We start from the raw sequence: 54,365 nt of genomic DNA on the forward strand, positions 1-54,365 counted from the left end.
GGCCGAACCGGCCCCCACGCACGCCGACCGGGACCGGGTGCGGCAGATCACGACGAACCTCGTGGACAACGCCCTGCGGCACGCCCGCAGCCGCGTGCAGGTCCGCGTCGAGACACGGGGTGAGCAGGTCGTCCTGCACGTCGAGGACGATGGCCCCGGCATTCCCGAGGGGAGCCGTGAGGCGGTGTTCACGCGCTTCACGCGGCTGGACATCAGCCGCTCTCGGGACACGGGGGGCAGTGGCCTGGGGCTGGCCATTGTGCGCGCGCTGGCCGCCGCGCACGGGGGTCAGGCGGCGCTGGCAGCCTCAAAGGGTCTGGGCGGCGCGCACTTCACGGTGACGCTGCCAGGCGGCACGGACTGATCCGCCAGCAGCGCGGCCCCAGGACTCCGGTTTCCTGGGGCCGCGCTCAACTGTCACGTTACGTGCGGGGTTTCAGCGCCGGGATGCGCAGGCCGCCGCGTCCGTCCCAGCCCTTGAAGGCGTAGAAGCGTCCGGGTTCCCCGGTGAGCAGGTAGTCGCTGAGGGGCTCGCGCATGGGGGGCGCCTCGATCTTCTCCAGCGCCTCCTCGACGGTGCAGAAGCGCGCTTCCACGATGAACCCGTCGGGATCGGCGGGATTCAGGAGGCCGTCCCAGGTGGCCTCGAAGGCCACGGCGATGGCGCGTTCGCCGCGGCGTTCGTCTTCGATGTGCACGGTGTAGGCCATGTGCTTGATGCCCGTGAGTTTCAGGCCGGTTTCCTCGTAGATCTCGCGGTACAGCGCCTCGGGGAGGGTCTCGCCGGGTTCGACCACGCCGCCCGGGAGGGTGTGGCGCACGCGCCCGTGGCCCTGCCAGTCGTTGCCGACGAGCAGCACGCGGCCGAAGCGGTCGCGGAGGATCCCGGCGGCGACAAGGAGGTCACGCCGCGCCATGCTGGCCCTCCTCGCCCATCTGGATGAGTTGCAGTTCGCGCTGCGCGCGCGCGAGGTTCGCCACGACCGGCCCCAGCGCGCCCGCGATGACGCTGTCGAGGGGGTGGTTCTTGCCCTCCCCTTCCAGGCGGTGGTCGGTGACGCGGTTCTGGGGGTAGTTGTACGTGCGGATCTTTTCGCTGCGGTCGCCGCTGCCGACCTGCGCGGCGCGGTCGCTGCGTTCGCGTTCCTCCCGCGCGATCCGCTCGCGTTCGGCGAGGCGCGCGGCGAGGACCTGCAGGGCCTTCTCGCGGTTCTTGATCTGCGAGCGGCCGTCCTGGCAGACGACCATGATCTCGTCGGGCGTGCCGGGGCGGTACACGGCGCGCACGGCGGAGTCGGTGGTGTTCACGCCCTGCCCGCCCGCGCCCTGCGAGCGGAACACGTCGATGCGCACCTCGGACAGGTCCAGCTGCACCTCTGCCGTGTCCGCCTCGGGCAGCACGGCGACGGTGACGGTGCTCGTGTGGATGCGGCCCTGGCTCTCGGTGGCGGGAACGCGCTGCACGCGGTGCACGCCGCGCTCCCATTTGAACGCGCGGAACGCCCCGTCGCCCGTGATCTCGGCGACGACCTTGCTCGCGCCGCCCAGGTCGCTCTCGCTGGCGTCCAGGACGGCCACCTTCAGGCCCAGGCCCTCGGCGTAGCGGGTGTACATGCGCAGCAGGTCCATGACGAACAGTCCGGCCTCGGCGCCGCCCGCCCCGGCGCGCAGTTCCAGGATCACATCTTTGGCGTCGTCCGGGTCGGTGGGGAGCAGCAGCACGACGAGTTCAGATTCGATCTCGGCCAGCCGGGCTTCCAGGGCCTGCACTTCCCCGGCGGCCAGGTCGAGCATGTCCGGGTCGGCCAGGAGTTCGCGCGCGCCGGCCAGGTCGGCTTCCAGGCCGTCGCGTTCGCGCAGCAGGGTCACGAGGGGCAGCAGCTCGCGGTGGCGGCGGGTCAGGCGGGCGTACTCGCGCGGGTCGGCCAGGGCCGCCGGGTCGCCCAGGGCCCGCTCGACCTTGCTGAATTCCGCCGCGAGTTCATCAAGGCGGCTCACGTCGCGGGGGAGCGCCCGCGCGCTGGGCACGGCGGACGGCTGGCGGTAGACAGGGTGGACACAGGCATCATGAGTGCAGTCTAGCGCCCCCCTGCGCGCGCCTGCGGCAACGTTCCCCTGACACGGTCCTCACAGTGCGCCTGCCGCGTGTCAGGTCCGCGTGGGGGTGTGCCTGACAGGCGGCAACCCGCGCTCCGGCGGGGACGCGTCTAATCCAGGGGTCCGGCCGCCGGGGGCGTGGGCGCTACAGTCGGGCGCATGAGAACCGTGACCGTGGGCGTGCTGGGCTGTGGGACCGTGGGGCAGGACGTCCTGAACCTGATCCGGAGGCGCGAGGCGATCTTCGCGGATCTGGGCGTGCGGATCGAGGTGGCGGGCGTCCTCGTGCGTGACCCGGCCCGAGGCCGCACCTGCCCGCCCGGCACGCCCCTGACGACCGACCCGGCCTTCTTGCAGGAGTGCGGCGTGGTGATCGAGGCAATGGGCGGCGTAGACCGCCCCATGAGCCTGCTGCGCCCGCACCTACGCTCGGGCCGTCCGGTGATCACGGCGAACAAGGCGCTGCTGGCCGAGAGATGGGATGAGCTGCGCGACTACGCCCTGGACGGCAAGCTGTACTACGAGGCGTCCGTGATGGCCGGGACGCCCGTGATCGGCCCCATGAGCACGGTGCTGCGCGCCAGTACCTTCCAGCGCCTGCAGGCGGTGCTGAACGGAACGTGCCTGTACATCATCACGCAGATGGAACAGGGCAAGGAGTACGCGCAGGCGCTGGCGGAAGCGCAGGCGCTGGGGTACGCCGAGGACCCGCCCACCCTGGATGTGGGCGGCTTTGATACGGCGCACAAGCTGGCGGTGCTGGCGCGTTTCTGCGCGGACGGGAACTTCCCGTACGAGCAGGTGCAGGTGCAGGGCATCGAGGACCTGACCCTCGCGGACGTGCAGGCCGCGCGCGCGCGGGGCGAGCGGATCAAGCTGGTCGCCGAGCTGGAACGTGTGAACGGCGAGTGGCAGGCCCGCGTCTGCCCGCAGTCCCTTCCCGATGATCACCCGCTGTGCACGGCCGGGTCCAGCCGCAACGCCATGGTGTACGAGGGCGAGGAGTGCGGCACGCTGATTTTCGCGGGGGGCGGCGCGGGTGGCATGGTCACCGCGAGCGCCATGGTGGGCGACCTGCTCGACTGGGTGATCGGCTTCCCCGGTCACGTGCCGCTGCACTGAAGGGCGGCTGAGGACTGAAGAGGCAGGGAGCGTCGGCGCCGGCCTCCGCTCCCTGCTGTGTTCGCGTCCCAGCGTCAGCGGGGGCGGATCAGGCGACCGCGACCCACAGACCATTCACGGCTCGCCGCGGTCGTCCCCGTCCTCGTCGCCCAGGTCGTCATCGTCGAGGTCCACGTCGTCCACGTCATGATCGTCGGCCCAGTCCTTGACGACGTTCGTGCGGCGCAGGTCGTCGCGGGGCGCGGCCAGACGGGCCTGTTCGCGGTCCTCGCCGCTCATGACGCCCTGCGCGCGGCCCAAGACGGGCTGGTCGGCGGCGGACGCGCCGTAGCGTTCGGCGAGGTACGCGGCGACCCACGCCCCGAAGTACCACAGGGCCAGCTGGGCGGGGTAGCCGACCGCGCCGTCCGGGTAGGGCACGTGGATGATCTCGTCAATGCGGGATTCGAGTACCTCGCGCGCCAGCAGGAGGGTGTCGTCGGCGTCCCCGAGGATCACGGCGACCTTGGCGTCGCCCTTCTCGTGCTGCGCCTCGAACGCGCCGGTCACCACGGGCAGGGGGTCGCCGATCAGGGGCACGCTGAGGGTCTTGCCGGTGCGGGCCAGCAGCTGCTGCCACGCGTGCGGCAGGGCGTCCGCGTCGGGCGCGGCCAGCAGCAGCGGCGTGCGGCCCCAGAGGCTCCAGGCGAGATCCCGGGCGGGGTTGTTCTCCTCAATGTGTGGGGCGCAGCGGGCGGCGAGGTCGGCGATCAGGGCGTCGGCGGCCTGGGCGTCCTCGCTGTGCCCGGTCGCGTGCGCGACGTACTGCGCGAAGTGGTACGTGGCGAGCGGCCCACCGGGCACCAGGGTGTCGATCTCCTCGGGGGTGCCGCCGGTGGCGACGCGGCGCACCTGCGCACCCGCGACGCTGGCGAGGTCGGCGTAGTCGGTGGCGAGGGCGGCGGCGTCGGGGCTGCTCAGGACGAACTGGGTGCCGCTGCGGGTGAGGCTGCTCGCCACGAGCGTCTGCGCGAGGTGCGCGGCCAGGGTGCCCTCGCCGCTGCCGGCGAGGCCGTAGGGGGCGTCCTCGGGGCGGGTGGGGCCGCTGTAACTGCCGGGCAGCGTTTCAAGCAGGGTCAGAAGGTGGGTACTCATGCGCTTCAGGGTACAGGCTGAGGCCGGACTGGGCCCGGAACGCGCCGCCCGGCGTGGCAGACCGCGCCGCAGAAAATGCCGTCTGTCACGCCTTCTTTTTCTTCACGCTCGCTTAATCCTGCGTGCTAGAATCCGGCGCGTGCGCTTCCAGACAAACACCGGGGACGTCCACCCCCTGAACAAAAAACACCACCCCATGAGGGTGGCGTTCAGTGTGTGGCGCACTCGACTGGACTCGAACCAGTGGCCTTTGGCTCCGGAGGCCAACGCTCTATCCACCTGAGCTACGAGTGCAGAGCTCCGGTACCCTAGCACTTCGCATGAAGGAGATCAAGTGAACAAGAAAGTAACCGTCAACGTCCTGATGGGCGTCCTGGCCCTGCTGCTCGTGATCGGCATGGCCTACCAGTTCACCCCGAACCTGGGCAGCCTGTTCAACAAGCAGACCGGCACGCCCGCTCTGACCGTGAACGGCACGACCGTCACCGTCGAGCAGCTGGAGGCCGCCAAGCGGCAGAACCCGGTGCTGAGCAGCACCGACACCGGCGTGCTCGGCGACGACTTCAAGACGTACGTGGTCGCGCAGCAGATCGATCAGACGCTCGTGTCCAACGCCGTGAAGGACATCAAGATCAGCCGCGGCGACGTGGACGCCAAGGTCAAGGAAGTCCGCGCTCAGAACAACCTGACGGACAACAAGGCCTGGACGGACGCGCTGCAGGGCGTGGGCCTGACCGACAGCGAGTACCGCAAGCAGGTGCGCCAGAGCCTCGCCATCGAGCGCAAGCTGGATGAGCTGAAAAAGGCCGTTCCCGCCGCGACCGACGCGGAACTCCAGGCGTACTACGACCTGAACGCCGACAAGTATCAGACCGACCCGCGCATCCAGGGCCGCGAGATCGTCGTGGCCGACAAGGCCAAGGCGCAGGACCTGCTCAAGCAGCTCAAGGGCGGCGCGGACTTCGCGCAGCTGGCGGGCGCGAACAGCACCGAGTTCAAGGACCGCGGCGGCGCCCTGGGGCCCATCGAGAACGGCGCGCCCCGCCCGGTGGCGCAGGTGGCGCTGCCCAGCGAGGTGGGCGCGGCCGCGTTCGCCCTGAAAGACGGTGGCCTGACCGACGTCGTCGAGAGCGGCGGGAAGTTCTACATCGTGAAGGTCGAGAAGTACCTCGCGCCCAGCGCCAAACCCTTCGCGGAAGCGAAGAGTGACGTGACGACCGCCGTGAACGACAGCAAGAAGAACGCCGCGGTGGAAGCCTGGGTCGAGGGCCTGCGCAAGGACGCCAAGGTCGAGTTCAAGGACCTGAACTGGAAGGTCGAGGACCCCACCGTCGCGACCGTCACTGGGCAGAACGTCCGCTACTCGCAGGTGATCGAGCAGGTCGTGCAGAACCAGCAGTTCGGCAGCCTGCTGCAGCAGGTGCCCGCCGAGCAGGCCGCGCAGCTCGTGAACAGCATCCTGAAACCGCAGGTCATGCAGCAGCTCATCCAGGGCTACGCGGCGCCCACCATCGCCGAGCGCCTGAAACTCAACGTGGTCGGCACCCGCCAGGAGATCGCGCAGGACGTCGCCGCGTACGGCGCGCGGAACGTGCAGGTCACGGACGCGGACCTTCAGGCGTACTACGCGGAGAACAAGGCGCAGTTCGAGTCGCCCGCCAGCGCCACCGTCAGCGAGGCCAGCTTCAAGGATCAGGCCAAGGCCGTGGCCTTCCGCAGCAGCTTCACGCGCGGCGACTTCGTCTCGGCCGCCAGCAAGGTGGGCGGCACCGTCAGCGAGCGCGGCAGCGTCACCGCCGGGGACGGCAAGCTCAGCGAGGAACTGAACGCCGCGGTGTTCAGCGCCAAGAGCCTCAAGGACGCCGCCGACGGCAGCCTGAGTGACGTCGTGAAGGTCGGCGACCGCTACTCGGTGCTGTACATCACGGACCTGAAGCCCGCCGAGGCCAAGAGCTTCGCGGACGTGCGCGACCAGATCGAGCCGGTCGTGCTGGGCCAGAAGAAGAGCGCCGAAGGGCAGAAGTTCCTGGACGCCCAGGTCAAGACCCTCAAACCCACCGACAACCTGAAGACCGTGCTGGCCGCGCAGGAAAAACGCGTGGCCGCAGCGGCACCCAAGGCGCCCGCGAAGGACAGCGCGAGCGGCGCGGCGGACGGCGCCAAGACCGACGCCACTCAGCCGGACACCCAGACGGACGGCAGCGGCACCACCGCGCCCCCCGCCGACAAGTAAACCTCTCCCCTGCGCCGCCCCGGGCCCTCAGGTGCCGGGGCGGTGTGCTGTTCCCGCGCCGCTACACGCGGGCGCGCAGGCCCAGCAGCAGGCCCGCCGTGAACGCCCCCGCGAACGGCAGGTTCGCGGTGAGCACGCGGGTCAGCCACGCGCCGCCGTTCTCGCGCCCCTGCGCCAGCCAGGGTTCCGCGAGCGCCTCCACGCGCAGCCAGTTCACGCTGACCAGATCGAAGTACGCCAGGACCTGCAGGGTGATGAACAGCACGCCCAGCCCGATCAGCGCCCAGCGACCGATGTGCTTCAGGGCCACGCCCGTCGCGAAGCCCAGCAGCGCACCCACGCTCAGGTCCGGCAGCAGGGGCCGGAGAGCGTCCGCGAAACTGGCGGGCGCGGCCGCGGCGGCGTGCAGCAGGGTGGGCGTGGGGCCGGTGACGCTCAAGGTGCGCGCATCCTAGCGCGCGCGGAGGGCTGCGCCGAAAGGCGGAGGGGTCAAACCCCGCGGCGCGGTATGGTGTAAGGCACCGTGACCCTCCAGACCGAGCCCTCCCTTCCCGACGTGATCTCCCCAGAGCTGTATGGGCGCCTGTGCGCGGGCGAGGAGCAGGCCTGGTTCGAGTTCGTGCAGGAGTACGAGGGCCGCATGTACGGCTACCTGTACCGCCTGGAAGGCAACAGCGAGGACGCGCTGGACCTGACGCAGGAGGTCTTCTACCGCGCGTGGCGCAGCATCCGCACCTTCCGCGCCGGGGAGCGCGTGCTGCCGTGGCTGTATCAGGTGGCACGCAACACGCAGATCGAATCGCACCGCCGCAAGCAGCTGCAACGCTTCTCACTGGAGCAGGCGCGCGAGGACGTGGGCTTCGAGGTGACCAGCGAACGCCGCTCGCCCGTGCAGGCCGCCGAGAGTGCCGACGCGCAGGACCGCGTGCAGCGCGCCCTGTCCCAGCTGCCGCACGAGTACCGCGAGGCTGTCGTGCTGCGCTTCGTGGAGGACCTCAGTTACGACGAGATCGCGCAGATTCAGGGCGTGGCGGTCGGTACGGCCAAGAGCCGCGTGTTCCGCGCCAAGGAGCAGCTTGCCGACCTGCTCGAAAGCGTCGCCGACGTCCACTGACACCCACGCCGGGGCCTACGTCCTGTCGGGGTCGGGGGGGACGTCCTCCCAGCGCAGCAGGTCGCCCGGCTGACAGTCCAGCGCGCGGCACAGGGCGTCCAGGGTGCTGAAGCGCACCGCGCGGGCCTTCCCGGTCTTCAGGATGCTGAGGTTCGCCAGCGTGATCCCCACCCGCGCGGAGAGTTCCGAGAGGGTCAGGCCCCGCTCGGCCAGGATGTGATCGAGGTGCACGCGGATCGGCATGTCAGACCGTCAGTTCCTCGTCCTGAAGCACATGGAAGGTCACGTTCAGCACTGCCGCGAACGCCAGCAGCCCCACGCCGGGCAGGCTTGAAAACACGAGAAGTCCAGCGCTGCTGGCGAGCAGCAGTGGATCGGCGGTCACCAGCGGCAGCAGGGCCGGAACGACCTGCCCGGCCAGCAGGGCTACGCCCGCCAGCGCGACCTCTCGCGGGATGACGCTCAGGGTGCCCTGGCGGCTGGCGCGGGCGGCCCGCCACAGGAACAGCAGTGCCAGCGCGCCCGGGAGACTTCCCAGGAGCATCTGGGGCAACGCGGACCAGCCCCGCCGGGTCAGGCCGTAGATCAGCGCGCCCGTGCCGAGCAGCAGGCCCAACTGGCACAGACGTTCGAGGCGCGTCAGGGCGCGGGTGCGCAGCAGCGGAGTCAGGGTCATACGGTCGTCCTCTGGCGGTCCAGGCTGGCGCGCCCCTCGTCCAGCCAGCCGGAGAGCGCCATGAGCAGCAGCGGCAGCGTCACGGACACCAGAGTACCGAGCAGAAGCTCAGGGCTGAGCACGACGTCCAGCAGCGCGCCGGTCGAGCGGTCCTCCGTCAGCCCGAGGTCGGGCGCCATGCGCCACACAGCCGCCAGCGAGAGGGGGGTGCCCAGCAGGGCGCTCCAGAAGAGGCGCTGCCCGGCGCGGAACAGGTGCTCGCTGACCTCACCGTGCAGGGGACCGTCCCGGCGCGTCAGCCCGATGGCGCGGTTCAGGTGCCAGTACCCGGCGAAACTGACCCCCGCCCACAGGCCCAGCGCCGCGCTGAGGCGCAGGTCATGCGGAATGAACGTCAGGGCCGCGAGGAGCAGCAGGCCCAGCCCCACCAGACTAAGGACCGTGGGAACCGTCAGGAGCAGCAGCAGGGCGTTCAGGGTGTGCCGGTGTGGAGTCATACGGTCAGCTCCTGTTCGGCGCGCAGCTGGCGTTCCTGCTCGCGGATGTGCGCCGCCTGGGTGAGGGCAGCGGAGAACAGCACGCAGGCCGCGGCGATCAGCAGGGGCGTGAGGTTCACGCCGAACAGGCTGAAGGGCAGGCTGCTGTCGGTGTTGAGGCCGCGCACGATGGTGTCTTCCGGGAGCTGGCGGCGCAGGGCCTCAAGGGGTTGGATGCGGGCGAACATCCAGCCGTTCAGCAGGGGTTGCAGCGCGGCCACCACCTGCCCGATCAGGGCCAGTCGCGCGGCGAGGGTCAGATCAGCAGCGTTGGCGGGGTGGAACGGATCGCTGAGCAGGCGGCGCGTGAACTGCCGGGCGCGCCACAGTAGGCCGATCACGCCCGCCATGAGCAGGGTGAAGCCGGCGAGCCAGGCATGTCTGACCCATCCCGGCAGGTCGCCGAGCGGCAGGTGGAAGGTCGAGACGTCGTACCGGCCGCCTGGCAGGCTGAGTGTGAGGTCGAGCGGAATGTTCACGCTGAACACGGTTTGGGTGCTGTTACCGGACATGAACACACCCAACAGGAAGACCAGCAGCATCAGGGCTGTGAGGGCAGCCAGGGTGGTCACGGTGAAGGACAGGATGGTCTGGGCGCGGGCGGGGGTCAGCATGGGGCCTCCAGGGATTTATCGATCTTCGATATTATTGTTTTTCAATATGATCTCTGGATTGCGACCCGTCAAGCAGAGATGCACGCCCCCGTTCCCACCCGGGTGACCCGCCGCTGTAACGAACGCCCGTTATTCTCCGGGCATGAGCAAACTGGTGATCGTGGCGGCAAAGCGCACGCCGATCGGAAGCTTCATGGGCAGCCTCAAGGACGTCTCGGCCGCCGACCTGGGCGTCACGGCGGCAAAGGCCGTACTGGACGGCGTGAATGGCGCAGACGTGGCGGACGTGATCGTGGGGAACGTCCTTCAGGCCGGGAGCGGCATGAACGTGGGCCGTCAGGTCGGGATCGGCGCGGGCCTCCCGCAGGACGTGCCCGGACTGACCGTGAACCGCGTGTGCGGCAGCGGCCTCCAGGCGGTCATCAGCGCCGCGCAGGGCATCCGCGCTGGGGACGGGCAGCTGTACCTCGCGGGCGGCACCGAGAGCATGAGCCGTGCCCCGTACCTCCTCCCCCGCGCCCGTGAAGGGTACCGGCTGGGGCACGCGCAGGCGCTGGACTCCATCCTGTCAGACGGCCTGACCGACGTGTTCGGCAACTACCACATGGGCATCACCGCCGAGAACATCGCCGCGCAGTGGAACCTGACCCGCGAGGAACAGGACGCCTTCGCCCTGGAAAGCCAGACCCGCGCCGCCGCCGCGCTGGACGGGAACTTCTTCGCGGAGGAACTCGTCAGCGTGGAGGTGCCGGGCCGCAAGGGTCCCACGACCTTCAGCGCCGACGAGTACCCGCGCGCCACCACCGCCGAGGCCCTCGCCAAGCTGAAACCCGCCTTCAGGAAGGACGGGACCGTCACTGCCGGGAACGCCAGCGGCATCAACGACGGCGCCGCCATGCTGCTCGTCGCCAGCGAGGAGTACGCGCAGGCGCACGGTCTGCCCATCCTGGCCGAGATCGCCAGTTACGCCGCCATCGGCGTGGACCCCGCCATCATGGGCATCGGCCCCGCCAAGGCCGTCCCCGTCGCCCTGACCCGCGCCGGAATGAGCGTCGCCGACGTGGACCTGTTCGAACTGAACGAGGCGTTCGCCGCGCAGTCCCTGGCCGTCATGCGCGACCTGAACGCCGACCCCACCCGCGTGAACGTCACGGGCGGCGCCGTCGCCCTCGGGCACCCCATCGGCGCTTCCGGGGCGCGCGTGCTCGTCACGCTGATCCACCAGCTGCGCCGCCTGGGCAAGGAAACCGGCGTCGCCAGCCTATGCATCGGCGGCGGCATGGGCATCGCCGTCGTCGTCCGCGCCCGGGCCTAACGCAGCAACAATCTGGGGGCGGGGGGCAGGAAACCTTCCATCCCCCTTCGTGGGCAGATGAGCGCGCCCGCAGATCACGCGCGTCATAAGGTGCCGGTATGCCACGCCCCGCACTCCTGCCCCTGCTGGGCGTTCTGATGTGGAGTCTGCCGACCGCCAGCGCCGCCCCGGCACCCGCCTGCTACGCCTTCGCGGACTGGCTTCAGTTCTCCCTGCGCGCGCCGCTGGACGTGACGAGCCTGCGGAAAACCGGCAGTCAGGGCCAGCCCAGACTCTACGTGTACACCCGGGAATTCAGGAACACCTGCGTCACTGCACCGGCCAGCAACTTCGGATTCGTCAACATACTCGTCGGCCCTGATCGCGCCGTGCAGCGCATCACGCTCTCCGGGGATGCTGGGCCCCTGCGGGCGCTCGCCACGTCCCTCAATCCGCGTCACCTGCGGGTCGTGCAGCTGAACGGTTTCCGGTTCACCTTCGAGACCGTACCCAGGCAGATCACCCTGACGCCGCTACAGCTGCTGGCCACCGTGGATCAGCGGCAGATGCGCTAACTGGCGGATTCCGCGGTGCAGGCACGGTCCCTACCATGGGGGCGTGTCTGTTGTTGCCTTGGAGCGGGTATCGCCGGAGTCGCAGGGTCTGCCGTCAGGGGCCGTTCTGGCGTGGCTGGACGCCCTGGCCGCGGAGGGGCTGGAACTGCATGGGTTCATGATGCTGCGCTCGGGGCAGGTGCTGGCCGAGGGTCACTGGGCTCCGTACACGCCAGACCGGCGGCATCACCTGTACTCGCTGAGCAAGGCCTTCGCGGCGGTGGGCGTAGGCCTGCTGGTGCACGAGGGGCGGGTACGGCTTGACGACCGCGTGGTGGACCTCTTCCCGGACGCCCTGCCGCCGGTGATGGGCGGGCACCTGCGGGCCATGCGGGTCGAGGATCTGCTGACCATGCGCACGGGGCACGCGGCGGACGTATCGGACGCGCTGATCGCGGCGGGCGAGGGGGACTGGGCCGCCGCGTTCCTGGCTCAGCCGCCTGAATTCGCGCCGGGCACGCACTTCGCGTACAACAGCGCGGCGTCGTTCATGCTCTCAGCGCTTGTGCAGCGCGTGACGGGCGAAGTCCTGCTGGATTACCTCAGGCCGCGCCTGCTGGACCCATTGGGCATTCAGGGGGGCCGCTGGGCGTCGAACCCGCGGGGCGTGAACCTGGGCGGCTGGGGCCTGCATCTGCGCACGGAGGACGTGGCGCGGTTCGGGCAGCTGCTGCTGAACCGGGGCGAGTGGCAGGGGCAGGCGCTGCTGCCCGCGTGGTGGGTGGACGCCGCGAGTTGCGCGCAGGTACCGCCGGGCACCGCGCCGGGCGACGAGCACAGCGACTGGGCGCAGGGATACGGGTACCAGCTGTGGCGCTGCCGTCACGGGGCGTACCGGGCGGACGGCGCGTTCGGGCAGTTCTGCGTGGTCATGCCGGAGCAGGACATGGTGCTGGCCGTCACGGCGGGCGTGGGCGACATGCAGCGCGTGCTGGATCACACCTGGACGCACCTGCTGGGCGGCGTGCAGGACGCCCCCCTGTTGCCCGGTGCGGAAGCGGAGGCGCTACGGTTACGCTGTGCAGACCTCATGCTGGACGTGCCGGAGATTCTTGATCCGCCGCCGCTGCGGGACGTGCAGGCGCACTTCACCTTCGACCCGAACGACGAGGGGTGGGAGGCCGCGACCCTGACCGTCACGGGCGAACGCGGCATGCTGGCCCTCGACGTGCAGGCGCCGAACACGGTCTGCTTCACGCTGAACGCCTGTGAGGAGCAGACCCTGGACACCTGGGGCACCACCGTCGCCCTGACCGTCCGGGCCGGCTGGCAGAAGGACGGCACGCTGGCCCTGACCCTGCTCCTGATTGAGGAGGGGGCCCGCTGGGACGTGCACTGGGCGGCGCCGGACGGCCTGCTCACCGTGTGTCTGCGTGCGCCACATCACGGTGAGGGTCGCGTGCTGACCGCCCAAGCCTCTACCCTGAGGACATGACGGACAGTATGGACGTGGTGGGGGACCGCGAGGCGGCGTTCTTCCTGGCGATCAAGACGCGGGATGAGGCGCTGCTGCGCGCGCTGGTGGAATCGGATGCGGATCTATTGAGTCTGCCCAGTCCGATGGGTGTGAGTCCGGTGCTGTTCGCGGTGTATTACGGCCGGGCGGACATGGCGCGCGTGCTGGTGGACCTAGGCGCGCCGCTGAATGTGTTTGAGGCAGCGGCGCTGGGGGATGAGGGGGCCCTGATCCGGGAGCTGGACGCTGATCCGGCGCTGGTGAACGGTGTGAGTGGGGATGGGTTCAGTCCGCTGGGGCTGGCGGCGTTCTTCGGGCAGGCGGACGTGGCGGAGGCGCTGCTGTCGCGGGGTGCGGATGTGAATGCGGTCAGCCGGAATGCGATGAGGGTGCAGCCGCTGCACTCGGCGGTGGCGGGTGGGCATGGGGCGCTGGCGCGGGCGCTGGTCATGGCGGGTGCGGACGTGAATGCGGCGCAGCAGGATGATTTCACGCCGCTCATGGCTGCCGCGCAGAACGGCGACGCGGGCCTGGCGCTGTTTCTGCGGCAGCGGGGCGCGAACGTAAATGCCGAAACGGCTGATGGGCGCCGCGCGGCGGATTTTGCGCGTGAGGAAGGGCACGCCGCGCTGGCGGATTCGCTGGAGGAGCCGCTGCCCGCGTGACCGGAGAGCCGGGCCGTGCGGCTGCCGCGCTGGTCAGCGTCTGAGGCGGTGAGTATGGCACTGCGGGTGTGCCTCAAGAAAGCCGGAAGGCAGCGCAGGACCGGGCAGGGCAGACTGGGCGCATGACCAACGACAGGGACCGCAACCCGCCGCTGACCGGCGAGCACGGCGCGCAGACGGGCTTTGACACGCCTGACCCGAAGGATGATCACCAGGGGGCGTACACCACCACACCGGCCGAGGACCGCGTGGGCAGCTCGGATGACGGGAAGTACGAGCCGGTCGAGGTGCACAGCGCGAAGGAGGTGACCGGGCAGTTCGATCACCTCGCCACGCGGGATGTCGCGGCGATGGAGCACAAGCCGCAGGACGCGGAGTTCGCGGGTGCCGAGACGGTGGCCGGACTGGGCGGGGAGAACCTGAATCTGGTGGCGCCGGCGGCCGGGATAGGTATGCCCGCGTCTGCCGCGATTGCCCTTGAGTCGCGTCAGGAGGCGATTGATCCGAACCGGGCGTATACCCCGCCCAGTGAGCAGGGGCCGGCCCGCGTGAGTGAGCGTCCCGGCGACCTGCCGGAGGGGGAAACGCCGGAGTTGCAGTATCAGGTGAAAGGCGACACGGACCGCGGGTTCTGACCTCTACGCGGCAGGCGGGACACGGTGCACCTGACCGCGTCCCGCCTGCCAGGTCTGCCGGCAGTTACAGCTCGGAGACGTAGAGTTGGCCGTCCTCGACGTGCGTGCGGTAGATCTTGACGGGTTTCACGGCGGGCAGGGTCTTGGCCTTACCGGTGGCCAGTTCGAATTTCGCGCCGTGTTTTTCGCAGGTGATGCGGCCCATGCTGACGTCGCCGCCCAGCAGCGGGAAGTCCTTGTGGGTGCAGTTGTTGCGCAGGGCGTAGTACTGGCCCTCGAAGTTCACGATGACTACGCTGACGCCAGCGAGGTCCACGGTGGTCTGCTGGCCGTCGGGGATGGATGCGGTGGGGCCGACGAGGGTTCGGGCGGGCGTGTCGCTCATCAGGCGCGAGTGTAGCGTCTGCCCGGGTCAGGGTCAGACGCCGCAGCCACTTTCGAGTGGGGTGGCGTTCAGTCCAGAAGGGGTCCACTGCTGCACGCTGAAGCCTGCGCCCTCGTAGTACGCGCCGTACAGGATGAGTTCCATGCGGCCGTCGCCGTTCAGGTCGGCGACCCCGGCCAGGCGGTGGAGGGTCGCCATGGGCATGGGGTCGCTGCTGCCGGAATCCCAGGGTGTCTGGGGCGCAATGTGCTCGCCGAGGACGGTCGTGACGACCCGGCCGCTGACCACAGTACGGAGCAGCAGCACGCTGTAATCGCCGGGCTGCCCGACGGGCGGCGGGCTGTCCCCGCTGCGTTCACGGAAGTAACTGGCTTCAATGATGACTTCCTGGGTGCCGTTGCCGTCCAGGTCGGTGCGCACCAGCCGAGTGAGGTGGACCTGTGGGCGGCGCAGGCCCCGGCGGATCAGTTCGTCCCGCACGGCGGTTTCGTACGTGGCGTTGCGGGTGGGGAGGGCCGTGACGGGGCGCGGCTGGGCATTCAGCGGGGCAGAGGTGAGGACGGCCAGTGCCTCCCGGGCGGGCGTGACCTTCACCTCGAAGGTCACCTCGCACGGTTCACCCAGCGAGGTGGGCCGGGCACCCTGCACGCGGGTGGGGGCCGCGCCGAGGGTCAGGCGGGTGTAGGTGGCCGCTCCGGTCAGGCGGGCGCGGGTCTGGGCGTCGGTGAGCCAGCGCCCGTCCTGCCATCCACCCAGCAGATACGTGCTGCCGCCGGGCAGGGTGGCCAGAACAGGGTGCAGTCCGGCAGGCGCGGCGGCCTGCGCCGTGACGAGGGGTAGGGTCAGCAGGCTGGCCAGGAGCAGCGTTCTGAGGGAAGCGCGCATGCCCCAGCGTACCGGCTCAGCCCTGCTGCACAGTCACGCGGTTGCCCCACGGGTCGTGCAGGGTCAGGTGGTCACCCGCGTCCTGCACGTCGGCGCGGCCCGCCAGGTGCGCGCGCAGGTTCGTCAGGTCCTGGGTATGGAAGGTCACGCCCGCCAGTCCGGCGGCGGGGACAGCAGGGGCGGGCTGCCCGGCGCTGTGCCATTCGTTCAGGCCGACGTGGTGGTGGTACCCACCCCAGGAGAGGAACGCGGCGCTGCCCAGGTCGGCGACGACATCCAGGCCCAGGGTGTCGGCGTACCAGCGGGCGGCCTGCGCGGCGCTGCCGACTTTCAGGTGCACGTGCCCAACGGTCGTGCCCTGCGGCGCGGCGAAGGCCACAGCGCCGTCCAGGGTGGTGGGGTCGATCCCGGCCGCCGCGAGGACGGCGGCGGCGTCCACGGCTTTCGTGTCCATCTGCACCTGTCCGTCCCGCCATGTCCAGGTGTCGCGGGGGCGGTCGGCGTAGACCTCGATGCCGTTCCCTTCTGGGTCGCTTAGGTAGAAGGCTTCGCTGACGAGGTGGTCGCCGCTGCCGATCCGCAGGCCCAGCTGCGCGGCGTGCGCCAGCCAGCGGCCCAGGTCGGCGCGGGTGGGGAGCAGGAAGGCGGTGTGATACAGGCCGGGTCGGCTGACGGGTGCGCGGGGCAGGTCCGGCGCGGCGTGCAGGTGCAGCAGCGGCGTGCCGGATGCGCTGAGCGTGACGTTGCTGCTGGATTGCTCTGTGGCCGTCAGCCCGAGGAGCGTGGCGTAGAACGTGGCGGTGCCGCTGAGGTCGCGGACGTTTAGATGCACGGGGCCAGCGTGGGTGCTGGCGGGCAGGACGGCGGAGGAGGTCATACCCTCAGTATGAATCTAATACTTTGAAAAATCAACCGGTTTATATTATTTACTTTAGGTGAGATCCAGGGCAGCATGGAGCGCCTCCCGGGTGCGGCCCAGGTACCCCTCGCCGAACAGCAGCAGGTGCGCCAGCAGCGGGTACAGGTTCCACATGGGCACTCGTGCCTCCCAGCCCGACGCGAGCGGGTACGCCTCGTGGTACGCCTGAAACACCCGGCGCGGCACGCCACCGAACAGCCGCAGGGCCGCCACGTCCACCTCACGGTGGCTGTAGCCCACGGCCGGGTCGATCAGGGCCGGGCCGCGCGGCGTGTAGTGCACGTTCCCGTGCCACAGGTCCCCGTGCACCAGCGCGGGCGGCTCAGGCGGGATCAGGTCCGGCAGGCGCCCACGCAGCGTGTCGAAGCCCGCCCGGTCGCGGGGAGTCAGGTGCAGCCGCTCGCGGGTCAGCAGCGGCTCCAGCCGCGCCGTCCAGAAGAACCCGGCGGCACTCGCGGCGGGCGGGTTGCGCTGCGGCAGGGACGCGAAATAATTATCCGGCATCCCCCCGAAGCCCGGCGCGGGCCGGGCGTGCAGCGCCGCGAGGCCGCGGCCCAGGGCGTCCTGCGCGGCGGGCGTGTCGTCGCCGGGCGGCAGCCACGACAGCAGCAGGTACGGCTGCCCGGCGGGGCCGCTGCCGTGCGCGATGACGGTCGGGGTCACCAGCGGCCCCGGGCGCAGCAGGCCCAGGCCGTGCGCCTCGGCAGCGTAAAACCCGTCCGGCAGGCGGCGGCCCGCCTTCTGCGGCGAGGTCTTCAGGACGACTGGACCGCGCGTGGTGTCCAGGCGGAACGTGTCGCTGATATCCCCACCGTGCAGCCGCTGCGCCGCGCGGATGCCTGCGCCCAGGTGCATCTCCAGCAGCGGGGCCAGGGGCCGCACGGGCAGGTCAAGGAGCGTCATGCTCCATCGTGCCGGGCGCCGCCACCTGCAACCAAAGAGGGACGCTTCACAAACTCCGGGAGTGGTGTACTCCGGGGAGCATCATCCACAACACCCTCTCCCCCATCCCCGGAGGCCGTATGGTTCAGACCGCCCTGACCGTCCTGCTCGGCGCCCTGCGCGCCCTGCTCGACCTCGCCCTGCCCGCCGCGCTGGCGCTGGCCGTGCTCGCGCTGGCCCTCGGGGGCCTCGCCCTGATCGACCGGGACCGCGCCCGCCGCACGCTGAACTGGCTGGGCACCCGCGCGCCGCACCTCAGCGGATGGGCGCTGGCCGCCCTCCTGCTGGGTGCCTCACTGCTCGTACTGAACGTGTCGCGCCGCGCCGTGGACGCCCGGATCGCCGCGCAGCAGAGCGCCCGCTACGCCAACGCCGCTGACCCGGACGGCGGGCAGACCGTGCAGGTCGCGCCCAGCGCCGCCCTCCTCGAGAACCGCACGTACACCCGCAGCCTCCTGCTGCCCAACGACGTCGCCACCCGCATCCGCGTGGACAACAGCCTGGACGGCCTGCTGCCGTACCTGGGCACCCCCGGCGAGACCGTGCAGGACCTGCGCGAGAACTTCACCCGCACCCCGGCGGGGCTGCGCTACACGCGAGAGGTCGTTATGCAGTCCGAGCGTCCGCTGGACTTCGACCGCAGCGTCGTCCGCGCCGACCTGCGCTTCGTGGAGCCCGCCGGGGGGCGCGGCACGTACTACACTGCTGCCTTCCAGGCCAGCTACCGTTTCCGCAACCCGCTGGGCACGCCCGCCACGTTGCGATTCGCGTTCCCACTCCCCGGCGGGAGCGGCACCCTCAGCGGCTTCACCCTGACCGTGAACGGGCAGGCCCTCAGTGCCAGCGACCTCCTGAACGGCAGCGTCTGGGAAGGGCAGGTGCCCGCCGGGGGCAGCGTGGACGTGCAGGTCGCGTACGCGCACCAGGGCTCCCGCGCCTGGAGTTACCAGCTCAGCCGCCGCGAGGCCATCAAGGACCTGGACGTGACCGTCACCGCCGACCGCCCCGCCAAGTTCCAGCGGTACTCGCTGTTCCCCACCAGCCAGACCAGACCCGCCCTGGGCGGCCCCGCCACGCTGCGCTGGCAGCTGAAGAACGCCGTGACCGCGCAGGACGTTGCCGTGGTCTTCACGCAGGGCAGCGTCCGCGAGACCCTCACCAAGGTGCACCTCGCGCAGGGGCTCGCGGTGGTCCTCGCCGCGCTGCTGATCCCGCTGTGGGCCGTCACGCGCCGCACGCCCCTCTCTCCCCTCACGCTCGGCGGCGCGCTGCTGGGTCTCGCGCTGGGCTTCACCCTCGGCGGCGTGCTGACCGCGTACCTGCCCCTCCTGCTCGCCGAGGTGCTCGGCAGCCTCCTCGGCGCGGCCCTCGCCTGGGTGATCCTCGGCGGTCCCAGACAGGCCCGCACGCCCCTGATCCCGCTGATCGCCTGCGCCGCCCTGCCCCTGGCCTTCCTGACCGGCGGCCACGCCGGACTGATCCTCACCGTCCTGGCCGCCACGCTACTCCTCCTGCTCCTGCCCCGCGCCCGCTGGCTCGCCCCGGTCACGGCATAGGCAGGCCAGCCGCTCCCCTGACCGGGTCCGCAGCATGATCGTCAGCACAGCGCTGAACAGTACCCACAGCGTCAGGAACCCACTCCACCGGGCAGCGGCCTGCCCGGTGGAGGCGACCAGACCGACCAACAGCAGCACGGTCAGCGCCACGCTGCCCAGACGCAGCACTGGCGAGAGCCGCCGGGCCAGCTCACGGTTGCGCGCCGGATCACCCAGGTCCGGCAGGTTCAGCGCCCCCACGCGACCGGTAGAGGTGAACAGCAGGTACAGCGTCACAGAGGCCAACGGGAGGATCAGGAGGTTCACTTTTGGGCCCAGTTCGGGCGTCGCCCCCAAACTGAACCGCAGCGGCACCGTCGCCGGAATCGCGTTCCAGACCACGGCCAGCCAGATGACTTCGGCCGCCAGCAGACCCAACGTTGCCGCGCCGATGACTGAACTAAGCCGGACTGCCGAATGGGTCCCGTTCACGTCACCTGCATATCCCAGATCACGGGGGAAAGAGGCAGCAGGTGACCGCTGCCACGTCGAGATGACGAATCCTCAGGGTGGGAAGGCGCGTCACTCGGCCTGGCCTGCATCACCGAACCGCTGCACAAAGGAGAGGAGGGATCTCACGACCCCTCCCCACCGTCATGATTCTCTGTTCAGGTGAACAGGGTGCTGACGCTGGCGCCGGTGTGGATGTTCGTGATGGCGTTCGCGAACAGTGGCGCGACGTCCAGCACGGCCAGCTTGCCGTTGGACGCCTCGACCTTCGAGTCGGGCACGAGCACGGTGTTCGTGCTGGCGACCTGCGTGACGTCCAGGCCCGCGATGCGCTGGATGGCGGGGCCGGAGTACACGCCGTGCGTGACGGCGACGTACACGTCCTTGGCGCCCATGCTGCGGGCGATGTTGACGGTTTCGACGAGGCTCCCGGCGGTACTGATCTCGTCGTCGACGATGAACACGGTGCGGCCGTCCACGTCGCCGATCAGGGCGCGGGGGCGCACCTCGGTGTCGGAGAGGCGTTCCTTGTCGATCATGGCCAGCCCGCTGTCGAGGCGGCGGGCGATCTGGCTGGCGCGTTTGATGCTGCCCGCGTCGGGGGCCAGGACGACGCCGTTGTGCGCGTCGGGCACGCACTGCCGGAAGTGCTCGCTGAGCACGAGGTCCGCCGAGAGGTGATCGACGGGCACCTTGAAGAAGCCGTGCACCTGCGGGGCGTGCAGGGTCATGGTCAGGATGCGGTCCGCGCCGGCTTCCTGGAGCAGGTCGGCGATGAGGCGCCCGGCGATGCTGATGCGGGGGCTGTCCTTCTTGTCGCTGCGGGCGTAGGAGTAGTAGGGGATGACGGCGGTGACGCGTCCGGCGCTGGCGCTCTTGGCGGCGTCGATCATGAGCATGAGTTCCATGATCGAGTCGCTGACGGGGTTGCTGAAGGTCTGGACGATGAACACGTCCCCTTCACGCAGGCTTTCCTCGTAGTGCACGATGATGTTGTCGTTCGTGAACTTCTCGGTCTTGCTGCGGCCCAGCGGCACCCCCAGGTGGTCGCAGATGGCCTGGGCGAGGGGGCGGTTGCTCTGGCCGGCGAACACCAGCAGGGGTGAGCGGCGGCTGTTGAGCAGTTCGGCGGGGGCGCGGTGGGGGACGGACACGGGGAATCCTCCAGGAGGGGGTGAAGCTCGGGGCGGGGTGTTGGAACGCGCCCGCAGCGTGAGGGCGCGGCTGTTGACCGCCCAGCAGCATACCTGCCGGATCATGTGGGTGTCATGGTGGGGGGGCGTGCCCGGGTGGGGAACACGGGCGGTGAACGTCCGCTCAAGGGGGACGCGGGGGTGGGGGCGCTAGGGTGGGAGGCATGACGCTGGACGCCGTGGTGGTGGGGGCGGGACCGAATGGACTGTCGGCGGCGGTGACGCTGGCCCGCGCGGGCCTGCGCGTGCAGGTGCTCGAAGCGCACGACCGGGTGGGGGGTGGCCTGAGCAGCGCTGCGCTGACCCTGCCGGGCTTCACGCATGATGTGGGCTCGGCGATTCATCCGCTGTCGGTGGCCAGTCCGGCGTTCCGGGCGTGGCCGCTGCATGCGTTCGGGCTGGACTGGGTGCAGCCGGACGCGCCGGTGGCTCACCCGCTACCGGGTGGGCGGAGCGTGACGCTGGAGCGGGACCTGCACGCCACCGCCGCCGCGCTGGGCCGGGATGGGCCCGCCTGGGTGCGCCTGATGGGTCCGCTTCTGAGTGACTGGGAGGGGCTGCTGGACGACATCCTGCGGCCCCTGCCGCGCCTGCCCCGTCACCCGCTGTCCCTGGTGCGCTTCGGGCTGCGGGGCCTGCCAAGTGCGGCGTTCGTCGGGGAGACGCTGTTCCACACGCCGGAGGGGCGCGCCCTGTGGGCGGGGCTGGCGGCGCACACCAACCTGCCGCTGACTACGCCCGGCACGGCCGCCATGACGCTGGTGCTGGCGCTGCTGGCGCACGCGGTGGGCTGGCCGTTCCCGCGCGGTGGGGCGCAGGCCCTGGCGGACGCCCTGCGCGCGTACCTGGAATTCCTGGGCGGCGAGGTGCTGACTGGCGTGACGGTTCGCAGCGCCCGCGACCTGCCGCCCGCCCGCGTGACCCTGGTAGACAGCAGCCCGCGCGTCCTGCTGGGCGTGCTGGGTGACCGTGCCCCGGGCTGGTACCGCGCCGCGCTGGAGGGGTACCGCTACGGGCCGGGCCTCCAGAAACTCGATTACGCCCTGTCCGGCCCGATGCCGTGGGCGGACCCTCGCGTGGCGCGCGCCGCGACCGTGCACCTGGGTGGACTCGCGCCGGATATTGCCGCGTCAGAACGAGTGGCGGCCCGGCAGGTGCCCGAGCGGCCCTACGTGCTGGCCGCGCAGCACACCCTCTTCGACCCCAGCCGCGCGCCCGCCGGTGGGCACACGTTCTGGGCGTACTCGCACGTGCCGGGCGGCTTCGCGGGCGACGCCAGCAGGCCGATGGAGGCGCAGATCGACCGCTTCGCGCCCGGCTGGCGCGACCTGATCCTGGCCCGGCGGCGCACCACCGCCCCCGAGTTGCAGGCGTTCAGTCCGGTCTTCCAGCGCGGGGACGTGAACGGCGGGCGCGGCGACCTGTGGGGCCTGCTGGCCCGCCCGCTGCCCACGCCCACGCCGTACCGCACCCCGGTGAAAGGGGTGTACCTCTGCTCCAGCGCCACCCCGCCCGGTGGCGGCATTCACGGCATGAGCGGCTACCACGCCGCGCAGGCCGCCCTGCACGACGAATTCAGGCTGCGCGACCCATAAGATGCGGGCCGCTTCACCTCCGGTCAGAGGAGAGCGGTCCACATATGCAGCGGTCAGCGGCGGTTGGATTTGCGCAGCTTCTTCAGCTTGCTCTTGCTGCCCACCTCGGCCAGCAGCCCCTCCTGATCGAACTCGACGGCGCGGCCCGCCAGGAACGTGCCCTGCGCGAAGCTGCCGTCTTGGTTCTGCCAGCGGTGCGCCTGCCTCGCCAGCGCCTGCACCGGCTGGCCCTGGTCACCCACGACCTGCTGCGCCTGCACGAGTGTCATGCCGGGCGTCAGGCGCGTGTACTCGTCCGGGGTGACGATCTGATCGGCGCCGCAGCTGGTCAGGGTCATCCCCAGCAGGGCCGCGCCCAGCCATCCAGTGATGTGGCGCATCACTCGCCCCTGAAGATCTTGCCGACCCGGTCGAAGAAGCCCTCGTGCTTCTCGTTCACCTCGTCACCCACCGCGCGGGCGTAGGCGAGCAGCGCCTCGCGCGCCTCGGGCGTCAGCTGGCCCGGCTTGGGCACGATCACGTCGTACTCAACGATTAGATCACCATTGCCGGACCCCTGGAGGCGCGGCATGCCCTGCCCGCGCAGGCGGTGCAGTTCGCCGTGCTGCGTGCCGGCCTTCACCTCGATCGTGTGCGGGCCGTCCAGGGTGGGCACCGTGATCTGCCCGCCCAGCGCGGCCTTCGCGAAGCCGATCTTCGCCGTGTGGATCAGGTGCTCCTGCTCGCGGCGCAGCTCGGCGTGCTTCTCCATCTCGATGTGCACGTACAGGTCGCCGTTCCCGCCCGGACCCTCGTTGCCCGCGCCACTGACGCGGATGCGGTAGCCCTCGTCGATGCCCTTGGGCAGCTTGACCTTCACGGTCTCGGCCTTCAGGGTGCGGCCGCGGCCCTTGCACACCGTGCAGGGGTCCTGCACGATCTGGCCCTCGCCGCGGCAGGTGGGGCAGGCCTGCTGCGTCTCCACCACGCCGAAGATCGTGCGGGCCTGCGCGCGCACCGCGCCCGCCCCGCCGCAGGTCGTGCAGGTCTTGGGTGGCTTGCCGCCGGGTTCGGTCTTCGAGCCGTCGCAGTGCTCGCAGGTCGTCAGGCGGTCCACCGTGACCTCGATCTCCTCGCCCGCGCGGGCCTGCGCGAGGCTCACGAACGCCTCGGTTTCCAGGTCGTCCCCGCGCGCCGGGCCGCGCCGCCCGCCACGGCCACCCATCGCGCCGCCGAACAGCTGCTCGAAGATGTCCATCGGGTCGAAGCCCGCGCCGCCCATCCCGCCGAACGGGTCGCCGCCGGGCATGCCCGCGCCTGGCGCGCTGCCGAAGCGGTCGTAATGGGCGCGTTTCTCCGTGTCACTGAGGACGGCGTACGCCTCGTTGATCTGCGTGAACTTCTCGGCCGCGCCGTCTTCCTTGTTGCGGTCGGGGTGGTACTTCAGGGCCAGTTTGCGGTAAGCGGACTTGATCTCATCGGCACTCGCGGTCTTCGCGACGCCCAGCAGTTCGTAGTAATCCATATGTCGTGTCTCGCCGGGCGAGGCCCGACCTCCGGCCACAGGTTAACACGACCACACTCAGGAAAAGTGGGCAGAGGGGGTGTGGGTCGTGGGCAGGACGGACCGGGCACCGCAGTCGACGCACCCCCCACATCCAACCCCTCTGTTCAGAACAGCGCGGCCCGTACCTGCGCCAGCGTCTGCGCGGCCACGTCGCGGCCCCGCTGCGTGCCCTCGCGCAGGAGGGTCATGACCGCCGGTAGATCCTGCGCGTACGCGGCGCGGCGTTCGCGGATGGGGGTCAGTTCGGCGTCCAGCACGTCCAGCAGGTGCTGTTTGACCCTCACGTCGCCCAGCCCCCCGGCGCGGTAGTGGTCCTTCAGGGCCTGCACGCGCGTGGCGTCCGGGTCGAAGGCGTCGAGGTACGTGAACACCGGGTTCCCCTCGACCTGCCCGGGGTCCCCCGCGCGCAGGTGGGCGGGGTCGGTGAACATGCCCATCACCTTGCGGCGCAGTTCGTCGGGCGGGTCGGACAGGTACGCGGCGGTGCCGAGGCTCTTGCCCATCTTCGCCTGCCCGTCCAGGCCCGGCAGGCGTGGCGACGCGGACAGGAGCGCCTGCGGTTCCACCAGCACGTCCGTGCCGTCGGCGGCAGGGCCGTACAGCCCGTTGAAGCGCCGGACCACCTCGCGCGTCAGTTCCAGCATGGGCAGCTGATCCTCCCCGACCGGGACGACCTGCGCGCCGAACGCCGTGATGTCCGCCACCTGCGCCGCCGGGTAAATGAAGAACCCCGCCGGGACCGAATCGCCGAAGCCCTTCTGCGCGATCTCCGTCTTCACCGTCGGGTTCTGCCGCAACTTCGACACCGTCACCAGATTCAGCAGGTACACCGTCAGCTCGGTCAGTTCCGGCACGCCCGACTGCTGCACGAACGTCACCCGCGCCGGGTCCAGGCCCGCGCCCAGGTAATCCAGCATCACCTCCGGCACATTGCGGCGCAGCATGTCCGGCCGCTCGAAGTGATCCGTGAGGCCCTGCACGTCCGCCACGAGCACGAACACCTCATGCGAATCCTGAAGCACCACCCGCGACCGCAGCGACCCCGCCAGATGCCCCAGGTGCAACCGGCCCGTCGGGCGGTCCCCCGTCAGCACGCGCGGCCGCCTATCCATCCTCTCCCCCATTCCATTTGCTGTATTCGACATGATCCACTCCTCCACGAGAGACACGAAAAAAGCCGCGCCCGGACATTGAATCCGGGCGCGGTGCGACGATGAACGTCAGCAGGCGAGGGCACCCGGATCACCGGGCCACCACACCTGCACGAACACGCTCATGCGCCGCAGCATGCCGCACGGGGGGAACAGGAAACATCCGCCAGATGGCGAGGCAGGAAGCGGTGCGCGGTGACTCGCTCTCGTCCGCGCACCGCTTCCTGCCTCCCACCCCCCGTTACTCCCAGTTCAGGATGACCTTGCCGCTCTGACCGCCGAGCATGGCGTCGAAGCCCTGCTGGTAGTCGCTGATGGGGTAGTGGTGCGTGATGATGGGGCTCAGGTCCAGGCCGGACTGGATGAGAGCGGCCATCTTGTACCAGGTTTCGAACATCTCGCGGCCGTAGATGCCCTTGATGGTGAGCATCTTGAAGATTACGCCGTTCCAGTCGATGTCCACGCGTCCGGCGGGGATGCCGAGCAGGGCGATCTTGCCGCCGTTGTTCATGACGTCCACCATCTGCGCGAAGGCGGGGCCCGACCCGCTCATTTCCAGGCCGACGTCGAAGCCTTCGGTCATGCCGAGTTCCTGCATGACGGCGCGGAGGTCCTCGTGGGCGACGTTCACGGCGCGAGTGACGCCCATCTTTCGGGCGAGGTCCAGGCGGTAGTCGTTGATGTCGGTGATGACGACGTTGCGCGCCCCGACGTGCCGGGCGACGGCGGCGGCCATGACGCCGATGGGGCCGGCGCCGGTGATCAGGACGTCCTCACCGACCAGATCGAAACTGAGGGCGGTGTGGACGGCGTTCCCGAAGGGATCGAAGATCGCGGCGATGTCGTCGGGGATGTCGTCGGGGAGTTTGAAGGCGTTGAAGGCGGGCAGCACGAGGTACTCGGCGAAGGACCCGGGGCGGTTCACACCGACGCCCAGGGTGTTGCGGCAGAGGTGGCGGCGGCCGGCGCGGCAGTTGCGGCAGTGGCCGCAGGTGACGTGGCCCTCGCCGCTGACGCGGTCACCGATCTGGAAGCCGCGGACCTCGCTGCCGATCGCGGCGACGGTGCCGACGTACTCGTGCCCGACGATCATGGGGACCGGGATGGTCTTCTGCGCCCACTGGTCCCATTTGTAGATGTGGACGTCCGTGCCGCAGATGCTGCCCTTGCGGACCTTGATGAGCAGGTCGTTCGGGCCGGGGGTGGGTACGGGCGCCTCGGTCATCCAGATGCCCTCCTGGGCGTGCTGTTTGCTCAGGGCGCGCATGGTGCCGGGCAGGGTGGCTTGATCGTGGGTCACGGGGGCAGTTCTACCCCCGCGCGGGCCGGGGGCGCAACGGTGCGGTGGCCCGGGCGTCGCCTGGGCTGGACGGCTGCCTGGCACGCCCGTGCGGGGGCCTGACTTAATGATTCGTGTGCGCCGCGTGGGGCGGGGCGGCGTAGGCTGGGGCGCATGATCAAGTACCGCAGGCAGAACCCCCTGGAACCCGAGAAGGACGCCGAGGTGACCGTGAACCTCACGCCGCTGCTGTTCTTCGTGGTGGGTTTCGTCGCGGTGCGCGCCCTGCTCCGCACGGTTCAGCGCAGCTGAGGGACGCGCCCGGCGCCCGTGAAAGATTCCGGGAAGAGTGGTGCGCTACGCTGGGCGGGATGACGCAGCCCGCCCCGCAGCAGTTCAAGAGTGCCCTGAGTGGTCGCCTGGTCGTGCCGGGCTGGATGAACCTCGTCCCCGGCAGGGCGGACGGCATTGAGATCCAGGTGGATGTGGCCCCGGAGGACCTGGGGCGTGAGCAGGCCAGCCTGCTGATTGAGTACTGGGCGACGCCGGACGACCTGACGCTTCAGAGCGTGCTGCCCGTCCGGGCGTTCCAGGCGACCGCCGAGGGCTGGTGCGCGTTCGTGCCGCCGCAGGGGCGGGTGTTGGTGCGCGCCATTGATCCGCAGCCGAACCCGCCGGTCCTGGCGAGCCACTGGATCAACGTGGACCCCGCGACGCCCGCCGGGACGACCGTGAATGTCGCCGTGAAGTTCCCCGCGCAGACCCCAGCCATCCAGAACCTGCTGAACCCGTGACCGCCCACACGCCCCTGACCCGCGAGGAGATCGCTGGGGTGGAGTTCGACTGGTTCGCCACCGACCCGCACGGGCACGTGGCGCAGTGTCTGGCCGCCGGGGATGACACGGTGCCCGCGGCGGCGCTCACGTCCGAGGAGCTGCTGGAGGCCACGCACGTGTGGCTGGATACCCGCCCCGAGACGGAGGAAACGAACGTCCCGGCCGGGGGGTTTGATGAGCATCTGTGCGCGCCGCAGCGCCGGGGAGCGTTCGTGTACGACCACGTGCCCGGCGAGACCGGCGTGTACCGGCTGGTGGCGGCGCCGCGCACGCCCCTGACGCTGGACGCCCTCCCGGCGCACCTCCAGGCATACCTGGGCACGCTGCGGCTCCCGGTGGCGTTCGGGGCCGCTCGGCTGTTCATCGGGCCGGACGGCCACGCCCGGGCCCTGACGGACTGAAGCGCACCTCACCTTCATCCGTGGGCGGCGCTACAGTGGCCCGGTGAGCAAGTCCCCGCTGGGCCAGCCGCCCGCCCCTCCTGAACTGAACATGACCTTCGAGGACGCCGGGCCGCCCGACGCGCCCCCGCCAGCCGCACCGAAAAAGTCGCTGCGGGCAAACACGATCATCGTGATGCTGGGCACGCTCGGCTCGCGCCTGAGTGGCATCCTGCGCCAGCTGGTCCTGAATAACCTGTTCAGCGTCACGCTGCTGGAGGCGTTCAACGCGGCCGTCACGATCCCGAACCTGCTGCGGGAACTGCTGGCCGAGGGCGCACTCGTGAACTCGTTCATTCCGGTGTACAAGACGCTTGATGACGCCGGGCGCCGGAAGCTGGCGCAGGCGTTCAGTGGCGTGCTGATCGGCGTGAACCTGCTGCTGATGGCTGTGGGGATCCTGGCGGCGCCGTACCTGGTGGACCTGCTGCTGGCGAGCAGTTCGAACGTGGACCGGGAACTGACGGTGTTCATGACCCGCATGGTCATGCCGTTCCTGATGCTGATCAGTCTATCGGCCATCGCCATGGGCCTGCTGAATGCCGACGAGCACTTCCGGGAGAGCAGTTTCGCGCCCGTGGCGTTCAACATTGCCAGTATCGCGGCGCTGCTGCTGCTGCCCAAGCAGGCCGAGTGGATGGCGCTCGGCTGGCTGATCGGTGGCGTGGCGCAGCTGGTGGTGCAGCTGCCCGCCCTGAACCGCTTCGGTCTGCTGCCCACCCCCGCCCTGATCCGCCACCCAGCGGTGGGCCGCGTGGTGCGGCAGATGGCGCCCTTCACGATGACGGCCGGCGCGCGGCAGATTCTGAACGTGTACGTGCTGCGCCTTCTGACCGACGCGCGACTGTTCGACAAGGGCACGCAGGCCGGCTACTTCAACGCGCAGGCGCTGTTCACGATGGTAAACGGCCTGTTCATCGTGTCGCCCGTCCTGGCGGTCTTCCCGCGCTTCTCTCAGGCAGCGGCCGAGAAGAACTGGACGCAGTTCCGGGCCCTGACGGCCAGCACCATCCGCACGACCACGTTCCTGGCCGCACCCATGAGTGCCCTGATGATTGCCCTGGCGCCCTACGTGATCAGCGTCATCAACACCCACGCGCCGCGCACCGCGGAGGAAACCGTGAAGTTCCTGGCCGGGGCCGGCATCCTGAGCAGCTGGTCCCTGGCGCTGGTGCCGTGGGCGCTGGTGACGGTGCTCCTGCGGACCTTCTATGCTCGCGAGCGCACGCGTGAGGCCGTGACGGTCAGCGCGATTGGTTTCGTGCTGGAGGTCGGCCTGTACCGGCTGCTGGTGCCCAGCCTGGGCCTGCTGGGCTTCGGGCTGAGCACCACCATCAGCGGCCTGCTGATGACGGCCGCGCTGACCGTGCTGTACCGGCGTGCGGTGGGCTTCCCGGGACGCGAGGTGGCCGGCCACCTGCTGCGGGTCGTGCCGCTCGCGGTGCTGTCTGGCGGGGCGGCGTGGCTGGTGGCGCGCGCCCTGCCGATCCAGCCGGGTTTCATTCTGACCAGCATTCCCGTGCTGGCCCTGGCGGGTGGCGCGGGACTCGCCGTGTACCTGGGCGGCGCGCTCGCGCTGAAACTGCCGGAAGTGGCCGCTGTGACGCGGCGACTGCGGCGCTGACCGGCTGGGCTGAGGTCGCGGCGCACCCACCGGCGCGCCGCGCCTGCTGTGTGGTTCGCCCAGCGGGTCGTGCGGAAGGTTCAGGAAGCAACCGGGCTACGCTCAGGGCGTGCCGTCGGTTGCTGCGCGGTACGCGGCCTGCACCCGCCTGAGCCCCGGAGCCAGGGTCAGGGCGCGCAGGAGGGGCCCCTCGATACTCAGGACGCCCCCGGTCATGGCGGCCACCGGATTGAGGTCCCCGCGCCAGAAGTCGTGGGCGCGCGGCCCGCTGAGATGAAACGTGAGGTCCGCCGGGCCGCGCCGCGCCGCTTCGCCCCGGCTCAGGGTGACCTCGCCGTGACTGCCGTCCACCAGCACGCAGGCGTCCGGAGCCGAGTGGATGAACCTGAGGCGCAGCCGGGCCTGGGCGGGCGTCGGATCGGCCGCCTGCAGGAACACCTGCGTCAGCTGCTCTTCAAGAAGGTCGCTCGCTGCGGGCCAGGAACTGGACATGAGGTCAGCTCAGCGTGAACGCCGCCTGCACACTGTAATAAATCCCGCCAGACCGCGGCCAGGACGATGAATTCCACCCTTCATGAAGCGTGCGGGCCTACACTCTGCGGGGCGGACCCGTGGTGTCCTGATCGGGCAGGACAATATCTACTGTTGGAGGTCAAGCATGAATCAGCAGCTACAGCAGACCATTGCCGCCCTTTCGGGTGGTCTTCAGGGCGTGCCCGCCGATGCCGCGGTGGAGAACGTCACGACCTGGCACCAGACGCTGGACGGCGTTCCCGGCGCCGAGACGGTGGTCGAGCACCTGGCGAGCCTGAAGGCCGCGCTGGAACAGGGTGACCTTGAGGGCGCCGCGGCCCTCCTGCCGGACCTGGGTGCCGCCACCGAGGCCCTGGCCCCCGCAGCGCCCGAAGCGGATCAGGACGGCCTGCGTCAGCTGGCCGCCGCACTTCAGGGCTGAACGCCCCCTCATCGCGTGGGCCCCGTCCGGGTGGATGGGGCCTTCAGTCTGCCTCTGCGCCTGCCTGACCACCGGACGGCGCTCCGCCAGGTCCAGCGCCCTTCAGAGCGTCCATCCGGGTCGTACCGGGCCACCATACATGCTCCGGGCAGGCCAGCGGTTCAGCAGACCCGTCTAGAGGCGGATGCCGAGCAGGGCGTAGCCGAGCAGGGCAAGTTTCTCGCGCAGGATGTACTGGCGGCTGGTGTGGGGGCTCAGGGGGCTGGCACTGACGTTGGCGTTCATGTTCAGCGCGCGGGCCAGTGCCAGGGCGCGCGGGGCGTGCGCCTCGTCGGTGACCAGCGTGACGGGCGTGCCGCCGGGCAGGGCCGCGCGGGCGTTCTCGAGGTTCTGGACGGTGGTGCGGCTGCGTTCCTCGGCGATCAGGGCGGCGCGGGGCACGCCGTGCTCGTTCAGGTAGGTGGTGCCCACGCGGCCCTCGGTGAAACGGTCGCCGGGCTGCCTGCCCCCGGTGACCACGACGCGCTTCACGTGGCCCTGCTGGTACAGGGTCAGGGCGTGGTCCAGCCGGCGCTGGAAGGCGGGGCTGGGTCGCCCGTCGTATTGCGCGGCCCCCAGGACGATCAGGGTGGCGTTGGGAATGGGGGCGTTGGGGACGCGCAGGGGGGGCGCGGTCAGGAAGCCGGTGAGGAACAGGGCGGTGACCGCGAGGGGAATGATGGAGAGCGTGGCGCCCCGGGGTCGCATGGCCGCAGCCTAGCATGAAGGGAATATGAATCCTGAGGAGTTTCCCGCAGAGGGTTCATGTGCTGCGTGGCCCGGCGCGGGAGCTCGGCGTGTGCCGCCCATGAGGGTGTATTGATCCTCTTCTTCCGGAAGCGTGAGGGGGGGCGTGCTACGCTCACCCCTGACTTCCTGTCGGGGAGCACCACTGCCTATGCCCAGATCCTCTGCCCACACGCTGGTTATCGTCGAGTCGCCTGCCAAGGCCCGCACCATCGAGAAGTACCTCGGAAAGGGGTACACGGTGGAGTCGTCCATCGGGCACATCCGCGACCTGCCGAAAAGTGCGGCGGATATCCCCGAGAAGTACAAGGGCAAGGCCTGGGCGCGCCTGGGCCTGGACGTCGAGAATGACTTCCAGCCGCTGTACGTGGTCTCCCCGGACAAGAAGGCGCACGTGGCGAAGCTGCGCAAGCTGGCGCAGGACGCGGACGAGATCATCCTCGCGACCGACGATGACCGCGAGGGGGAGAGCATCGCGTGGCACCTGTTCCAGGAGCTGAAGCCGAAGGTGCCGGTGCGCCGCATGGTGTTCCACGAGATCACGAAGGAAGCCATCCAGGCGGCGATTGCCGCGCCACGCCAGATTGACACGAACCTCGTGGAGGCGCAGGAGGCCCGCCGGGCGCTGGACCGCCTGTACGGGTACGAGGTCAGCCCGGTGCTGTGGAAGAAGGTCGCGCCGAAACTGTCGGCGGGGCGGGTGCAGTCGGTGGCGACGCGCATGCTGGTGCAGCGTGAACGCGAGCGGATGCGCTTTGTCAGCGCGACGTGGTGGGACCTGCTAGTGACGGCGAAAACGGCCGACGGGCAGAGCTTCCCGGCCCGCCTGACGGATGTGGCGGGGCAGAAGCTGGCGCTGGGCCGTGATTTCGATCCGCTGACCGGCCGGTTGAAGGACGGCGTGGTGGCCCGCCTGCTGACCGAGGCCGAGGCGCGCGCCCTGGCCGACGGTCTGGCCGGACAGCCGCTGACGGTCACGAGCGCGGAGGAGAAACCCTTTACGCAGCGGCCCTACCCGCCGTTCATCACGTCCACCCTCCAGCAGGAGGGCAGCCGCAAGCTGGGCTTCGCCGCGACCCGCACGATGCGCGCCGCTCAGCGCCTGTACGAGCAGGGCTACATCACCTATATGCGCACGGACTCCACGAACCTCTCCGAGGAGGCCGTGAAGGCGGCCCGGTCGCAGGTGGCGCAGATGTACGGCGCGAACTACCTGTCCCCGCAGCCGCGCGTGTACACGAAGAAGGCGAAGAACGCGCAGGAGGCCCACGAGGCGATCCGCCCCGCCGGGAGCAGCTTCCGCACGCCCGACAGCCTGAAGACCGAACTGTCCGGCGACGAGTGGCGTCTGTACGACCTGATCTGGAAGCGCACGGTGGCCTGCCAGATGGCCGACGCGCGTGGCCGCGGACTGCGCGTCCGCCTGGGCGGCAGAGCCAAGGGTGGGGAGGAGGTGGCCCTGAGTGCGTCGGGCCGCACCATCGACTTCCCCGGGTTCCTGCGCGCGTACGTGGAGGGCAGCGATGATCCTAGCGCGGCGCTGGAGGACCGCGAGACGCCCCTGCCCCCCCTGACCGAGGGGCAGCGCGTGACGGCGGACGGCGCGAAACCCGAGGGGCACGAGACCCAGCCGCCCGCCCGCTTCACGGAGGCCAGTCTGGTCCAGTCGCTGGAAGCGGCCGGGATCGGGCGCCCCAGCACGTACGCGAGCATCCTGGGCACCATCCAGGACCGTGGGTACGCCACGAAGAAGGGGCAGGCACTGATTCCGTCCTGGACGGCGTTCGCCACGAGCGCGCTGCTGGAGCACCACTTCGGAACGCTGGTGGACTACGACTTCACCGCGAAGATGGAAGAGGATCTCGACGAGATCGCCGGGGGCCGCGAGAGCCGCGTGCCGTACCTCAAGCGCTTCTACCTGGGGGATCACGGGCAGGGCATGGCGCTGAAACCCACCATCGAGCAGCAAATGGGCGAGATTGACGCGCGCGGCATCGCCACCATCCGCGTGCCGAAACTGGAGGGCAGCGGCGTGGAAGTCCGCGTGGGCCGCTACGGGCCGTACATGGAACGCGGCGAGCAGAAAGCGAACCTTCCCGAGGACCTCGCGCCGGATGAACTGACGACTGAGAAGGCCGAGGAGATCCTCGCGCGGCCCAGCGGCGACCGCCCCCTAGGCACCGACCCGGACACCGGCCTGCCCGTCGTGGCGCGCGCCGGACGTTACGGGCCGTACGTGACGCTGGGGGACACGAACCCGCCCGCTCGCAGCGCCAGCCTCTTCCCCGGCGACGACCTGGGCACCCTGAGCCTGGAGCGCGCCCTGCAACTCCTGACCCTGCCCCGACTGGTGGGCAGCAGCGAGGGCGAGGAAGTCTGGGCGTTCAACGGCAAGTACGGCCCGTACCTGAAACGCGGGAATGACAGCCGTAGCCTCGCCACGCACGAACAGCTGTTCACCGTGACGCTGCCCGAAGCGGAGGCGCTGTTCGCGCAGCCACGCTTCCGGGCCCGCTCGGCCGCCGCCGGGCCGCTGCGCACCTTCGAGTTCCAGGGCCGGGCCGACATCCAGCTCAAGGACGGGCGCTTCGGCCCATACCTGACCGACGGTGAGCGCAACGCCACTCTGCGTAAGGGTGAGACGCCGGAAAACCTGACGGCCGAACGTGCCCTGGAAATCCTGGAGGAACGCGGCAAGGAACCCAAGAAGAAGCCCGGCAAGGCGGCCACCACGAAGAAAGCCGACAGCAAGACAGGCGCCAGGGCCACCGCACCGGCCGGGACGAAGAAGTCAGCGGCCAGCAAGGCGACCACCAAGAAGCCAGCGGCGAAGAAGCCCACCGCGAAGGCCGCGCCCGCCAAGACCACCTTCACCTGGGCGGACCTGCAACCCCACCTGGGCGTCCTGAGCGACCCGGAGCGCCGCCTCGTGACCGCCACGCGCGGCGAGGGCCGCAAGGTCGAGGACGTCGCCCCGGAACTCGGTCTAGACGTCAAGAAGGCCAAGGGCATGGCGTTGCAGGCCAGCAAGAAACTGAATCAGGCCGCGCGCGGCGAGTAACGGTTCAGTCCGCCACGTCCCGCTGCCTCAGTTGGAGGTCGGCGGGACCTGCCGTGCCGGTCGCCTGGCCCGCCTTGGCCATTTCCTGGCTGTGGGCGCCCACGCGGGCCAGGGCGTGATATGACGTGTGCCATTCCTATGCCGGCGACCCGACCTGATGTTCCTCAATCCCTGCATCTGGCGCGGCTGGCGCAGGGCAGCCCCGGCGAGTGGGTTCGGCTGCCCGGCGGGCGGGTGCGCGTCGTGAATCTGTCCGGCACCCTGACGGGTCCTGCCGAGACGGGGTGGCTGGTGTGCCTGAGTGGCGAGGCGGTCGTGGACCTCCCGCTGAGTAACTTCGTGCGTCTGCGGCCCGCCGAGGGCTACCGGGTGCGCGCGGAGGAACCCTGGACGGCGTTCGGGACGAAAGGCGGCACGGTCCTGATTCTCACCCCAGACGAGTAAACAGAAGCGCGCCCCAGCTGACCCGGGGCGCGACCTCCATTGACCTTACTTCTTGCGTTTGGCGGCCTTCGCGACTTCCTTCGCGGCCTTCTGGTCAGCCTTCTGCTTCTCGGCCAGTTCGCGGCCCATGTCCTCCATGAGCTGCGCGCCCTGGGCGTCCACCGTGCGTTGCAACTCCAGCAGGGTCGTGGCGACCATGTTGTGCAGAACGCGTTCCACGGGCATGCGCACCCATTTGTAGCGCACGCGGCCGTTCACGGTGAGGGTCACCTCGGTCCCGCCGGGCATGGGTTTGAACACCCACCCCTGCGTGAGCTTCTCCAGCGGTCCCACGTGCCGCACACTCTCCCACCCGCCGCGCTGCGGGGCCTGAAGCTGACCGTACTTCGCGGTGAAGGCCAGTCCCAGCAGGCGGCGCGTGAACTTGAAGCGCACCAGAGCGTTGTTGGCCAGGCGGCTGCCCTCGCCCTCGTAGTCGGCGGACGCGAGATTCGGATCCCATTTCGCGCGGCGTTTCGGCTCCAGCGCGAGGCGGTACAGGACGTCCGGGCGGGCACGGACCACGATCGTCTGCTTGATATTGATGGACTCCGACATGCTAAGCGTCACTGTAGCGCGTTCCCGGTCAGGCGCGCGTCCCGCCCCCACACTGCTCACGCCGCGCCGGTCAGTGCAGGTAGTCCCGCGCCGGCAGGTGCGTGACCCGCAGGTTGAACCGCTCCGCGGCCCCCGCGCCCGCCAGGCGCCCCAGATCCACCCGCGCGGCCCGGTACTGCTCTGCCGTCCACTGCCACTTGTAGAACGCCTGATAGAACTCCATGACCTCCACTGCCACGTCCAGCGTGTCCACCGTGTTCACGAACACCTCCGGGTAAGGACTGGCCGGCGCGTAGTACTGGTAGAAGCGCACCGGCTCCCGCCACGCGTCCAGTCGGCGGACGTCCTCGCCACTCTCCGGCGCGGCGTCCCCGCTGAGGTCCGGGGCAGGTGGCATGGCGGCCCCGCCCGCCTCGTTGATGATCTTCGGGATGCGCGCCAGCGTGACCGCGTCGAACGCGATCTTCGCCGTCATCCGGTGATCCGGGTGCGGGTGATCGTCACTCCAGGTGATCACCGCGTTCGGCCGGAACTGCGCGTACAGCCGCGCCAGTTGCAGGGCCTCGGCGCGCCCGCCCGTCATACGGCTGTCCCCCATGTCGAAGAAGTGGTACCGCGCCCCGATCCTCTGGGCGACCCACGCGCCGTGTTCCCGGCGCACGCGGGTCACCTCCTCGTGCGAGGTGTCCCCGAACTGACTGGCCAGTTCCCCCAGCGTCGTCCAGACCAGCAGCACCTCGTCCCCGCGCGCCGCGTGCTTCGCGAGCGTCCCGATGCACCCGATCTCGTCGTCCGGGTGCGCAAACACAGCCATGATCCGCATGCGGGCAGCATACCCGCCCCCGGACCGCTGCGCCCAGGCCTTTACCTCAGGAAGCGGATGCTCAGCGGGTAGTGGTACGCCTGCCCCGCACTGACCCGCACCACCGCCAGGATCATGAACACGAACGGCACCACGCTCGTGATCAGCAGCACCGGCAGGAACAGCAGGAAGAACGCCCCGAACGACCCCAGAAACGCGAAGGCCCCCACGTCCGGCGCGCCCGCCGCCGCCCCCACCGCGCCGCCCAGCAGGCCCAGGCTGAACAGCACGAACGCCAGCACCCCCAGCACCAGCGAGTACAGCCACCAGCTGAGCTGGAAGTTCAGTGCTTCCTTGCCCTGATCATCCAGCGCGCAGCTGCGGTCCCGGAACGCCAGCCACGCCACCAGCGGCCCCAGCAGGTTCCCCAGCGTGGGAATCAGGAACCCCGCCAGTGGCGACAGGTGCGTGATGATCGCAGGCGTACGGTCAGGTTCCGGGATGGTCAGCGGCGAGCGGATCATGCTTGACAGTACGGGCCGCCCGTCCCTACAGTTCCCAGGATGTCCCGCCCGCACCGCCCCCAGTCCGCCGCGCAGAAAGCGCAGGCCGCCGCGCGCGACCGCCTGCCCATCAAGGCCGGCATCCAGCCGGGCGAACCCATCACCGGCGAGAACGTCGAGCTGTACAGCGACGGCGCGTGCGACACGCAGGCCGGACACGGCGGCTGGGCCACCATCCTCAACTACAGGGGCAAGGAACTCGTCCTGAGCGGCCACGAGGAAGGCACCACCAACAACCGCATGGAACTGCGCGGCCTCCTTGAGGGTCTGAAGGTCCTCAAACGGCCCTGCCAGGTGCGGGTCGTCACCGACAGCCAGTACCTGCGCAAGGCCTTCACGGACGGCTGGATCCTGAAGTGGCAATGCAACGGCTGGAAGACCGCCGGGGGCGACCCCGTGAAAAACCAGGACCTGTGGGAGGAACTGATTGAGCAGGCCAGGACGCACGCCCTGACGTTCGTGTGGGTCAAGGGGCACGCCGGGCACGGCGAGAACGAACGCGTGGATGAACTCGCCGTGCAGGAACGCAAGAAACTCCGGCGGAAGTAGGGCGGGATGGACCGCCTGCACCTCTGGCCTGAGCCCCTGCGGGCGCAGCCCTGGATGGGTGACGCGGGCAACCTGGCCGCGCTGGCCGAGGACGTGGATACCCTGCTGTCGGCGTGCGGGCGTGAGGTGACCCGTGAGCACGTCCCGCGCGTCATGACCGAGGCGCGCCGACTGGCCCGGCACTTCGGTGTGCCAGAGGGGGCGGCCGCGCAGGCGGCCCTGCTGCACGACCTGGGTGGGATCGTGCCGCGTGCAGAGATGGTGCCGCTGTGCGAGGCGTTGGGAATCCCGATCTGCCCGGAGGAGCGGCAGATGCTGCTGCACGCGCAGCTGAGCGTCGTGCTGGCGCGCGAGCGGTACGGGGTTACGGCCGCAGGCATGGGACAGGCCATCCGGTACCACACGACGCTCCACGCCGCCCCAAGCGCGCTGGATCTGGTGGTGTTCCTGGCCGACAAGCTGGAATGGGATCAGGGTGGTCCGCCGCCCTACCAAGCGGCGCTGCGGCGGGCGTTGCGGAACGGACTGGAGGGGGGCGCGACGTGGATGCTGCGCTGGATGGCGTCCCCGGAAGCGCGGCTGCTGGTGCCGCACCCCGACCTGCGGGCCGCCTGGGCAACGTTCGGCGTGACCGCGCTCGTCTGATCAGTCCTCCCGCCTGAGGGTGCATCTGTAGCGGCGTCGGTCCCAGGGACTGGGGATTTCGTGTACGTGGAAGCCGCTGCGGCGGTAGAAGTCGGCGGCGTCCTCGTCGGTGTCGGCGGTCAGGATGTGCAGGTCCAGGGTGTCCATCAGCGCGTGCAGCAGGGCGCGGGCATGACCCTGATGGGCGTGGTCGGGATGCGTGCCGATGTGTTCGACGGTGCCGGCCCGGTCCTGGACGGTGAGGCCGACAGCGCAGACGGTCTGCCCGTCCATCTCCCAGGTGTGCAGCTGCCAGTCGGGGTTGGTGCGGGCGCGGTGCAGGGCAGCCCGGATGCGCGCCGGGTCGGGGAACATGGCGCGGGCCAGCAGGGCGTCCGTGTCAGGGGTGGGGGTGGCTTGCAAGCGCAGCATGGGGTCAGGGTAGGGCAGGTCATCTGGCGCATGTGCGGCGCGCGGGGCGGGCCTACGCTGGGGGCATGACGTCCCCGGATGCCTCCTCTCCCCTGTCGCCGCCGGATGGGTGGCGGACGTTCCTATGGCTGTGGGGCTCGCAGGCGCTGAGTGTGATCGGGTCGGCGGTGGCGGGGTTCGCGTTCAACATCTACCTGACGCAGACGCGCTTTCCGCTGGCGGAACAGAAACCGCAGCTGGCGGCGGCGCTGTCGCTGACCGCCCTGGCGTGGGCGCTGACGGCGACGCTGCTGGCCCCGCTGGCGGGCGTGTGGACGGACCGGCACGACCGGCGGCGGATCATGCTGGCGTGCGACGCCTCTGGCGTGGCCCTGACACTGGGGACCCTGCTGCTGGTGGGCTCGGCGGCGACGCCGCTGTGGGCGCTGGTGGCCCTGACCGCGCTGATGGGCGCGGTGTCCACCTTCCACGGGTCGGCATTCGACGCGAGTTACACGAGTCTGGTGCCGCGCGAGCGGCTGCCCCGAGCGAACGGGATGATGCAGACGGTGTGGAGCCTGGCGGGGCTGGTGGGCCCGGCGGCGGCGGCGCTGCTGATCGGCGTGCCCGCCCTGCTGCGCCAGAGCGGGACTGGTCCGGCGTGGCTCTCGGGCCTGCGAGACGGGGTGCCGTTCGCGTACGCGGTAGACGCGGTGACGTTCCTGGTGGCGGTCCTGATCCTGTCGCGCCTGAAGGTGCCGTCCCCGGTGCGGCGTGAGGGAGCGGCGCGGGGCAGCCTGCTGGCGGACATGCGCTTCGGGTGGGTGTTCATCGGGCAGCGGCGGCCCCTGCTGGCCCTGCTGCTGACGTTCGCCGCCGCGAACCTGTGCACCAGCAACCTGGGCGTCCTGGAGCCACTGATCGCGAAATTCGGCCTTCAGGGTGACTGGGCCACGCGGGGCGGGACGCTCCAGGGGACGCTGGCGACCCTGGCCATCGTGCAGAGCGTCGGCGGCGTGCTGGGCGGCGTGCTGATCAGCACCTGGGGCGGCCTGAAGCGCCAGCGGGTACTGGGCGTGCTGGTGCCCATGATCGTGTCGGGGCTGGCGTTCGCGGCGTTCGGCGCGGCGGGCACCGTGCTGGGCGCGGCGGCGGCCCTGCTCGTCATGGGCCTGACCTTCCCGGCCATGAACGCGCACTCGCAGAGCATCTGGCAGTCACAGGTGCCGCCCGAGTTGCAGGGCCGGGTGTTCAGCGTCCGCCGCCTGATCGCGCAGTTCACGTCCCCGGCCAGCAGCGCCCTGGCTGGCATCCTGGCCGCGCGGTACGCGCCGGGCGCCGTGGCAGTCGCGGCGGGCCTGACCCTGGCGGCCGTGGCGGCCCTGCAACTCCTGAACCCGGCCCTGCGGCGCGTAGAGGACCCGGCGCTGTCCGCACACGCGCCCACCGGGGCGGACTGACCGGCCCCTTCCCCCTCTGGCTGGATGGGTGGGAGGGGGTTCTGCTCTATTCCTCCGGCGTGCGTTCGCGGGAGCCTTTGCGCCAGCGGCGGCCCGGTTCGACCTGCGTGTCTCCCTTCACGGGCGCGGCGATATGGGCGCGCGCGCCGATCACGGCCACGCCGTCCGGGCCGCCGTCCACGCGGGCGGCGATGACCGCTTCCTCGTCCACGATGGCGCGGCGCACGTGCGCTCCGGCGCGGATGGTCGCGTCGCGCAGGATCACGGCGTCCTCGACGACCGCCCCGGCCTCCACGGTCACGCCGGGGGACAGGACCGAGCGGATCACGCGGCCCTGCACGTGACAGCCGTACGACACGAGGCTGTCCTCCACTCGCGCGCCCTGCGCGATCCGAGCGGGCATGCGCGGAATGCTGCTGCTCAGGACCGGCCACTCGGGGGTGTCCAGACGCACCGAGCGGCCCGCGAGCAGGTCCTGGTGCGCGCGGAAGTACGCGCCGGGCAGGCCCACGTCCAGCCAGTAGCCATCCAGGGCGTACGCGTGCGCCGACTTCGCCTTCACGAAGGCGGGGATCAGCGCGTGCCCGAAGTCCCCCAGGCCCTGCCCGGCGCGTGTCTTGGCGCGCAGGTCGTCCAGGGTGCGCAGCAGCGACTGGGCGTCGTACACGAAGACCTCGGTGGTGATGGGGCCGCCCAGCGGCTCGTCCGGTTTGTACGCGAAGCGTTTCACGCGGCCGCCCTTCGTGACCTGCACGTTCCCGAAGCGGCTGGCGTCCTCCCCGGCGGGCAGGTCGGTGGTGACCATCGTGACGTCCGCGCCGACCTTCAGGTGGTGGCGGATCACCTCGGCGTAATCCAGGGTGTACACGTGGTCGGCGGACAGCACCACCACCACGTCCGGCCCGTACGAGCGGATCAGGTGCCGGTTGGCGTGCAGGGCGTCCGCGTTCCCGGCGTCCTCCAGCGCTCCGGTCAGGGTGTCGGGGCTGGGGGGCAGCACCTCCAGCCCGCCGTACGTGCGGTCCAGGTCCCAGGGGCGGCCGTTCGTCAGGTGGTCGTTCAGGGTGTGCAGCTGGTATTCCTCCAGTACCCACACGTCGGGCAGGCCGCTGTGCATGCAGTTGCTCAGCGCGAAGTCGATCAGGCGGTACGTGCCGCCGAAGGTCAGGGCGGGCTTGGCGCGCTCCTGCGTCAGGACGCCCAGCCGCTCGCCCTTTCCCCCGGCGAGGATCAGGACGAGGACCTTGCGGCCCTCCACGCGGGTGCCGCGCCCGGCGGGCAGGCTGCTGAGACTGCGGGAGGAGAACCGTGCCATCTGACCGGCAGTCTGCCCGGACGAGGTGGGCGGGCGGCTGAGGCGCGCCTGAACGCCCTTCAGGTTCAGCCGGTCACGGCACGGGCGCCGGGTCGCTGCCGCCCTCGCGGTACGTCAGGTCGCCGGTCACGCGGACGGTCAGGGCATCCAGCGCCGCCTGCCGCACCCCGGCGTCGGGCGCGGTCAGCACCGTGTGGAGGTCGTGGGCAGCTTCCGGGTCGTGCTCCTGCAACGTAGACAGCCAGCGCTGCGGTTTGACCTTCCACCAACCGCGCGCCTCGAACAGCGCCTCGGTGGCCAGTCCGGCGGCGCGGCACGCCACGAGCACATGCAGCGGGTCGCCCGCCTCGGCCAGCGCGCGGGCGTCCATGACCTCCTCGACCAGCCGGAAGCGGGCCTGCTGACTCAGGGGGCGCGGTTCCGGCCCGGCGGCGTGAAGGGCGCGGGCCTCGGCGATCAGGGCGTCCAGGTCCGGGTGCGGCCACACCGGGCGGCCCTCGGCGAACATGGTGATGGTGTCGCCCTGCCTGGCGGCGAACATCGCGCGGACCTTGCGCACCGGGTTGTGGAACGCCTCGACCGGCACGCCAGCCACGACATAGTTCGCGCGCCAGCGCTTATCCCCGGTGACCAGCACGTGGAAGTCCAGGTCGCTGTGCGCGTTCCCCTCGCCCCGCGCGGCGCTGCCACACCACAGGGCTGCGAACGCGCCCGGCGTGGCCCTCAGGCGGCTCAGCGCGGCGGGCAGGGCGGCCTCCAGCCGGGCCTGTGGGTTCAGCGGGATGGTCATGCCTGCCAGGGTACCGGGTGCCGCGCTACGGGGCCGCCTCAGGTGACGTCCGGCCCCATCAGACGCAGCGCAGAAGAACGCCGCGGGGCTGCCCATCCCACCGTCCCGGGGCCTCCTGCACGGCCGTGCGAGCCGCCCTTGTCCGTCTGGCGTCAGTGGCTCAGGGTGCTCCACTCGTGCCAGTGCAGCCGCACGCCGCGCGTGGCCAGCCAGTCGTTCAGGCTGTAGCGCGCGTGGGCCAGCCCGGACAGCGTGTCGTGCGCGACCTGCACCGCCCGCAGCGCCTCCGCCTCACCGATGAACCCGGCAGCGCGGGAGGCGAGCAGTTCGTCCGTGTCCACGATCTCGGCCATCAGGCCGTCGTGCACGATCAGGTCGAGGTACAGGTCACGGACCTCCCACACGCCGCCCTGCTCGGTGATGGAGGCCACGTCCAGGTAGTAGTCGTGCTCACGCCGCCCGTGGAAGTCGTAGCGGCACGCCACGAGGTTCAGTTCGGGCAGCAGGTGCGCCTGCCAGTGCCGGATGCGGGGGTGCCCTGCGAAGGTCCGCGCGACGTACAGGCCCTGCGGGGTGCGGTGGTAGGTGTGCACGCGGCGCACCCCGGTGTTCGTGTAATGCTGTCTCCCCGGCACGTCGTGCCGTTCCACCTTGACCGGGTGCGCGGGAGTCGCCATAACCCAGCCTACACAGCTGCGCGCGGCGTACGTGAGAAATCAGGGAGAACGGAAAAAGCCCCCAGCCGGGGGCATTTCCCGTCACGCGACGGCGCGTTTTTCGCGGCTCAGCTCAGGATCGGCAGGGCGTCCAGCAGCCCGAAGTCGTTCGGGACGAACAGGCTGCCCTCGGTGGTGCCCTGGTCCACCTGATCATCCAGCGCCGCTTGGAGCTGCGCGGCGGTCAGTTCGCCGTTCAGGTACGCGCGGTGCGCGGCGATGACCTCACGGACCTGCTCGGGCGTCTCGTGCACGAACTCCAGGCGCAGATCGCGGATGCCCGCCGCGTGCCACTCGCGCAGGTGCGCGGCAGCCACCTGCGGGCGGCCCTCGAAGACGGTGTTTCGGCAGCCGACGTCCGCCATGACCGGGTGCGCGCGGCCCCGCTCGTCGCGCAGCGCCACGCGGTGCGACTCGCAGGGGTGCCCGCAGTTCGTGTAGTCCGTGCCGCTGCTCAGGAAGCGGCAGAACACGCAGTGCTCGGTGTGGAAGACCGGCAGGTGCCCGTACGCGACGGGTTCCAGGGCCGCGCCGCCCACCAGCCCGGCCAGTTCGGTGATCTGCTGCGCGTTCAGGTCGTACGTGGGCGTCAGTCGGGTCAACCCCAGGTCCAGCAGCGCGCGGGCGGTCAGGACGTTCGCAGCGTTCAGGCTGAAATCCCCCGTGAGTTCCGCCGTCGTCCCGGCGCCCTGCAGGCCTTCCAGCAGGCCGCCGCTGCGGACCAGAATGCCCGCGTCCAGGGACTCGAGGAACTTCTGGAGGTTCTGCTCGGTGGGTTTCAGGATGCGGGGGCTGGCGACCCGCACGGGAATCCCGGCGGCCCTGACGCGTTCCACGCTGGGTTTCAGGCCATACAGCTCCAAGTAATCCAGCGTGACTGAGTCGGGCCGGGCAGCAAGCGCGGCGTCCAGCTGCTCGGGCGTGCGGACCAGGGCATGCAGCCGCGTCGCGGCAGGCGCGGGGGCCTGCGGGCGGGTCAGGGTGGCCAGCGCGGCGTCCAGGCGCGGCGTGACCGTGCGCTCGGGTGCGGCGGCGCGGGCGTCGGTCAGGGCAGCGGCGGCCTCGCGGCGCAGGGCGTTCAGGGCGCTGACTGGCAGGAACCCCGCCCCCTGAAGATCGGTGCTCAGGGTCCCGAGGTGGTACGGGGTGCCGCCCAGTTTGCCCAGCTGCTCGCGCAGGCCCGCCTCATCCAGCGCGCGGTTGCGGGCCCCGGAGAGCGGTTCGGGCAGCGTGACGGTCACGGTCCGGCCCTGCTCGTCGGTCAGGGTCAGCGCGGGCGGCAGGCCCACGTGCCCCATGAAGTGCGCGTCCACCGGGCGGGTATGCACGGGGTCGGCGGCCTCCACCAGGGGTTTCACGCGCGCGGCCAGGGTGGGGTCCTGGGTGCGCCACACCGGGTCGCCCTCGCGCACGCGGCGGCCATCCACCGCGCCACGCCCGAAGCGCAGTTCGTACAGGCCGCCCGCGCGGACGTCATCCAGCGCCGCATCATCCAGCTGACGGCCGTCCTGCCACAGGCCGTACAGGAAGCCGCCCTCCTCGCGCCCTTCCGGTGCGCGCCAGTTGGCCGGGTCGAACACCAGTCCGTCGCCGGGTTTCACGACCTCGCTCAGTTCGACCAGCACGCCGCGCTCGGTCACGCCGCGCACGGTACCCACGCGTACGCCACGGTGCCGGGGCGCACGGCCGCGCACGACGGTCTGGTGGTTGGTGCCCGCCATGAAGTGCGGCCCCAGCCCGCGCGAGTACACCTGTTCCAGGTCGCGTTCCTCCTGCGCGGTGACGCTCAGTGGCAGGCCAGCCCAGGCCTCGTCCACGGCCCGGCGGTACGCAGCGGTGGTCAGGGCGACGAACTCGGCGTCCTTGTAGCGGCCCTCGATCTTCAGGCAGTCCACGCCGATCCGCACGAGGTCCGGCACCTGATGCAGCGCGTACAGGTCGCCGGGCGACAGCAGGTAGCGGGCGTCGCCCAGGTCGCGGTGCTCGCCGTCCACGAACAGCTCGTATGGGAGGCGGCACGCCTGCGCGCACTGCCCGCGGTTCGCGCTGCGCCCACCCCAGGCCTCACTGGAAAAACACTGCCCGGAGTAACTCACGCACAGCGCGCCGTGCACGAACGTCTCCAGTTCGATGTCAGTCGCGTTCTTGATGCGCTCGATGTCGCGCAGACTCAGCTCGCGGCCCAGCACCACGCGGCTCGCCCCGAAGCGCCGCGCCAGCTCGGCGCCCTCGGCGGACGTGATGCTCATCTGCGTGCTGCCGTGAATGGGCAGGTCCGGGCAGATCTCGTGCGCCAGTCGCGCCACGCCGTGATCCTGCACGATCAGCGCGTCCACTCCGGCCTCCGCCAGCGCCATTAGCTGCCGCTCGGCCTGCCGCAGCTCCCGGTCGAACACGAGCACGTTGAACGTCACGAAGCCCAGCACGCCGCGCGCATGCAGGCCCCCCATGATGTCCGGCAGGGCCTCCAGATCGAAGCCCACCTTCGCGCGGGCGTGGAAGCCCGCCCCGTCCGCGCGGCCCTCGCCACGCGCGGGATTCACGCCGAAGAACACGGCGTCCGCGCCGGCCTCCACTGCGGCGCGCAACTGCGCCTCACCGCCCACCGGGCTCATCACTTCTGGTTTCCTGACCGCCGCCATAACGCGCCAGTCTACCCAAACGCCGCCCACGCAACGGTGACCCGCATCCGAAGCGGCGTGCGGGGCAGCCCGCTCAGGTGGACGGTCCGGCCAGCGGTCCCGCCGGAGCGTCCGGCACGCCCGGCGCAGCCCAGGCGGTCACAGGCTGACCGGCGCGCACCAGCAGCACGGGCGCGGCCGCGTGATGCGCGACGCCCTCGGCCACGCTGCCCAGCAGCGCCCGCCCCAGACCACTGCGCCCGTGCGTGCCCATCACGACCAGATCCGGCTTCAGGGCCTCCACGGTGTCCAGAATGGCGCGAATGATGTGCCGCCCCCGCGCGGACTCCACGCGCACCGCCGCCCCCGGCAGCCGCCCCGTGAGGTCTGCTTCGGTCGCGTGGAGACGCGCCTCCTCGTCAGGCCCGCTGACAGGCGGAACGTACGCGAATTCCGAGGCCAGCATGATGTCGTCCGGAACGACGCTCAGCACTGTCAGCTGTGCGTGCAGGGCGTCCGCCAGGGCCCGCGCGTGCGGGAGAGCCAGGTGACCGAGTTCGCTGCCGTCCGTCGTGACCAGGATGTGTGTCATGGCGTGAATCCTCCTGACCTCACCTTGCGCGCCCAGCATTACCGACCCGTTACCACACCCGGGCCGGTCAAAAAATCTGACCCGCCGATCAGTTCCAGGCTACGCTGAACCTCATGAGCGCTCCCCTCACGATCCGGCGCAGCGTGAAGGACCACCCTGCCCGCGTCCCCTCCCCAGCCGCTCCACCCGCCCCCACGTTCACCCGTTCTTCTGCCGCGCCGGTGCAGCGGTTCCTGAGCCGCCCGACGCGCGTGCAGGGTCAGGTCGCCCAGCCCGTCCTGCGCGCCCTAGCGCTTCAGCGGCAGGAGGAGACCCGCCTCTCGGGCGCCCGCGAGGTCGTGCAGCAACAGGTCGCGGCCCTGGGTCATGTGCCACCCGTCCAGCGGCTGATCCAGCCTCCAGTGCCCGACAAACCCGTCACCCCCACCGACTGGGTCACCGTGATGCGGGCTCGAGCCCAGGGGGTCGAAGGTCAGCGCCTTGACGCCCGCACCTTCGGTGAGTTCCAGGCCCTCCAACGGCAGGTGGCCCAGTCCCTCAGTCACGGCTTCCGCGCGGACCGGGGTAAGGCCGCTGCCCGGTACGCCACGTACGGCGAGCACCTCGCCACGCTGCAACGCCACGCGCTGAGCGCCCCGGTGTCCCGCGTGGTCCTGGGCCTGGTCCCCCCGGCCGAGCGTCTCCCTCTTCAGCGGGCGACGGATGAGGCGCTGCAACGCCAGATGGCGCAGGAGCAGGCCGCCCTGAACTTCGACACCCACACGGCCCTGCAACGTCAACTGGCCGAATTGGATGCCGAGGCGACCCAGCCCGTGTTGCAACGAATTCAGGCCAGAAGAGGTGCAGGCAGTCCCCTCCCCGAGGCCATTCAGCGGCACTTGGAGCAGGGATTGAACCACGACCTGAGCCGCGTGCGGATTCACGACGACGCGGAAGCGGACAAACTGGCGAAGGGCGTGAATGCGCTGGCGTTCACGACGGGGACGGACATCTTCTTCCAGGCGGGGCGGTTCAACCCAAACACGCAGACTGGCCTGGAGTTGCTGGCGCACGAGGTGACGCACACCGTGCAGCAGAGCCAGGGCCGCGTGGGGAAAGGCATTGACCCCGACGCCAGCCTCGAAACCGAAGCCAGAGCCATGGGTGCCAGGCTCGCGCAGGTCATGCCCAGCCCGAAGAGTCTCTTTCCCACCAGTCCGCATGCCCCTGGCGTGTACAGCCAGGGTGCGGCACTGCGCCGCGCGCAGACCGGGGCGGTGCAGCGCGTGGCCCTCAAGCCGCTGTATGACCTGCACCCGCAGGCGGTGCAGCGCTGGGGCAATCCCTTCAGCTGGGCGGCCGACAAGGTCAAGGACGGCGTGAGCGCCATCGCGGACAAGGGCAAGGAACTGATCGCCGGGGCCCTGACCGCCCTGCCGGGGTACCGCGAGCTGTGCATGGCGTTCGGGAAGGATCTCGTCACCGGCCAGGCCATGAGGGTCAATCCCGACAGCATCCTGGACGCGCTGAGCGGCTGGGTGCCCGGCCCACTGAAGGACATCCTGAAAGCCCTCAAGGAAACCCAGGCCATTCCCAAGGCGTGGACGTGGTTCAAGGGGGAACTGGGCAAGCTCGACCTGGGCGGCGCGCTGGGCGAGGTTGCCTCCGCGATCGGCAAGGCGGACCTGGGGGCAGCCAAGACGGCCGTGACCCAGCGGATCAGCGGCCTGAGGAGCCTCATCACAGGCAGCGCCCGCAAGATTGCCGACATTGGCCTGACGGCCCTGGCCGCCGGACTCGGCCCGGTCGGGCAGCAGGTCGTGGCGCAGCTGCGCCAGGGGGGCGACCTGATCCTGCAGGTGCTGAAAAACCCCGCTGGGTTCGCCCGGAACCTCCTGGGGGCCCTCAAGGGCGGCTTCTCCCGCTTTGCCGGGAACGCCCCGAAGCACCTCCAGAACGGCCTGGGCCAGTGGCTGACCGGGGCCAGTGGCGTCACCTTTCCCGCCAGACTGGACCTTCAGGGCGTGTTCCTGACCGCGCTGAGCGTCATGGGCCTCACGTATCAGGCCCTGCGCGGGCGCCTCGTGCGGGCCATGGGGCCGAACGGCGAACGGCAGGTCAGCGCCGCCGAGGGCACCCTCGATACCCTCAAGACCATCCGCACTGGCCTGCACAAGGCAGACGAACTGAAAACCAATCAGGCGCCCATCAGTACCGAGGTCGTCAGCGGCCTGAAAACTGAAGTGACGAAGAGTGTCGTCACGGCGGGCATCACGAAGGTGGCCAGCATGCTCATTCCCGGCGGGGGCTTCGTGCAGGCGCTGCTGGGCGCATTCCGCAGCGTGCAGTTCGTCGTGCAGCAGGGCCAGCAGATCATGGGTGTCGTCACCAGCGCCATTCAGAGCGTCAGCGCCATCGCCGCCGGGAACCTCGGCGCGGCCATCAGTGGCGTCGAGACCACCCTGGCGCGCAGCATTCCCGTCGCGCTGGGCTTCCTGACCAAGGTGCTGGGCCTGGGCAGCATCGGCACGAAGATCAAGGCCGTCATCGGCAAAGTCCGGGGAAAACTCGACGCCCTGCTGGACCGGGCCGTGGCGCGGATCAAAGGCCTGATCTCGAAACTGAGCCGGAAGAACACCCCAGGGCAGAAACCCGGGACAGGTGAGGACTCATCCCGGAGCGTGGCCGTGAAAGCCAGGGTCCGGACTCACCTTGCGGCCACGTTGCGTGGCCCAGCCACCCCCGCCGTCATTCGCAACGCCCTTGAACACACCATGAATCAGTTCAGACCCCAGGGCCTGAATGCCCTCCGGACGCGGAAAGCAGGCCAAGGGAGGTACGGGATCGAGGCGAGCGCGTCGCCATACGAGAATGTCGGGCTGACCGACACGAACATCATGTTCGACGCGGATGATCTGGAACTCATGACCCTGCGCCGGGGCGTGGCGCTGCGCGCGTCCATCAACGGCATCGAGGTTCAGACAGCCAACACGCCCGGCAAGAAGGGTGAGCTCCCCAAGCACGCCGAGGAGAATTTCGTGATCAATGCCCAGCGGATTCTGCAACGGTTCGCGGGACAGACACCCGAGGTGATTGTCCAGCTGTCCAGCAGCCCCTGCGGTGACCCGGGCTGCGACGCCGACCTTCAGAAAAAACTGCATAACTGCGCCTCAACGCTGATCGAGTTCGCTCAGCGCCATCAGGTCAAGCTGCGGGTGCAGGTGCTGGGCATCTACTCGCCGAAGGTGAAGGGCGGCAAAGCCCTCTCACGCGACGGACTGCGCCGCATGCTGGATCACGGCATCCGTGTGGAGACGTGGTCGCCCGATCAGGCACTCGCGCAGCTGGAAGCCTCCGCTGGCCCGCTGGAACCCGGAGTGCGGCAGTCCATCAGCTCGAAATTGCGGAATATCATCAAGGAACTCGAGGCTCTTTCCGGACTCAACCTGAGGTAAACGTGGACAAAGCAAGCATGAGCGAAAGCCAGCTTCAGCAGAGGCAGACGCTGGCACAAGACCTGTCAGCGCAGGGCTGGCAACTCAAGAATGAGGACGCGTTCAACCATGACCTGTGGCTCAGCGCGGAACTGACGGCCCGGAAGCGGATTCCCGAGAGCATCATGGAACTCAACTACAGCTTCGAGAACAGCTATGTCGGGTTCACCGTGGCAAAATTCGACGAAGGCCGGGCCGAGTACATCATCTATTTCGATGACTGGGACACGTCGCACGAGATTGTTCAGGACATACTCAGGCACTCAGAGCGGATGACGGTCGCCCGGGCCGCCCAGTGGTCCGTCGAACTTGTCAGCAAACATCCTGGGAACGTGTTCTTCTTCACCGGATCGGACAGCATCGAACTCACGGAGGCGAACGCCCTGGATGTGTTCGAGCGTTTCAATCTCGAAGTGGGTTGACCGGCCCAGGATCACGCAGCACTCCGCCTAAGCGGCTCTGCACGCGGCCTTCCGGAGCAGTTCTCCGAGGTGCAGCTTCAGGCAAGGAATGACCTGATGCCTCCATCCGAGGCTTCGCAGTTGTGACCGCGAACTGGACGGCCGTGGTCGCCACGGGTGACCGGAAGCTGCGCTGCATTCCCGACGCTGCAGGCCACACAGACCTGACCCTGCGCCGCATCTGGCAACACGGCAAGGTCCTGATGGCAGGCCTCCGACGTGGTCGCGTTCCGTTGCGCCTTCTTCCCCTGGGGGACTCGCAGAGCCGCGAAGCAGTGGAGTGACAAGGTGGAAGGCTGAGGGAACCACCGGGCGACTCCGCATGACGAGGAATCACTCGAATCTCGTATCAGTCCATGGTCAAGGCAGAGCGGCGAGGAGAAGCGCGCCCCGCGCTAGTCTGACCGAATGATCAGGTTGTTGTTTGTGGGGGATGTGTTCGCCGCGGCGGGGCGGCGGGTGCTGGGGTCGCACCTGCCGTCCCTGCGGTCGAAGTCGGATTTCATCGTGGTGAACATGGAGAACGCGGCGGGGGGCTTCGGCCTTCACCGCGAGGGCGCGGACGGGGCGCTGAAGGCCGGGGCGCACTGCATGACGCTGGGGAATCACGCGTGGCATCACAAGGACGTGTACGTGCTGATGCAGGACGAGGGCACGTACCCGATCGTGCGGCCGCTGAACTACAGCGATCCGGGCACGCCGGGCGTGGGCTGGCGGTCGTTCGACGTGAAGACCGCGCAGGGCACCGAGCGGCTGACGGTTGTGAACCTGCTGGGCCGGGTGTTCATGGAGGCGGTGGACAACCCGTTCCGGGCGATGGACACGCTGCTGGAACGCGACGATCTAGGCAGCGTGTTCGTGGATTTCCACGCCGAGGCGACCAGTGAGAAGCAGGGCATGGCGCGGTACCTGGACGGGCGGGTGGCGGCCGTGATCGGCACGCACACGCACGTGCCCACAGCGGACACGCGGATCCTGCCGGGCGGCACGGCGTTCCAGGCGGACGCGGGCTTCACGGGACCGTTCGAGTCGATCATCGGCAGTGATCCGCACGGCCCGATCGAGCGCTTCGTGACCGAGCGCCCGCACCGGTACGGCGCGGCGGACGGCCCGGCGGAACTGAACGGCGTCTTTGTCCAGATAGAGGGGAACCGCGCGGTGGGCGTTGAACGGTACCGTTACGTGGAAGGGCAGGAGAGCTGATCACGGCGCTCCTGACAGTGTCCTTCCGGAGAGGCGGAACCGGGCGGTCTCGCCGCAGTACGCCGCGGCAAGACCGTCAGGGGCGGCGTGGCGGGCAGCCGGGCGGAACGCCACGCGCCCACCGCGCCGCGCCTCTGACAGCTGAAGGGAGTGAGCATGAGCATTCGGACTGATGTGAACCTGCTGGGCCGCACGCTGGGGCAGGTGCTGAAGGAACAGGAGGGCGAGGCCTTCTTCGAGCTGGTGGAACGCACGCGCGCCCTGGTACGCGAGGTGAGGGCCGGGGGCAGTGACGCGGAGCTGCGGGCGATGCTGTCGGGCCTGTCCGGGCCGGACGCGGGGAATCTGGCGCGGGCGTTCACGTGGTACTTCCAGCTGGTGAACCTGGCGGAGGAGTACGAGCGGGTGCGGGTGCTGGCCGCGGCGGGCGGGGTGCGGCCGCAGAGCCTGGCGCAGGCGATGCAGGAACTCCGGGCGCAGGGCCTGAGCGCCGAGGAGGTCGAGGCGCTTCTGGCGCGGCTGGACCTGGGGCTGACGTTCACGGCGCACCCGACCGAGATGAGGAGGCGCACGGTGCGCCGTCACCTGGAGCAGGTGGCGCGGGCCCTGCCGACCCTGAGTGATGGGGGCGTGGGCGGTCCGGAGGCCGCCGAGATTGCCGCGCACGTGGAGGCGCTGTGGCGCACGCCGGAACTGCGCCGCCTGAAACCCACCGTGCTGGACGAGGTGAAGGGCGGCCTGACGTACGTGTCGAGCATCGCGCAGGCCCTCCCGGCGTTGCAGCGGGACCTGCACGCGGCGTTCCGGGAGGTGTTCGGGCGGGACACGGCAGCGACGCTGCCGCTGAGCTTCTCGTCGTGGATGGGCGGGGACCGGGACGGGAATCCGTTCGTGACGCCGCAGGCGACGCGCGAGACGCTGGCGCTGCACGGCGAGCGGGCGCGCGAGGTGCTGCTGGGTCTGATCCGGCAGGCGTTCGCGGACCTGAGTCAGGAGGACGAAGGCGAGGAGGCGTACCGCGAGGAGCTTCAGAGCCTGTTCGACGCGGTGAGGGACGGGCAGACGCTGGATCTGGTGGGCCGCCTGGAGGCCCTGGAGGCCCGCCTAGTCCGTGACGGGCAGCGGCGCACGGCGGAGCAGCTCCTGTCGCCGCTGCTGACAGTCGCGCGGGTGTTCGGGCAGCACCTCGTGAGCCTGGACGTGCGCGAGCACAGCGCGCAGACGGGCGCGGCAGTCGCGGAGCTCCTGCGCGCCTCCGGGGTGGAGGCCGACTACGCGGCGCTGCCCGAGCATGCCAAGCAGGAGCTGCTGACGCAGGAGCTGCGCTCGCGCCGCCCGCTGTGGCCTGCCGGGGAGGCGCTGCCCGAGGCGCTGGAAACGGCGATCGGCCCGATCCGCGAGGTGAGGGACGCGGTGCGCCGCGCCGGGCCGCGCGCGTTCGGCCGGTACGTGATCAGCATGGCCGAGTCGGTCAGTGACGTGCTCGAACCGCTGATCCTGGCGCGTGAGGTCGGGCTGCGCATCCTGCCGGTGCCGCTGTTCGAGACGCTAGACGACCTTCAGCGGGCGCCGCAGGTCGTGTGGGAACTGCTGTCGCTGCCGGAGTACCGCGCGGTGCTGGGTGACGATGTGCAGGAGATCATGCTGGGCTACAGCGACAGCAACAAGGACACGGGCTTCCTCGCGGCGAACTGGGCGCTGCACGAGGCGCAGCGGCAGATCAGTGACGTGTGCCGCCGCGCCGGGGTGCGCTGGCGCTTCTTCCACGGGCGCGGCACCAGCATCGGCCGTGGCGGTGGCCCGGCCAGCCGCGCGATCCTGGGCCAGCCGGCGGGCACCATCGACGCGGGGCTGCGCATCACCGAGCAGGGCGAGGCGCTGGCCGACAAGTACAGCCACCCGGTCCTGGCGCGGCGCAACCTGGAGCAGGCGCTGTACGGGCTGCTGCTGTCCGCCGCGCGCCCGGCCGGGGAGCTGAATCCTGCCTGGACGGACGCCATGACGCGAGCCGCCGCGAGCAGTGCCCGCGCGTACCGCGCGCTGGTGGACGACCCGGCGTTCCTGCCGTTCTTCGAGCACGTCACGCCCATCCACGAGATCGCCCGGTTGAACATCGCGTCCCGTCCGGTGCGGCGCCCCGGCGCGCCCACGCTGGGCAACCTGCGCGCCATTCCGTGGGTGATGAGCTGGACGCAGAACCGCGCCAACCTCCCCGGCTGGTACGGGCTGCACGAGGGCCTGCAGGAGATCGGCGTGGAGACCGCCCGCGAGATGTACGCCACGTGGCCGTTCTTCCGCACGGTGCTGGACAACGCGCAGATGAGCCTCGCCAAGAGCGACCCGCTGATCTTCGACGAGTACCTGCGCCTGCTGCCCGAGGGGGACGCGCACCCGCTCGCCACGCACCTGAAGGAGGCCTACGCCCGCACGGTGGCGCTGGTGCAGGACGTGGTGGGCGCCGAGCTCATGGCGAACGAGCCGCGCCTGAAAGAGAGCATCAGCCTGCGCAACCCTTACATCGACCCGATTCACCGCATTCAGGTGGAACTTCTGCGCCGCAGCCGCGGCAAGGACGGCGGCCTGGACGAGTTCGAGCGTCCCCTGCTCCTGAGCATCCAGGGCATCGCGGCGGGCGTCCGCAACACCGGCTGATCGCCACTGGCGGGCTGTGGGGGAGGGGGCGACCTCTCCCCTCTTGCTGTGCCACAGCAGCGGCAGGTGCGGCGCGGTGAGCGGGGCGCCTCGCCTTAACCTCCACCCATCCCCCTCCCCGCTGGAACCGGTACCATGTCGTCATGCGCCATTACGCCCTGCTGGGCGCGCTGCTGACCTCCCTGGCGGGCGGTTCGGGCGCGCAGACGGCCCTGCCCATCCCGCACTTCGAGGGGCAGGTGATCTATCAGGTCATGCCCGACCGCTTCTTCGACGGGAATCCCGCGAACAACCAGGGCGTGAACCGCGACGACCCGCGCGCGTGGCACGGCGGGGACCTGCCGGGCCTCACGCAGAAACTCGCGTACATCCAGAAGCTGGGCGCGACGGCCGTGTGGCTCACGCCGGTGTACCAGCAGCAGGCCACGAACTCGTTCGGTACCGCCGGGTACCACGGGTACTGGCCGGCGGACTTCCGGAACGTGGACCCGCACTTCGGGACGCTCGCGGACTTTGGGACGTTCGTGAAGGCCGCGCAGGGCGCAGGCATGCGCGTCGTGCTCGATCAGGTCATCAACCACTACGGGTATGAGGCGGCCGCCGTGCGCCTGCGCAAGGACTGGTTCAACACCCAGGCGCAGTGCGACGCAACTCAAAACAAGGACGTGGACTGCCCCCTGTCGGGCCTGCCGGACCTGCGCCAGAGCAACCCGCAGGTGCGGGACCTGCTGCTGGGCAACGCGAACTTCTGGCGCGAGCAGGGCGTGAACGCCTTCAGGTACGACGCGATCAAGCACGTCGAGCGGCCCTTCCTGACGGACCTGCTGGCCGCCGACCGCCGCGCGGGCACCTGGACGCTCGGCGAGTGGTTCGGCGCGGATACCGGCACAGTCGCCGACTGGCAGAAGGCGGGGTTTGACAGCCTGTTCCTGTTCAGCCTGCAGGACGCCATGAAGGCCAGCGTGATGGGCGAGGGCAGCCTGGAGGCCGTGCGCAGCGTCCTGACGCGGCAGGATGAACTGCCCCGCCCGGGCGAGGTGGCGTTGTTCCTCGACAACCACGACGTGCCGCGCTTCGCGCAGGGCAGCCTGTTCGAGGACGTGGGCCAGGAACGCACCCGCTACGGCCTGCGCGCCCTGATGACCCTGCGCGGCGTGCCCGTCATCTGGCAGGGCACCGAGATCGCCATGCGCGGCGGCGCCGACCCCGACAACCGCCGCGACATGCGCTTCGAGAACCAGTGGACGCCCGCCGAGCACG

Annotated in this window: 55 protein-coding genes and 1 tRNA gene (2 of these 56 only partly in view); 26 read left to right on the forward strand and 30 right to left on the reverse strand. The window is 70.1% G+C overall.

Going from position 1 to position 54,365, the window contains the following annotated elements:
* Window positions 1-364, forward strand: the end of a protein-coding gene (locus IEY63_RS05495) for a sensor histidine kinase (protein WP_229784497.1). 953 nt of this gene lie to the left of the window's left edge; 364 of the gene's 1,317 nt are visible here — the last part of the coding sequence; its start codon lies beyond the left edge, outside the window; it ends in the stop codon at window positions 362-364.
* Between the two features lie 58 nt (window positions 365-422).
* On the opposite strand, the gene IEY63_RS05500 is transcribed toward IEY63_RS05495, so the two are convergent.
* Window positions 423-917, reverse strand: coding sequence for an NUDIX hydrolase (locus IEY63_RS05500; protein WP_189067897.1), 495 nt, complete (start codon window positions 915-917; stop codon window positions 423-425).
* Window positions 904-1,998, reverse strand: a complete 1,095-nt coding sequence (gene prfA / locus IEY63_RS05505; protein WP_189067898.1) for a peptide chain release factor 1 — start codon at window positions 1,996-1,998, stop codon at window positions 904-906. The genes IEY63_RS05500 and prfA overlap by 14 nt, the downstream gene beginning before the upstream one ends.
* A gap of 258 nt (window positions 1,999-2,256) precedes the next feature.
* Here prfA and IEY63_RS05510 point away from each other — a divergent pair, with 258 nt between their 5' ends.
* Entirely contained in the window at window positions 2,257-3,219 is a 963-nt protein-coding gene (locus IEY63_RS05510) for a homoserine dehydrogenase (protein ID WP_189067899.1), read from the forward strand.
* A 114-nt stretch (window positions 3,220-3,333) separates the two neighbouring features.
* On the opposite strand, the gene IEY63_RS05515 is transcribed toward IEY63_RS05510, so the two are convergent.
* Complete coding sequence (locus tag IEY63_RS05515; protein WP_189067900.1) at window positions 3,334-4,353, reverse strand: SIS domain-containing protein; 1,020 nt, start codon at window positions 4,351-4,353, stop codon at window positions 3,334-3,336.
* Window positions 4,354-4,570: 217 nt separating this feature from the next.
* A tRNA-Arg gene (locus IEY63_RS05520) sits at window positions 4,571-4,647 on the reverse strand.
* Between the two features lie 40 nt (window positions 4,648-4,687).
* On the opposite strand from IEY63_RS05520, the gene IEY63_RS05525 reads away from it, so the two are divergent.
* Complete coding sequence (locus tag IEY63_RS05525) at window positions 4,688-6,586, forward strand: peptidylprolyl isomerase (protein WP_189067901.1); 1,899 nt, start codon at window positions 4,688-4,690, stop codon at window positions 6,584-6,586.
* Window positions 6,587-6,647: 61 nt separating this feature from the next.
* Here IEY63_RS05525 and IEY63_RS05530 read toward each other — a convergent pair whose 3' ends face one another.
* Complete coding sequence (locus IEY63_RS05530; protein ID WP_373290890.1) at window positions 6,648-7,025, reverse strand: FUN14 domain-containing protein; 378 nt, start codon at window positions 7,023-7,025, stop codon at window positions 6,648-6,650.
* An 84-nt stretch (window positions 7,026-7,109) separates the two neighbouring features.
* On the opposite strand from IEY63_RS05530, the gene IEY63_RS05535 reads away from it, so the two are divergent.
* Window positions 7,110-7,700, forward strand: a complete 591-nt coding sequence (locus tag IEY63_RS05535; RefSeq protein ID WP_229784498.1) for an RNA polymerase sigma factor — start codon at window positions 7,110-7,112, stop codon at window positions 7,698-7,700.
* Window positions 7,701-7,715: 15 nt separating this feature from the next.
* On the opposite strand, the gene IEY63_RS05540 is transcribed toward IEY63_RS05535, so the two are convergent.
* Genes IEY63_RS05540 through IEY63_RS05555 form a run of 4 tightly spaced genes read right to left on the reverse strand, consistent with a single transcriptional unit; the run spans window position 7,716 to window position 9,526 of the window.
* Window positions 7,716-7,943, reverse strand: a complete 228-nt coding sequence (locus IEY63_RS05540; protein ID WP_189067902.1) for a helix-turn-helix domain-containing protein — start codon at window positions 7,941-7,943, stop codon at window positions 7,716-7,718.
* 1 nt (window position 7,944) lies between these two features.
* Window positions 7,945-8,376 (reverse strand): hypothetical protein, encoded by a 432-nt coding sequence (locus IEY63_RS05545; protein WP_189067903.1) that lies wholly within the window; start codon window positions 8,374-8,376, stop codon window positions 7,945-7,947.
* Complete coding sequence (locus IEY63_RS05550; protein WP_189067904.1) at window positions 8,373-8,873, reverse strand: hypothetical protein; 501 nt, start codon at window positions 8,871-8,873, stop codon at window positions 8,373-8,375. Before IEY63_RS05550 ends, IEY63_RS05545 begins: the two co-directional genes overlap by 4 nt.
* Entirely contained in the window at window positions 8,870-9,526 is a 657-nt protein-coding gene (locus IEY63_RS05555) for a hypothetical protein (RefSeq protein WP_189067905.1), read from the reverse strand. The genes IEY63_RS05550 and IEY63_RS05555 overlap by 4 nt, the downstream gene beginning before the upstream one ends.
* A gap of 142 nt (window positions 9,527-9,668) precedes the next feature.
* On the opposite strand from IEY63_RS05555, the gene IEY63_RS05560 reads away from it, so the two are divergent.
* The 5 genes from IEY63_RS05560 (at window position 9,669) to IEY63_RS05580 (ending at window position 14,190) form a co-directional block, all read left to right on the forward strand.
* Window positions 9,669-10,841: an acetyl-CoA C-acetyltransferase gene (locus IEY63_RS05560; protein WP_189067906.1), complete on the forward strand. Its 1,173-nt coding sequence runs from the start codon at window positions 9,669-9,671 to the stop codon at window positions 10,839-10,841.
* A gap of 98 nt (window positions 10,842-10,939) precedes the next feature.
* Window positions 10,940-11,395 (forward strand): hypothetical protein, encoded by a 456-nt coding sequence (locus IEY63_RS05565; protein ID WP_189067907.1) that lies wholly within the window; start codon window positions 10,940-10,942, stop codon window positions 11,393-11,395.
* 43 nt (window positions 11,396-11,438) lie between these two features.
* On the forward strand, window positions 11,439-12,869 hold the full coding sequence (locus IEY63_RS05570; RefSeq protein WP_189067908.1) for a serine hydrolase domain-containing protein: 1,431 nt from the start codon (window positions 11,439-11,441) through the stop codon (window positions 12,867-12,869).
* A complete protein-coding gene (locus IEY63_RS05575; protein ID WP_229784499.1) occupies window positions 12,866-13,555 on the forward strand; it encodes an ankyrin repeat domain-containing protein in 690 nt (229 codons plus the stop codon). The genes IEY63_RS05570 and IEY63_RS05575 overlap by 4 nt, the downstream gene beginning before the upstream one ends.
* Before the next feature lie 122 nt (window positions 13,556-13,677).
* Entirely contained in the window at window positions 13,678-14,190 is a 513-nt protein-coding gene (locus tag IEY63_RS05580; protein WP_189067909.1) for a hypothetical protein, read from the forward strand.
* 64 nt (window positions 14,191-14,254) lie between these two features.
* Here the strand turns inward: IEY63_RS05580 and IEY63_RS05585 are convergent, their stop codons facing one another.
* Genes IEY63_RS05585 through IEY63_RS05600 form a run of 4 tightly spaced genes read right to left on the reverse strand, consistent with a single transcriptional unit; the run spans window position 14,255 to window position 17,282 of the window.
* Window positions 14,255-14,575: a non-heme iron oxygenase ferredoxin subunit gene (locus IEY63_RS05585; protein WP_189067910.1), complete on the reverse strand. Its 321-nt coding sequence runs from the start codon at window positions 14,573-14,575 to the stop codon at window positions 14,255-14,257.
* Window positions 14,576-14,608: 33 nt separating this feature from the next.
* A complete protein-coding gene (locus tag IEY63_RS05590) occupies window positions 14,609-15,460 on the reverse strand; it encodes a hypothetical protein (protein WP_189067911.1) in 852 nt (283 codons plus the stop codon).
* A 16-nt stretch (window positions 15,461-15,476) separates the two neighbouring features.
* Window positions 15,477-16,337, reverse strand: a complete 861-nt coding sequence (locus tag IEY63_RS05595; RefSeq protein ID WP_189067912.1) for a VOC family protein — start codon at window positions 16,335-16,337, stop codon at window positions 15,477-15,479.
* Window positions 16,338-16,391: 54 nt separating this feature from the next.
* Window positions 16,392-17,282 (reverse strand): fructosamine kinase family protein, encoded by an 891-nt coding sequence (locus tag IEY63_RS05600; protein WP_189067913.1) that lies wholly within the window; start codon window positions 17,280-17,282, stop codon window positions 16,392-16,394.
* A gap of 119 nt (window positions 17,283-17,401) precedes the next feature.
* On the opposite strand from IEY63_RS05600, the gene IEY63_RS05605 reads away from it, so the two are divergent.
* The gene (locus IEY63_RS05605; RefSeq protein ID WP_189067914.1) at window positions 17,402-18,877 is read left to right on the forward strand and encodes a hypothetical protein; all 1,476 of its coding nucleotides are present in this window, start codon (window positions 17,402-17,404) and stop codon (window positions 18,875-18,877) included.
* Here the strand turns inward: IEY63_RS05605 and IEY63_RS05610 are convergent.
* Window positions 18,824-19,348, reverse strand: coding sequence for a hypothetical protein (locus tag IEY63_RS05610; protein WP_189067915.1), 525 nt, complete (start codon window positions 19,346-19,348; stop codon window positions 18,824-18,826). The two genes, IEY63_RS05605 and IEY63_RS05610, sit on opposite strands and share 54 nt — an antisense overlap.
* Window positions 19,349-19,524: 176 nt before the next feature.
* Complete coding sequence (locus tag IEY63_RS05615; protein WP_189067916.1) at window positions 19,525-20,520, reverse strand: ribose-phosphate diphosphokinase; 996 nt, start codon at window positions 20,518-20,520, stop codon at window positions 19,525-19,527.
* A gap of 203 nt (window positions 20,521-20,723) precedes the next feature.
* On the opposite strand from IEY63_RS05615, the gene IEY63_RS05620 reads away from it, so the two are divergent.
* Complete coding sequence (locus IEY63_RS05620) at window positions 20,724-22,154, forward strand: phytoene desaturase family protein (protein ID WP_189067917.1); 1,431 nt, start codon at window positions 20,724-20,726, stop codon at window positions 22,152-22,154.
* A 53-nt stretch (window positions 22,155-22,207) separates the two neighbouring features.
* Here IEY63_RS05620 and IEY63_RS05625 read toward each other — a convergent pair whose 3' ends face one another.
* From IEY63_RS05625 to tdh, 4 genes are all read right to left on the reverse strand, one after another.
* Window positions 22,208-22,534 (reverse strand): hypothetical protein, encoded by a 327-nt coding sequence (locus tag IEY63_RS05625; RefSeq protein ID WP_189067918.1) that lies wholly within the window; start codon window positions 22,532-22,534, stop codon window positions 22,208-22,210.
* Window positions 22,534-23,658, reverse strand: coding sequence for a molecular chaperone DnaJ (gene dnaJ, locus IEY63_RS05630; protein WP_189067919.1), 1,125 nt, complete (start codon window positions 23,656-23,658; stop codon window positions 22,534-22,536). Before dnaJ ends, IEY63_RS05625 begins: the two co-directional genes overlap by 1 nt.
* 146 nt (window positions 23,659-23,804) lie before the next feature.
* Window positions 23,805-24,812, reverse strand: coding sequence for a tryptophan--tRNA ligase (gene trpS / locus IEY63_RS05635; protein ID WP_189067920.1), 1,008 nt, complete (start codon window positions 24,810-24,812; stop codon window positions 23,805-23,807).
* Between the two features lie 280 nt (window positions 24,813-25,092).
* Window positions 25,093-26,118, reverse strand: coding sequence for an L-threonine 3-dehydrogenase (tdh, locus tag IEY63_RS05640; protein WP_189068087.1), 1,026 nt, complete (start codon window positions 26,116-26,118; stop codon window positions 25,093-25,095).
* 186 nt (window positions 26,119-26,304) lie between these two features.
* Here tdh and IEY63_RS05645 point away from each other — a divergent pair, with 186 nt between their 5' ends.
* From IEY63_RS05645 to murJ, 4 genes are all read left to right on the forward strand, one after another.
* Window positions 26,305-26,442, forward strand: a complete 138-nt coding sequence (locus IEY63_RS05645; RefSeq protein WP_189067921.1) for a hypothetical protein — start codon at window positions 26,305-26,307, stop codon at window positions 26,440-26,442.
* 59 nt (window positions 26,443-26,501) lie between these two features.
* On the forward strand, window positions 26,502-26,924 hold the full coding sequence (locus IEY63_RS05650) for a uracil-DNA glycosylase (protein WP_189067922.1): 423 nt from the start codon (window positions 26,502-26,504) through the stop codon (window positions 26,922-26,924).
* Window positions 26,921-27,367 carry a hypothetical protein gene (locus IEY63_RS05655; RefSeq protein WP_189067923.1) on the forward strand — a complete coding sequence of 149 codons (447 nt, stop codon included), beginning with the start codon at window positions 26,921-26,923 and terminating at the stop codon, window positions 27,365-27,367. The genes IEY63_RS05650 and IEY63_RS05655 overlap by 4 nt, the downstream gene beginning before the upstream one ends.
* Before the next feature lie 91 nt (window positions 27,368-27,458).
* The gene (murJ, locus tag IEY63_RS05660; protein WP_189068088.1) at window positions 27,459-29,030 is read left to right on the forward strand and encodes a murein biosynthesis integral membrane protein MurJ; all 1,572 of its coding nucleotides are present in this window, start codon (window positions 27,459-27,461) and stop codon (window positions 29,028-29,030) included.
* Window positions 29,031-29,132: 102 nt separating this feature from the next.
* On the opposite strand, the gene IEY63_RS05665 is transcribed toward murJ, so the two are convergent.
* A complete protein-coding gene (locus tag IEY63_RS05665; protein ID WP_189067924.1) occupies window positions 29,133-29,522 on the reverse strand; it encodes a hypothetical protein in 390 nt (129 codons plus the stop codon).
* Window positions 29,523-29,688: 166 nt separating this feature from the next.
* Between IEY63_RS05665 and IEY63_RS05670 the strand changes: the two genes are divergently transcribed.
* Entirely contained in the window at window positions 29,689-29,985 is a 297-nt protein-coding gene (locus IEY63_RS05670) for a hypothetical protein (RefSeq protein WP_189067925.1), read from the forward strand.
* 174 nt (window positions 29,986-30,159) lie between these two features.
* Here the strand turns inward: IEY63_RS05670 and IEY63_RS05675 are convergent, their stop codons facing one another.
* On the reverse strand, window positions 30,160-30,732 hold the full coding sequence (locus IEY63_RS05675; RefSeq protein ID WP_189067926.1) for a YdcF family protein: 573 nt from the start codon (window positions 30,730-30,732) through the stop codon (window positions 30,160-30,162).
* Window positions 30,733-30,922: 190 nt separating this feature from the next.
* Here IEY63_RS05675 and topA point away from each other — a divergent pair, with 190 nt between their 5' ends.
* Both topA and IEY63_RS05685 read left to right on the forward strand, forming a co-directional pair.
* Entirely contained in the window at window positions 30,923-33,832 is a 2,910-nt protein-coding gene (gene topA, locus IEY63_RS05680) for a type I DNA topoisomerase (RefSeq protein ID WP_189067927.1), read from the forward strand.
* Window positions 33,833-33,970: 138 nt separating this feature from the next.
* Window positions 33,971-34,276: a hypothetical protein gene (locus tag IEY63_RS05685; RefSeq protein WP_189067928.1), complete on the forward strand. Its 306-nt coding sequence runs from the start codon at window positions 33,971-33,973 to the stop codon at window positions 34,274-34,276.
* 45 nt (window positions 34,277-34,321) lie between these two features.
* Here the strand turns inward: IEY63_RS05685 and IEY63_RS05690 are convergent, their stop codons facing one another.
* The 3 genes from IEY63_RS05690 to IEY63_RS05700 form a co-directional block, all read right to left on the reverse strand.
* The gene (locus IEY63_RS05690) at window positions 34,322-34,873 is read right to left on the reverse strand and encodes an SRPBCC family protein (RefSeq protein ID WP_189067929.1); all 552 of its coding nucleotides are present in this window, start codon (window positions 34,871-34,873) and stop codon (window positions 34,322-34,324) included.
* A gap of 70 nt (window positions 34,874-34,943) precedes the next feature.
* Window positions 34,944-35,696 carry a PIG-L deacetylase family protein gene (locus tag IEY63_RS05695; protein ID WP_189067930.1) on the reverse strand — a complete coding sequence of 251 codons (753 nt, stop codon included), beginning with the start codon at window positions 35,694-35,696 and terminating at the stop codon, window positions 34,944-34,946.
* 41 nt (window positions 35,697-35,737) lie between these two features.
* A complete protein-coding gene (locus tag IEY63_RS05700) occupies window positions 35,738-36,199 on the reverse strand; it encodes a DUF4870 domain-containing protein (RefSeq protein WP_189067931.1) in 462 nt (153 codons plus the stop codon).
* Window positions 36,200-36,238: 39 nt separating this feature from the next.
* On the opposite strand from IEY63_RS05700, the gene rnhA reads away from it, so the two are divergent.
* Window positions 36,239-36,787, forward strand: coding sequence for a ribonuclease HI (rnhA, locus tag IEY63_RS05705; protein ID WP_189067932.1), 549 nt, complete (start codon window positions 36,239-36,241; stop codon window positions 36,785-36,787).
* Window positions 36,788-36,793: 6 nt separating this feature from the next.
* The gene (locus IEY63_RS05710; protein ID WP_189067933.1) at window positions 36,794-37,432 is read left to right on the forward strand and encodes an HD domain-containing protein; all 639 of its coding nucleotides are present in this window, start codon (window positions 36,794-36,796) and stop codon (window positions 37,430-37,432) included.
* Here the strand turns inward: IEY63_RS05710 and IEY63_RS05715 are convergent, their stop codons facing one another.
* A complete protein-coding gene (locus tag IEY63_RS05715) occupies window positions 37,433-37,843 on the reverse strand; it encodes a GNAT family N-acetyltransferase (protein WP_189067934.1) in 411 nt (136 codons plus the stop codon).
* A gap of 65 nt (window positions 37,844-37,908) precedes the next feature.
* On the opposite strand from IEY63_RS05715, the gene IEY63_RS05720 reads away from it, so the two are divergent.
* The gene (locus IEY63_RS05720) at window positions 37,909-39,282 is read left to right on the forward strand and encodes an MFS transporter (RefSeq protein WP_189067935.1); all 1,374 of its coding nucleotides are present in this window, start codon (window positions 37,909-37,911) and stop codon (window positions 39,280-39,282) included.
* 46 nt (window positions 39,283-39,328) lie between these two features.
* Here IEY63_RS05720 and IEY63_RS05725 read toward each other — a convergent pair whose 3' ends face one another.
* From IEY63_RS05725 to IEY63_RS05745, 5 genes are all read right to left on the reverse strand, one after another.
* Window positions 39,329-40,597 (reverse strand): glucose-1-phosphate adenylyltransferase family protein, encoded by a 1,269-nt coding sequence (locus tag IEY63_RS05725; RefSeq protein WP_189067936.1) that lies wholly within the window; start codon window positions 40,595-40,597, stop codon window positions 39,329-39,331.
* Window positions 40,598-40,670: 73 nt separating this feature from the next.
* Window positions 40,671-41,387, reverse strand: coding sequence for a hypothetical protein (locus IEY63_RS22145; RefSeq protein ID WP_229784500.1), 717 nt, complete (start codon window positions 41,385-41,387; stop codon window positions 40,671-40,673).
* Window positions 41,388-41,539: 152 nt separating this feature from the next.
* Window positions 41,540-42,064 carry a DUF402 domain-containing protein gene (locus IEY63_RS05735; RefSeq protein ID WP_189067937.1) on the reverse strand — a complete coding sequence of 175 codons (525 nt, stop codon included), beginning with the start codon at window positions 42,062-42,064 and terminating at the stop codon, window positions 41,540-41,542.
* Window positions 42,065-42,171: 107 nt separating this feature from the next.
* Entirely contained in the window at window positions 42,172-44,745 is a 2,574-nt protein-coding gene (locus tag IEY63_RS05740) for a U32 family peptidase (RefSeq protein ID WP_229784501.1), read from the reverse strand.
* Window positions 44,746-44,818: 73 nt separating this feature from the next.
* Window positions 44,819-45,316, reverse strand: a complete 498-nt coding sequence (locus tag IEY63_RS05745; RefSeq protein ID WP_189067938.1) for a universal stress protein — start codon at window positions 45,314-45,316, stop codon at window positions 44,819-44,821.
* Between the two features lie 113 nt (window positions 45,317-45,429).
* Between IEY63_RS05745 and IEY63_RS05750 the strand changes: the two genes are divergently transcribed.
* The 5 genes from IEY63_RS05750 to IEY63_RS05770 form a co-directional block, all read left to right on the forward strand.
* The gene (locus tag IEY63_RS05750; protein WP_189067939.1) at window positions 45,430-48,750 is read left to right on the forward strand and encodes an eCIS core domain-containing protein; all 3,321 of its coding nucleotides are present in this window, start codon (window positions 45,430-45,432) and stop codon (window positions 48,748-48,750) included.
* Between the two features lie 2 nt (window positions 48,751-48,752).
* Window positions 48,753-49,211, forward strand: a complete 459-nt coding sequence (locus IEY63_RS05755) for a hypothetical protein (RefSeq protein ID WP_189067940.1) — start codon at window positions 48,753-48,755, stop codon at window positions 49,209-49,211.
* 447 nt (window positions 49,212-49,658) lie between these two features.
* Window positions 49,659-50,453, forward strand: coding sequence for a TIGR00282 family metallophosphoesterase (locus tag IEY63_RS05760; protein WP_189067941.1), 795 nt, complete (start codon window positions 49,659-49,661; stop codon window positions 50,451-50,453).
* A gap of 156 nt (window positions 50,454-50,609) precedes the next feature.
* Window positions 50,610-53,105, forward strand: a complete 2,496-nt coding sequence (locus IEY63_RS05765) for a phosphoenolpyruvate carboxylase (protein ID WP_189067942.1) — start codon at window positions 50,610-50,612, stop codon at window positions 53,103-53,105.
* Window positions 53,106-53,248: 143 nt separating this feature from the next.
* Window positions 53,249-54,365, forward strand: partial view of an alpha-amylase family glycosyl hydrolase gene (locus IEY63_RS05770; protein WP_189067943.1) — the 5' portion only. The gene runs 338 nt beyond the window's last position; only the first 1,117 of its 1,455 coding nucleotides appear in the window; its start codon is at window positions 53,249-53,251; the stop codon falls past the right edge of the window.

The sequence above is a fragment of the Deinococcus radiotolerans genome (genome assembly GCF_014647435.1).
GTDB classification, from domain to species: domain Bacteria; phylum Deinococcota; class Deinococci; order Deinococcales; family Deinococcaceae; genus Deinococcus; species Deinococcus radiotolerans.

What these genes read in the sequence shown, in the direction of transcription:
- IEY63_RS05500 (WP_189067897.1), bottom strand. Translation starts at nt 917, where the DNA reads ATGGCGCGGCGTGACCTCCTTGTCGCCGCCGGGATCCTCCGCGACCGC.
- IEY63_RS05510 (WP_189067899.1), top strand. Translation starts at nt 2,257, where the DNA reads ATGAGAACCGTGACCGTGGGCGTGCTGGGCTGTGGGACCGTGGGGCAG.
- IEY63_RS05515 (WP_189067900.1), bottom strand. Translation starts at nt 4,353, where the DNA reads ATGAGTACCCACCTTCTGACCCTGCTTGAAACGCTGCCCGGCAGTTAC.
- IEY63_RS05540 (WP_189067902.1), bottom strand. Translation starts at nt 7,943, where the DNA reads ATGCCGATCCGCGTGCACCTCGATCACATCCTGGCCGAGCGGGGCCTG.
- IEY63_RS05545 (WP_189067903.1), bottom strand. Translation starts at nt 8,376, where the DNA reads ATGACCCTGACTCCGCTGCTGCGCACCCGCGCCCTGACGCGCCTCGAA.
- IEY63_RS05550 (WP_189067904.1), bottom strand. Translation starts at nt 8,873, where the DNA reads ATGACTCCACACCGGCACACCCTGAACGCCCTGCTGCTGCTCCTGACG.
- IEY63_RS05555 (WP_189067905.1), bottom strand. Translation starts at nt 9,526, where the DNA reads ATGCTGACCCCCGCCCGCGCCCAGACCATCCTGTCCTTCACCGTGACC.
- IEY63_RS05560 (WP_189067906.1), top strand. Translation starts at nt 9,669, where the DNA reads ATGAGCAAACTGGTGATCGTGGCGGCAAAGCGCACGCCGATCGGAAGC.
- IEY63_RS05565 (WP_189067907.1), top strand. Translation starts at nt 10,940, where the DNA reads ATGCCACGCCCCGCACTCCTGCCCCTGCTGGGCGTTCTGATGTGGAGT.
- IEY63_RS05575 (WP_229784499.1), top strand. Translation starts at nt 12,866, where the DNA reads ATGACGGACAGTATGGACGTGGTGGGGGACCGCGAGGCGGCGTTCTTC.
- IEY63_RS05580 (WP_189067909.1), top strand. Translation starts at nt 13,678, where the DNA reads ATGACCAACGACAGGGACCGCAACCCGCCGCTGACCGGCGAGCACGGC.
- IEY63_RS05585 (WP_189067910.1), bottom strand. Translation starts at nt 14,575, where the DNA reads ATGAGCGACACGCCCGCCCGAACCCTCGTCGGCCCCACCGCATCCATC.
- IEY63_RS05590 (WP_189067911.1), bottom strand. Translation starts at nt 15,460, where the DNA reads ATGCGCGCTTCCCTCAGAACGCTGCTCCTGGCCAGCCTGCTGACCCTA.
- IEY63_RS05595 (WP_189067912.1), bottom strand. Translation starts at nt 16,337, where the DNA reads ATGACCTCCTCCGCCGTCCTGCCCGCCAGCACCCACGCTGGCCCCGTG.
- IEY63_RS05600 (WP_189067913.1), bottom strand. Translation starts at nt 17,282, where the DNA reads ATGACGCTCCTTGACCTGCCCGTGCGGCCCCTGGCCCCGCTGCTGGAG.
- IEY63_RS05605 (WP_189067914.1), top strand. Translation starts at nt 17,402, where the DNA reads ATGGTTCAGACCGCCCTGACCGTCCTGCTCGGCGCCCTGCGCGCCCTG.
- IEY63_RS05620 (WP_189067917.1), top strand. Translation starts at nt 20,724, where the DNA reads ATGACGCTGGACGCCGTGGTGGTGGGGGCGGGACCGAATGGACTGTCG.
- IEY63_RS05625 (WP_189067918.1), bottom strand. Translation starts at nt 22,534, where the DNA reads ATGCGCCACATCACTGGATGGCTGGGCGCGGCCCTGCTGGGGATGACC.
- dnaJ (WP_189067919.1), bottom strand. Translation starts at nt 23,658, where the DNA reads ATGGATTACTACGAACTGCTGGGCGTCGCGAAGACCGCGAGTGCCGAT.
- trpS (WP_189067920.1), bottom strand. Translation starts at nt 24,812, where the DNA reads ATGGATAGGCGGCCGCGCGTGCTGACGGGGGACCGCCCGACGGGCCGG.
- tdh (WP_189068087.1), bottom strand. Translation starts at nt 26,118, where the DNA reads ATGCGCGCCCTGAGCAAACAGCACGCCCAGGAGGGCATCTGGATGACC.
- IEY63_RS05645 (WP_189067921.1), top strand. Translation starts at nt 26,305, where the DNA reads ATGATCAAGTACCGCAGGCAGAACCCCCTGGAACCCGAGAAGGACGCC.
- IEY63_RS05650 (WP_189067922.1), top strand. Translation starts at nt 26,502, where the DNA reads ATGACGCAGCCCGCCCCGCAGCAGTTCAAGAGTGCCCTGAGTGGTCGC.
- murJ (WP_189068088.1), top strand. Translation starts at nt 27,459, where the DNA reads ATGACCTTCGAGGACGCCGGGCCGCCCGACGCGCCCCCGCCAGCCGCA.
- IEY63_RS05665 (WP_189067924.1), bottom strand. Translation starts at nt 29,522, where the DNA reads ATGTCCAGTTCCTGGCCCGCAGCGAGCGACCTTCTTGAAGAGCAGCTG.
- IEY63_RS05670 (WP_189067925.1), top strand. Translation starts at nt 29,689, where the DNA reads ATGAATCAGCAGCTACAGCAGACCATTGCCGCCCTTTCGGGTGGTCTT.
- IEY63_RS05675 (WP_189067926.1), bottom strand. Translation starts at nt 30,732, where the DNA reads ATGCGACCCCGGGGCGCCACGCTCTCCATCATTCCCCTCGCGGTCACC.
- topA (WP_189067927.1), top strand. Translation starts at nt 30,923, where the DNA reads ATGCCCAGATCCTCTGCCCACACGCTGGTTATCGTCGAGTCGCCTGCC.
- IEY63_RS05685 (WP_189067928.1), top strand. Translation starts at nt 33,971, where the DNA reads ATGCCGGCGACCCGACCTGATGTTCCTCAATCCCTGCATCTGGCGCGG.
- IEY63_RS05690 (WP_189067929.1), bottom strand. Translation starts at nt 34,873, where the DNA reads ATGTCGGAGTCCATCAATATCAAGCAGACGATCGTGGTCCGTGCCCGC.
- IEY63_RS05695 (WP_189067930.1), bottom strand. Translation starts at nt 35,696, where the DNA reads ATGCGGATCATGGCTGTGTTTGCGCACCCGGACGACGAGATCGGGTGC.
- IEY63_RS05700 (WP_189067931.1), bottom strand. Translation starts at nt 36,199, where the DNA reads ATGATCCGCTCGCCGCTGACCATCCCGGAACCTGACCGTACGCCTGCG.
- rnhA (WP_189067932.1), top strand. Translation starts at nt 36,239, where the DNA reads ATGTCCCGCCCGCACCGCCCCCAGTCCGCCGCGCAGAAAGCGCAGGCC.
- IEY63_RS05710 (WP_189067933.1), top strand. Translation starts at nt 36,794, where the DNA reads ATGGACCGCCTGCACCTCTGGCCTGAGCCCCTGCGGGCGCAGCCCTGG.
- IEY63_RS05715 (WP_189067934.1), bottom strand. Translation starts at nt 37,843, where the DNA reads ATGCTGCGCTTGCAAGCCACCCCCACCCCTGACACGGACGCCCTGCTG.
- IEY63_RS05720 (WP_189067935.1), top strand. Translation starts at nt 37,909, where the DNA reads ATGACGTCCCCGGATGCCTCCTCTCCCCTGTCGCCGCCGGATGGGTGG.
- IEY63_RS05725 (WP_189067936.1), bottom strand. Translation starts at nt 40,597, where the DNA reads ATGGCACGGTTCTCCTCCCGCAGTCTCAGCAGCCTGCCCGCCGGGCGC.
- IEY63_RS22145 (WP_229784500.1), bottom strand. Translation starts at nt 41,387, where the DNA reads ATGACCATCCCGCTGAACCCACAGGCCCGGCTGGAGGCCGCCCTGCCC.
- IEY63_RS05735 (WP_189067937.1), bottom strand. Translation starts at nt 42,064, where the DNA reads ATGGCGACTCCCGCGCACCCGGTCAAGGTGGAACGGCACGACGTGCCG.
- IEY63_RS05740 (WP_229784501.1), bottom strand. Translation starts at nt 44,745, where the DNA reads ATGGCGGCGGTCAGGAAACCAGAAGTGATGAGCCCGGTGGGCGGTGAG.
- IEY63_RS05745 (WP_189067938.1), bottom strand. Translation starts at nt 45,316, where the DNA reads ATGACACACATCCTGGTCACGACGGACGGCAGCGAACTCGGTCACCTG.
- IEY63_RS05750 (WP_189067939.1), top strand. Translation starts at nt 45,430, where the DNA reads ATGAGCGCTCCCCTCACGATCCGGCGCAGCGTGAAGGACCACCCTGCC.
- IEY63_RS05760 (WP_189067941.1), top strand. Translation starts at nt 49,659, where the DNA reads ATGATCAGGTTGTTGTTTGTGGGGGATGTGTTCGCCGCGGCGGGGCGG.
- IEY63_RS05765 (WP_189067942.1), top strand. Translation starts at nt 50,610, where the DNA reads ATGAGCATTCGGACTGATGTGAACCTGCTGGGCCGCACGCTGGGGCAG.